Annotated in this window: 46 protein-coding genes, 2 pseudogenes and 1 riboswitch; of the genes and pseudogenes, 29 read left to right on the forward strand and 19 right to left on the reverse strand. The window is 71.4% G+C overall.

All coding sequences use genetic code 11. From position 1 onward, the window contains the following. A pseudogene (locus tag ACWFR1_RS27270) lies at positions 1-375 on the forward strand (ABC transporter); the annotation flags it as partial. After that, positions 372-1,160 carry an ABC transporter permease gene (locus tag ACWFR1_RS27275; protein ID WP_453555495.1) on the forward strand — a complete coding sequence of 263 codons (789 nt, stop codon included), beginning with the start codon at positions 372-374 and terminating at the stop codon, positions 1,158-1,160. The pseudogene ACWFR1_RS27270 and the gene ACWFR1_RS27275, both read left to right, overlap by 4 nt. Positions 1,161-1,336: 176 nt before the next feature. On the opposite strand, the gene ACWFR1_RS27280 is transcribed toward ACWFR1_RS27275, so the two are convergent. After that, positions 1,337-3,751 (reverse strand): hypothetical protein, encoded by a 2,415-nt coding sequence (locus ACWFR1_RS27280; RefSeq protein ID WP_453555497.1) that lies wholly within the window; start codon positions 3,749-3,751, stop codon positions 1,337-1,339. A gap of 202 nt (positions 3,752-3,953) precedes the next feature. Between ACWFR1_RS27280 and ACWFR1_RS27285 the strand changes: the two genes are divergently transcribed. From ACWFR1_RS27285 to ACWFR1_RS27310, 6 genes are all read left to right on the forward strand, one after another. Next, on the forward strand, positions 3,954-4,478 hold the full coding sequence (locus ACWFR1_RS27285; protein WP_453555499.1) for a hypothetical protein: 525 nt from the start codon (positions 3,954-3,956) through the stop codon (positions 4,476-4,478). Between the two features lie 69 nt (positions 4,479-4,547). Beyond that, entirely contained in the window at positions 4,548-5,540 is a 993-nt protein-coding gene (gene dhaK / locus ACWFR1_RS27290) for a dihydroxyacetone kinase subunit DhaK (RefSeq protein WP_453555500.1), read from the forward strand. Between the two features lie 71 nt (positions 5,541-5,611). Next, on the forward strand, positions 5,612-6,232 hold the full coding sequence (dhaL, locus tag ACWFR1_RS27295; RefSeq protein ID WP_453555502.1) for a dihydroxyacetone kinase subunit DhaL: 621 nt from the start codon (positions 5,612-5,614) through the stop codon (positions 6,230-6,232). 5 nt (positions 6,233-6,237) lie between these two features. Then, on the forward strand, positions 6,238-6,648 hold the full coding sequence (locus ACWFR1_RS27300) for a PTS-dependent dihydroxyacetone kinase phosphotransferase subunit DhaM (RefSeq protein ID WP_453555590.1): 411 nt from the start codon (positions 6,238-6,240) through the stop codon (positions 6,646-6,648). Positions 6,649-6,721: 73 nt separating this feature from the next. Continuing rightward, positions 6,722-7,024 (forward strand): ArsR/SmtB family transcription factor, encoded by a 303-nt coding sequence (locus tag ACWFR1_RS27305; RefSeq protein WP_453555504.1) that lies wholly within the window; start codon positions 6,722-6,724, stop codon positions 7,022-7,024. After that, the gene (locus tag ACWFR1_RS27310) at positions 7,021-7,416 is read left to right on the forward strand and encodes a VOC family protein (protein ID WP_453555506.1); all 396 of its coding nucleotides are present in this window, start codon (positions 7,021-7,023) and stop codon (positions 7,414-7,416) included. Before ACWFR1_RS27305 ends, ACWFR1_RS27310 begins: the two co-directional genes overlap by 4 nt. Before the next feature lie 16 nt (positions 7,417-7,432). Here the strand turns inward: ACWFR1_RS27310 and ACWFR1_RS27315 are convergent, their stop codons facing one another. Continuing rightward, on the reverse strand, positions 7,433-7,918 hold the full coding sequence (locus tag ACWFR1_RS27315; RefSeq protein WP_453555508.1) for a RidA family protein: 486 nt from the start codon (positions 7,916-7,918) through the stop codon (positions 7,433-7,435). Positions 7,919-7,960: 42 nt separating this feature from the next. Beyond that, positions 7,961-8,167: riboswitch (cobalamin riboswitch) on the forward strand. A 29-nt stretch (positions 8,168-8,196) separates the two neighbouring features. Between ACWFR1_RS27315 and ACWFR1_RS27320 the strand changes: the two genes are divergently transcribed. From ACWFR1_RS27320 to ACWFR1_RS27350, 7 genes are all read left to right on the forward strand, one after another. Continuing rightward, positions 8,197-8,895, forward strand: a complete 699-nt coding sequence (locus tag ACWFR1_RS27320; RefSeq protein ID WP_453555510.1) for an energy-coupling factor ABC transporter permease — start codon at positions 8,197-8,199, stop codon at positions 8,893-8,895. Then, on the forward strand, positions 8,892-9,377 hold the full coding sequence (locus tag ACWFR1_RS27325; protein WP_453555512.1) for an energy-coupling factor ABC transporter substrate-binding protein: 486 nt from the start codon (positions 8,892-8,894) through the stop codon (positions 9,375-9,377). Before ACWFR1_RS27320 ends, ACWFR1_RS27325 begins: the two co-directional genes overlap by 4 nt. A gap of 6 nt (positions 9,378-9,383) precedes the next feature. Continuing rightward, positions 9,384-10,133 (forward strand): cobalt ECF transporter T component CbiQ, encoded by a 750-nt coding sequence (cbiQ, locus tag ACWFR1_RS27330; protein WP_453555514.1) that lies wholly within the window; start codon positions 9,384-9,386, stop codon positions 10,131-10,133. Beyond that, positions 10,130-11,020 carry an ATP-binding cassette domain-containing protein gene (locus tag ACWFR1_RS27335; RefSeq protein WP_453555516.1) on the forward strand — a complete coding sequence of 297 codons (891 nt, stop codon included), beginning with the start codon at positions 10,130-10,132 and terminating at the stop codon, positions 11,018-11,020. The genes cbiQ and ACWFR1_RS27335 overlap by 4 nt, the downstream gene beginning before the upstream one ends. A 97-nt stretch (positions 11,021-11,117) precedes the next feature. Continuing rightward, on the forward strand, positions 11,118-13,151 hold the full coding sequence (locus ACWFR1_RS27340; protein WP_453555518.1) for an oxidoreductase: 2,034 nt from the start codon (positions 11,118-11,120) through the stop codon (positions 13,149-13,151). 88 nt (positions 13,152-13,239) lie between these two features. After that, positions 13,240-13,779 (forward strand): PadR family transcriptional regulator, encoded by a 540-nt coding sequence (locus tag ACWFR1_RS27345; protein ID WP_453555520.1) that lies wholly within the window; start codon positions 13,240-13,242, stop codon positions 13,777-13,779. Positions 13,780-13,983: 204 nt separating this feature from the next. Then, a complete protein-coding gene (locus ACWFR1_RS27350; RefSeq protein WP_453555522.1) occupies positions 13,984-15,375 on the forward strand; it encodes an FAD-dependent oxidoreductase in 1,392 nt (463 codons plus the stop codon). A gap of 60 nt (positions 15,376-15,435) precedes the next feature. Here the strand turns inward: ACWFR1_RS27350 and ACWFR1_RS27355 are convergent, their stop codons facing one another. After that, positions 15,436-16,776, reverse strand: coding sequence for a DUF2252 domain-containing protein (locus ACWFR1_RS27355; protein ID WP_453555524.1), 1,341 nt, complete (start codon positions 16,774-16,776; stop codon positions 15,436-15,438). A gap of 182 nt (positions 16,777-16,958) precedes the next feature. Between ACWFR1_RS27355 and ACWFR1_RS27360 the strand changes: the two genes are divergently transcribed. Then, a complete protein-coding gene (locus tag ACWFR1_RS27360) occupies positions 16,959-17,708 on the forward strand; it encodes a GntR family transcriptional regulator (RefSeq protein WP_453555526.1) in 750 nt (249 codons plus the stop codon). A gap of 8 nt (positions 17,709-17,716) precedes the next feature. Here the strand turns inward: ACWFR1_RS27360 and ACWFR1_RS27365 are convergent, their stop codons facing one another. From ACWFR1_RS27365 to ACWFR1_RS27380, 4 genes are all read right to left on the reverse strand, one after another. Further along, positions 17,717-19,519, reverse strand: a complete 1,803-nt coding sequence (locus ACWFR1_RS27365) for a rhamnogalacturonan lyase (RefSeq protein ID WP_453555592.1) — start codon at positions 19,517-19,519, stop codon at positions 17,717-17,719. 205 nt (positions 19,520-19,724) lie between these two features. Continuing rightward, positions 19,725-21,050 (reverse strand): phytase, encoded by a 1,326-nt coding sequence (locus ACWFR1_RS27370; protein ID WP_453555528.1) that lies wholly within the window; start codon positions 21,048-21,050, stop codon positions 19,725-19,727. Between the two features lie 176 nt (positions 21,051-21,226). Then, the gene (locus tag ACWFR1_RS27375; RefSeq protein WP_453555530.1) at positions 21,227-22,759 is read right to left on the reverse strand and encodes an amino acid permease; all 1,533 of its coding nucleotides are present in this window, start codon (positions 22,757-22,759) and stop codon (positions 21,227-21,229) included. Positions 22,760-22,927: 168 nt separating this feature from the next. Next, positions 22,928-23,902: a hypothetical protein gene (locus ACWFR1_RS27380; RefSeq protein WP_453555532.1), complete on the reverse strand. Its 975-nt coding sequence runs from the start codon at positions 23,900-23,902 to the stop codon at positions 22,928-22,930. A 303-nt stretch (positions 23,903-24,205) separates the two neighbouring features. Here ACWFR1_RS27380 and ACWFR1_RS27385 point away from each other — a divergent pair, with 303 nt between their 5' ends. Genes ACWFR1_RS27385 through ACWFR1_RS27400 form a run of 4 tightly spaced genes read left to right on the forward strand, consistent with a single transcriptional unit; the run spans position 24,206 to position 28,975 of the window. Further along, complete coding sequence (locus ACWFR1_RS27385; RefSeq protein WP_453555534.1) at positions 24,206-25,822, forward strand: FGGY family carbohydrate kinase; 1,617 nt, start codon at positions 24,206-24,208, stop codon at positions 25,820-25,822. Continuing rightward, positions 25,819-27,237: an FAD-dependent oxidoreductase gene (locus tag ACWFR1_RS27390; RefSeq protein WP_453555536.1), complete on the forward strand. Its 1,419-nt coding sequence runs from the start codon at positions 25,819-25,821 to the stop codon at positions 27,235-27,237. The genes ACWFR1_RS27385 and ACWFR1_RS27390 overlap by 4 nt, the downstream gene beginning before the upstream one ends. Further along, positions 27,234-28,460, forward strand: coding sequence for an FAD-dependent oxidoreductase (locus ACWFR1_RS27395; RefSeq protein ID WP_453555538.1), 1,227 nt, complete (start codon positions 27,234-27,236; stop codon positions 28,458-28,460). Before ACWFR1_RS27390 ends, ACWFR1_RS27395 begins: the two co-directional genes overlap by 4 nt. A gap of 23 nt (positions 28,461-28,483) precedes the next feature. Continuing rightward, on the forward strand, positions 28,484-28,975 hold the full coding sequence (locus tag ACWFR1_RS27400) for an NUDIX domain-containing protein (RefSeq protein ID WP_453555540.1): 492 nt from the start codon (positions 28,484-28,486) through the stop codon (positions 28,973-28,975). A 154-nt stretch (positions 28,976-29,129) separates the two neighbouring features. Here the strand turns inward: ACWFR1_RS27400 and ACWFR1_RS27405 are convergent, their stop codons facing one another. Continuing rightward, positions 29,130-29,549, reverse strand: a complete 420-nt coding sequence (locus ACWFR1_RS27405; RefSeq protein ID WP_453555542.1) for a hypothetical protein — start codon at positions 29,547-29,549, stop codon at positions 29,130-29,132. 224 nt (positions 29,550-29,773) lie between these two features. Between ACWFR1_RS27405 and ACWFR1_RS27410 the strand changes: the two genes are divergently transcribed. Beyond that, positions 29,774-30,019, forward strand: coding sequence for a hypothetical protein (locus tag ACWFR1_RS27410; protein WP_453555543.1), 246 nt, complete (start codon positions 29,774-29,776; stop codon positions 30,017-30,019). A 22-nt stretch (positions 30,020-30,041) separates the two neighbouring features. Here the strand turns inward: ACWFR1_RS27410 and ACWFR1_RS27415 are convergent. Then, positions 30,042-30,227 (reverse strand): annotated as a pseudogene (locus ACWFR1_RS27415) (cytochrome P450); the annotation flags it as partial. 383 nt (positions 30,228-30,610) lie between these two features. Between ACWFR1_RS27415 and ACWFR1_RS27420 the strand changes: the two are divergent. Together ACWFR1_RS27420 and ACWFR1_RS27425 are read left to right on the forward strand one after the other, a co-directional pair. Next, on the forward strand, positions 30,611-36,811 hold the full coding sequence (locus ACWFR1_RS27420) for a DNRLRE domain-containing protein (RefSeq protein WP_453555545.1): 6,201 nt from the start codon (positions 30,611-30,613) through the stop codon (positions 36,809-36,811). A gap of 9 nt (positions 36,812-36,820) precedes the next feature. Further along, on the forward strand, positions 36,821-37,333 hold the full coding sequence (locus ACWFR1_RS27425; protein ID WP_453555547.1) for a hypothetical protein: 513 nt from the start codon (positions 36,821-36,823) through the stop codon (positions 37,331-37,333). A 103-nt stretch (positions 37,334-37,436) separates the two neighbouring features. On the opposite strand, the gene ACWFR1_RS27430 is transcribed toward ACWFR1_RS27425, so the two are convergent. The 5 genes from ACWFR1_RS27430 to ACWFR1_RS27450 form a co-directional block, all read right to left on the reverse strand. After that, entirely contained in the window at positions 37,437-38,015 is a 579-nt protein-coding gene (locus ACWFR1_RS27430; protein WP_453555549.1) for a DUF6262 family protein, read from the reverse strand. Continuing rightward, the gene (locus tag ACWFR1_RS27435) at positions 38,012-40,540 is read right to left on the reverse strand and encodes a tyrosine-type recombinase/integrase (protein ID WP_453555550.1); all 2,529 of its coding nucleotides are present in this window, start codon (positions 40,538-40,540) and stop codon (positions 38,012-38,014) included. The genes ACWFR1_RS27430 and ACWFR1_RS27435 overlap by 4 nt, the downstream gene beginning before the upstream one ends. After that, entirely contained in the window at positions 40,537-41,694 is a 1,158-nt protein-coding gene (locus ACWFR1_RS27440; protein ID WP_453555552.1) for a tyrosine-type recombinase/integrase, read from the reverse strand. The genes ACWFR1_RS27435 and ACWFR1_RS27440 overlap by 4 nt, the downstream gene beginning before the upstream one ends. An 88-nt stretch (positions 41,695-41,782) precedes the next feature. Then, complete coding sequence (locus tag ACWFR1_RS27445; RefSeq protein ID WP_453555554.1) at positions 41,783-42,871, reverse strand: cytochrome P450 family protein; 1,089 nt, start codon at positions 42,869-42,871, stop codon at positions 41,783-41,785. 196 nt (positions 42,872-43,067) lie between these two features. Continuing rightward, positions 43,068-45,059 (reverse strand): NAD-binding protein, encoded by a 1,992-nt coding sequence (locus ACWFR1_RS27450; protein WP_453555556.1) that lies wholly within the window; start codon positions 45,057-45,059, stop codon positions 43,068-43,070. A gap of 556 nt (positions 45,060-45,615) precedes the next feature. Between ACWFR1_RS27450 and ACWFR1_RS27455 the strand changes: the two genes are divergently transcribed. Beyond that, complete coding sequence (locus tag ACWFR1_RS27455) at positions 45,616-46,992, forward strand: D-alanyl-D-alanine carboxypeptidase family protein (RefSeq protein WP_453555558.1); 1,377 nt, start codon at positions 45,616-45,618, stop codon at positions 46,990-46,992. 161 nt (positions 46,993-47,153) lie between these two features. Here ACWFR1_RS27455 and ACWFR1_RS27460 read toward each other — a convergent pair whose 3' ends face one another. Together ACWFR1_RS27460 and ACWFR1_RS27465 are read right to left on the reverse strand one after the other, a co-directional pair. Beyond that, positions 47,154-49,541, reverse strand: coding sequence for an ATP-binding cassette domain-containing protein (locus ACWFR1_RS27460; protein WP_453555560.1), 2,388 nt, complete (start codon positions 49,539-49,541; stop codon positions 47,154-47,156). A 296-nt stretch (positions 49,542-49,837) separates the two neighbouring features. Then, complete coding sequence (locus tag ACWFR1_RS27465; RefSeq protein WP_453555562.1) at positions 49,838-50,074, reverse strand: DUF5133 domain-containing protein; 237 nt, start codon at positions 50,072-50,074, stop codon at positions 49,838-49,840. 138 nt (positions 50,075-50,212) lie between these two features. On the opposite strand from ACWFR1_RS27465, the gene ACWFR1_RS27470 reads away from it, so the two are divergent. After that, positions 50,213-51,250, forward strand: coding sequence for an NAD-dependent epimerase/dehydratase family protein (locus ACWFR1_RS27470; RefSeq protein ID WP_453555564.1), 1,038 nt, complete (start codon positions 50,213-50,215; stop codon positions 51,248-51,250). Between the two features lie 106 nt (positions 51,251-51,356). Here the strand turns inward: ACWFR1_RS27470 and ACWFR1_RS27475 are convergent, their stop codons facing one another. Continuing rightward, positions 51,357-52,019, reverse strand: a complete 663-nt coding sequence (locus ACWFR1_RS27475) for a glutathione S-transferase C-terminal domain-containing protein (RefSeq protein WP_453555566.1) — start codon at positions 52,017-52,019, stop codon at positions 51,357-51,359. A 122-nt stretch (positions 52,020-52,141) separates the two neighbouring features. Between ACWFR1_RS27475 and ACWFR1_RS27480 the strand changes: the two genes are divergently transcribed. The 4 genes from ACWFR1_RS27480 (at position 52,142) to ACWFR1_RS27495 (ending at position 55,198) form a co-directional block, all read left to right on the forward strand. Next, the gene (locus ACWFR1_RS27480) at positions 52,142-52,597 is read left to right on the forward strand and encodes an RrF2 family transcriptional regulator (protein ID WP_453555568.1); all 456 of its coding nucleotides are present in this window, start codon (positions 52,142-52,144) and stop codon (positions 52,595-52,597) included. A gap of 295 nt (positions 52,598-52,892) precedes the next feature. Continuing rightward, positions 52,893-53,075, forward strand: coding sequence for a hypothetical protein (locus ACWFR1_RS27485; RefSeq protein WP_453555570.1), 183 nt, complete (start codon positions 52,893-52,895; stop codon positions 53,073-53,075). A gap of 136 nt (positions 53,076-53,211) precedes the next feature. Further along, on the forward strand, positions 53,212-54,084 hold the full coding sequence (locus ACWFR1_RS27490; RefSeq protein WP_453555572.1) for a universal stress protein: 873 nt from the start codon (positions 53,212-53,214) through the stop codon (positions 54,082-54,084). 472 nt (positions 54,085-54,556) lie between these two features. Continuing rightward, positions 54,557-55,198 (forward strand): CAP domain-containing protein, encoded by a 642-nt coding sequence (locus tag ACWFR1_RS27495; protein WP_453555574.1) that lies wholly within the window; start codon positions 54,557-54,559, stop codon positions 55,196-55,198. 28 nt (positions 55,199-55,226) lie between these two features. Here ACWFR1_RS27495 and ACWFR1_RS27500 read toward each other — a convergent pair whose 3' ends face one another. Both ACWFR1_RS27500 and ACWFR1_RS27505 read right to left on the reverse strand, forming a co-directional pair. After that, entirely contained in the window at positions 55,227-56,687 is a 1,461-nt protein-coding gene (locus ACWFR1_RS27500; RefSeq protein ID WP_453555576.1) for a sigma-70 family RNA polymerase sigma factor, read from the reverse strand. Positions 56,688-56,795: 108 nt separating this feature from the next. After that, the gene (locus ACWFR1_RS27505) at positions 56,796-57,086 is read right to left on the reverse strand and encodes a hypothetical protein (protein ID WP_453555578.1); all 291 of its coding nucleotides are present in this window, start codon (positions 57,084-57,086) and stop codon (positions 56,796-56,798) included. Positions 57,087-57,167 lie beyond the last annotated feature (81 nt).

Consider the following 57,167-nt stretch of genomic DNA (forward strand, 5'->3'; position numbering starts at 1 on the left):
GTGTTGAACGACGGCAGGATCGCCGCCGAAGGCACCGCCGAGGAGCTCAAGCGCCTCGTCCCCGGCGGACACGTACGCCTCCGCTTCACCGACCCCGCCGCCTACCGGTCCGCCGCCGATGCCCTGCGCGAGGTCACCCTCCCCCAGGTTCTCGGCTCCGCTCGAGCAGGGGGTACCCCCATCGACGAGGCGCTGACGCTGCGGATCCCCAGCGACGGCAGCCAGCGCGAACTCCGCTCCCTCCTCGACTGGCTGGACTCGGTCGGCGTCGAGGCGGACGAACTGACCGTGCACACCCCCGACCTCGACGACGTGTTCTTCGCCCTGACCAGCGGCAGCCACGTCCCCGACCAGCCCAGGAAGGACGCCCGATGAGCTCCCTCTCCCTCGCCGTCCGCGACTCGAACACCATGCTGCGCCGCAACCTGCTCCACGCGTGGCGCTACCCGTCCGCCACCCTGAACCTGCTGCTCACACCGATCATGATGCTGCTGCTCTTCGTCTACATCTTCGGCGACGTCATGAGCGCGGGCATCGCCGGCGGCGGCGACCGTTCCGACTACATCGCCTACATCGTCCCGGGCATCCTGCTGATGACCGTCGGCAGCACGGTGATCGGGGCGGCGGTGTACGTCTCCATGGACATGACCGAGGGCCTCATCGCCCGCTTCCGCACGATGGCGGTCTACCGCAGTTCGGTGATCGTCGGGCACGTCGTCGGCAGCGTGCTGCAGTCGGTCGCCAGCGTGGTCCTCGTCGGCGCCGTCGGCGTCGCCATCGGATTCCGGTCCACGGACGCCACGGCCCTGGAGTGGCTGGCGGCGTTCGGCCTGATCGCGCTGTTCGCCCTGTCCCTCACCTGGATCGCGGTCGGCATGGGCATGGCCAGCCCGAACCCGGAGGCGGCCAGCAACATGGCCATGCCGCTGATCCTCCTGCCGCTCATCTCCAGCGCCTTCATCCCTGCCGAGACGATGCCCGGATGGTTCCGGCCGATCGCCGAGTACCAGCCCTTCACCCCCGCCATCGAGACCCTCCGCGGCCTCCTCCTCGGCACCGAGATCGGCAACAACGGCTGGCTCGCCCTCGCCTGGTGCGCCGGCCTGACCGCCCTCGGCTACCGCTGGTCGACGGCCCGGTTCAACCGCGACCCGGAATGAGCGCGGGCCGCCTCCCGCAGCTCGTCCGCTCCAGGGCGGGGTGGGTGCGGCACTGTCGTCAGTGGTGCACGACACCCGAGTCCGGCACCGGTCCGACACCGGCAGTACACATGGGAAGGGCCCCACCCCGGGGCGAACTGGGGTGGCGCCCTTCCTGTTTGTGCTGCTTGTTCAGGCTACTCCTGGACGGTGCGGCGACGCCGCATCCACCACACCAGGGCCGCGCCGGTGGCGGCGATCGCCGCGGCGATGCCGGAGATCAGGCCGATCGGGGTGTCCGATCCGGTGTCGGCGAGGCCGCCGTCCGGGTCCGGCCGGTTCGGCGGAGGTGTCGCGCCCCCGCTGCCGCCGGTGTCGCCGTTGCCGGGTTCGGTCGGGTCCGGGTCCGGGTCCGCCGACGTGGGCGGGGTAGTCGGCGTCGGATCGGTCGGCTTCGGCGTCGGCGTCGGCGTCGGCGTCGGCGTCGGGTCGGGCTTCCCGCCATCTGTCGGGGCTGTGCCGTTGCCGCCCAGGAACGCGGTGTCGCTGTCGCGGGCGGAAGTCTCCGTGCGGACGGAGTCCTTCGTCTCGCGGGGCAGTTCACGGTGCTGGGCGGTGAACTCGAGTGCGGTGATGTTCCGCTTGGGGGCCTTTGCGAAGTCGATGCCGCCGACGAAGAACGTGTAGATCCGGCCGTCGCCGAGGGGCCATTCGTAGGTGAAGTCGCCCTCGGTGAAGGACTTCACCATCTCCCGCCACACGGTCCGCTTGTCCCAGTGGGCGTTCTCACCGCGCAGCGGCCACCGCTTCAGGTTGTTGCTGTCGATGATGGGACGGAAGTCGGTGGCCTTCTTCGCGTCCTGCTGGCGGATCCACTCGGCCGCGACGCGGGACTTGTAGACACGGCGCAGGTCGGCGTACTTGGCGTCGGCGTTGATCTGCTTCTCGACATGCGGGACGAGGTACTGGGTGATCAGCCGGTGGCTGCGCTCCTTCTCCTCCTTGCTGAGCTTCTTCGAGCAGTCCTCTCCCTGTACGGGGGTGTCGAAGTCCATCGCCGCGTGGTTGACCTCCAGCGGGGCGTCGAGGATGTAGATCCCGCCGTCCTGCTCGCGGACCTTCGCCCGGCCGGGAACGATCCAGTTGCGTCCCGATCCCCAGCACGGCACCCCGTCGACCTTGGGGGCGGCCTCCATGAACTCCTTGCCCGGGGACTTCTTGGGGTCCATGGCGCGGGAGAAGTCCCGCTTCATCTCCATGTCGGCTACGAGGAGGACACGGCCGGCGTCGGTTTCACCGAACGCCTTGTCCATGATGGTGTCGGGCTGGTCGGGGTTGAGGTTCACCCACTGCCGGTCCGGGGTGAGCGCCAGCCACGTGAACAGGGCATCGGAGGCCAGTTCGAGCTTCGTCTGTCCGCCCCAGCCCGGGTTGTCGTCCTCATCGGGCATGAGGTCGGCCTTCATGGAGTAGTCCAGGGCCTTGCCCTTGACCGGGTTGCCGACGTACTGGAGCTCCAGGGTGGAGAAGTCCACGCCGCCCGGGCCCCGGCCGAGCGCGGACCGGGCGTTGTCCGCCAGGTACTGGTTCTGCAACTGCCGGGCCTGGGCCGGGTTCTGTCCTGACCCGTAGGCCATCGAGGCGCCCGGGCCCTGGGTGCCGCGGTTCGGCAGCGGGTTGAACACGTTGTACGTCTTCGTGTACTTCGTCTCCGGCCACAGGCCCTTCGCGGTCGCCCGGCGCTCCGCGATCCGGATCGGATTGTTCCCCGTCCCCCGCTCCGACCGCAGCTTGTCGTTCTCGGCCTTGTAGTCGCGGAGGGTGGCCCCGTTCGGCTTCTCCGACGTGAACATCGTCAGGCGGTGCCGGGTGAAGTCGTGCTTCGCGTCCTTGTGCCGCAGGATGATCCTGTCGGCCCGGAGCTGGGCCGGCTTGCGCTTCCCGTCGGACTTGAACTCCCCCAGGTCACCGGTGCGCTGGTTGTAGGAGTCGTACCGCCGGGAGGCGATCTTCTTGCCGTCCTTGTCGAAGATCTCGATCGTGACCTCGCACAGCCAGTCAGGGCCGACCATGTTGAAGTCCTGAACCGCCTTGACCTCGAACACGCCCCCCTTCTGCTTGCTGACCTGCGCGCTGATCAGGTTGACCTTCCAGCTGCCGAACGGCTTGGGGCTGTTCGACTCGTTCCGGTGCCGCTGGTAGCGGGAGTAGATCGCTTTGCGCATGTCCTCCGGGTCCTTGGAGGCCTCGTACGCCTTGTCCCACTTGTCGATGTCCGCGCGGCTGCCGGTGACCTGCCCCAGCTCGGCCGCGGTGGGCGCGGGAACGTTCTCGAAACCCTTGAACGCGTTGTTGTAGTAGTACTCCTCGTCCGGTCCGGACTTCGTCCAGTGGTGCTCACCCGTCGGCGCACCCGAGTTGTTCGGCGTACGCGGGACGGTCCTCTTCAGGTGCATCTGATCGCACCGCTTGCCGCCGGTGATCTTCGCGTAGTCCCCGGGCGCGGCCGACGCGACGGACGGCAGGCCGACCAGCAGTACCGCCGCCGAGGAGACGACCGCCAGCGCGGCGGATAGGCGCCTTTTCAGGCGCTGTCGTATAGGTGTGCTCACGTAGTGTCCCTGGTCGTGGGGGCCATGGGACTCAAGACTGCGAGGGCAGGCCGGACAAGGGCCCCCGTATCGTGCCCGCTCCTGCCGACACACCACACTAGAGGCCATCAACACCTCTGGTACAAAGCGTTGTTGACGTGCCGTGTGATAACTCCGCGAAGATTCTGCGCGGGCGACAGCACGGTTCTGTAGGTTTCTGACCATGACCACACCCCGCTCCGCATACGACTCCACCCGCCACCCCGACCTCCTGGTCTGGCTCACCGAACGCCAGGCCGCCTTCGAAGGCTGGGCCCGGGAAGCCGGCGGGGGCGTCGACCGGTTCGACTTCTCCGACGCCTCCCTCGACGCCTTGGAAGACCTCGTCAAGGAGTCATTCGCCGAGCCGGAGGAGATCACCGCACAACGCCGCTCCCCCTTCGTCCAGGGTGCCGTGTGGTACATCGGCGAGACCCTGCGCCGACGGCGCGAGGGCTGGGTGTGGAAGTTCGAACCGGACGTCACCTTCGGCCTGCTCCCGGCGTTCTATCCGGAGGTCCCGGACCCCGCGTACCTGGACACCCCCTGCGTCGGCGCACCCGACGCCAAGCCCGGCGAACACTGGTACCCCCTGAACACACTGCGCCGACTCCTCGTCACCGAAGACGAGTTCGACAACCCGATCGACGAACGACTCGTCGGCATGATCGAAGGCTGGTACGACGAAGACGAGGAGGACGACGAGTAACCGGCTGTCGACGCGATCACCAAAGACCCTGCCCAGCAGCCTGCCTGTTCGTCTCACCAGGAGATATCCATGAGGATGTTGATCAACGTTCCGGAGACCGTCGTCGCCGACGCGCTGCGCGGGATGGCCGCCGCACATCCCGAGCTGGTCGTGGACGTGGAACAGCGGATCGTCGTGCGGCGGGACGCGCCCGTGGCCGGGAAGGTCGCGCTGGTGTCCGGGGGCGGGTCCGGGCACGAGCCGTTGCACGGAGGGTTCGTGGGGCCCGGAATGCTGTCGGCGGCGTGTCCCGGGGAGGTCTTCACGTCGCCCGTGCCCGATCAGATGGTGCGGGCCGCGGCGGCCGTCGACAGCGGCGCCGGGGTGCTGTTCGTCGTCAAGAACTACACCGGCGACGTGCTCAACTTCGAGATGGCGGCGGAGCTCGCCGAGGACGAGGGCATCCAGGTCGCGAAAGTCCTGGTCGACGACGACGTGGCGGTGACGGACAGTCTGTACACGGCGGGGCGGCGCGGGACCGGGGGCACCCTGTTCGTGGAGAAGATCGCCGGAGCCGCCGCCGAGGAGGGCGCTCCCCTGGAGCGGGTGGAGGCGATCGCCCGCCGGGTCGACGAGCGCTCGCGGTCCTTCGGGGTCGCGCTGAGCGCCTGCACCACCCCGGCCAAGGGCAGCCCCACCTTCGATCTGCCAGCGGGTGAGCTGGAGTTGGGTGTCGGCATCCACGGCGAGCCGGGGCGCGAGCGGCGCGCGATGATGACCTCTCGGGAGATCGCGGACTACGCCGTCGACGCCGTCGTCGAGGACCTGCGCCCGTCCGGGCCCGTGCTCGTCCTGGTCAACGGCATGGGCGGGACGCCGCTGCTCGAACTGTACGGCTTCAACGCCGAGGTGCAGCGGGTCCTGGGCGAGCGCGGGATTCCCGTGGCCCGGACGCTCGTCGGGAACTACGTGACGTCGCTCGACATGGCCGGCTGCTCGGTCACCCTGTGCCAGGTGGACGAGGAGTTGCTCCGTCTGTGGGACGCGCCGGTGGAGACGCCCGCGCTGCGGTGGGGCCGGTGAGTCACCTTAGGGGAGACGGAGCGGGATACGGAGAGGCAGAGGGAGTGGGACAGGGAGTGGAGGGAGTCGGCATGAGCTTGACGTTCGGTGCGTCGTTCCTGGTGCGGTGGCTGGAGGCGACCGCCGTGGCCGTGGACCGTGAGGCCGACCGGCTCACCGAGCTGGACTCGGCGATCGGCGACGCCGACCACGGCGCCAATCTGAAGCGCGGGTTCTCGGCCGTGGCGGAGCTGCTCGCGAAGGAGCCGCCCGCGACCCCCGGTGCGGCGCTCGTCGCCGCCGGGCGGCAGCTGATCTCCACGGTGGGCGGGGCCTCGGGGCCGCTGTACGGGACGCTGCTGCGCCGTGCCGGCAAGGCGCTGGGCGACGAGGAGCGCGTCGACCGGGAGCGGCTCGCTGAGGCCTTCGGCGCCGGTGTCGCCGCCGTGTCCCAGCTGGGCGGCGCCCAGGTGGGCGACAAGACGATGCTGGACGCGCTCGTCCCGGCCGTGGAGGGTCTGCGGAGCTCCTTCGGGGCGGCGCGCGCGGCGGCCGAGGAGGGCGCGCTCGCGACCGTACCGCTCCAGGCACGCAAGGGCAGGGCCAGCTATCTCGGCGAGCGGTCGATCGGGCACCAGGATCCCGGAGCGACGTCGTCGGCGCTGCTCTTCGCTGAGCTCGCCGAGACGGCTCGCGCGGAGGGTGCCGAGTGAGCGCGGTGAGCGCCACGGCGCCGGTCGGGATCGTGCTGGTCTCGCACAGCGCCGAGGTAGCGGCCTCGGTGGCGGCGCTGGCCCGGGGGCTCGCGGGCGGCGGCGGGACCGCGCCGATCCTGCCGGCCGGCGGGCTTCCCGGCGGCGGTCTCGGGACGAGCGCCGAGCTGATCTGCGAGGCGGCGAAGGCCGTCGACGGCGGCGCGGGGGTGGCGCTCCTGGTCGACCTGGGCAGCGCGGTCCTGACCGTGAAGGCGCTGCTCGCCGAGGGCGACGAGCTGCCGGAGGGCGCCCGTCTGGTGGACGCGCCGTTCGTCGAGGGCGCGGTCGCGGCGCTGGTGACGGCGAGCGCGGGCGGGGATCTCGACGCGGTGGCCGCCGCGGCCTCGGAGGCGTACAGCTATCGCAAGGAGTGAGGGTTTCACCCGGGCGCGGGACACGTCGCACCCCGACTTGATAGGCAAGTGAGCGGTTGCCTATCCTGGGGTCGTGGCCGACGACCTTTTCAAAGCCCTGGCCGACCCCACCCGCCGCACGATCCTCGACGAGCTCGCGGAGAAGTCCGGACAGACACTGTTCGAGATCTGCTCGCGGCTGAGCATGAGGCATCAGCTCGGCATCTCGCGCCAGGGAGTCTCCCAGCACCTCGCCGTGCTGGAGGCCGCCGGGCTCGTCGAGACCAGGCGGGAGGGCCGCTACAAGTTCCACGACCTGAACACGGCCCCCTTGCGGCACATCACCGAGCGGTGGCCCGTGGCCGACGCACCCGGACCGGAGAAGAGCACCCCATGAAGATCCACCTGACCAGCGTCTTCGTCGACGACCAGGCCAAGGCCGAGCGTTTCTACACCGAAATCCTCGGCTTCGTGAAGAAGCACGACGTCCCGCTGGGCGAGACGGACCGGTGGCTGACCGTCGTCTCGCCCGACGAGCCCGCCGGCACCGAGCTCCTCCTGGAGCCCGCCGGTCACCCCGCGGTCAAGTCCTACCGCGACGCGCTCGTCCAGGACGGCATCCCGCTGGCCCAGTTCGCCGTCGACGACGTGCGGGCCGAGCACGAGCGCCTGACCGGCCTCGGCGTCCGCTTCACCCAGGAGCCCCTGGAGATGGGCCCCGTCACGACCGCCGTCTTCGACGACACCTGCGGCAACCTGATCCAGATCGCGACGAAGCCCCAGGTGTAAGCAGGAGTGGCAGGAGTCATGAGCGGGAGTAGCCGTTCCGCGCGTCAGTCGAGGTCGACGTCGGTGCCGGTGCCGGTACCGGTGCCGGTGCCGTGCCGGTGCCGGTGACGGTGTCGAGCACGGCGTCGACCTCGATCTCGACGAGCCATTCGGGGTCGATGAAACGCGAGACCTCGACGAAGGTCGTGACCGGCCGGACCGCCGCGAACCGTTCCCCATGGGCGCGCGCGGCCTCCTTCCAGCGGGTCACGTCGGTCAGCATGACCCGCGTCCGTACGACGTCCTCCGACGAGGCCCCCGCCGCCTTCAGGGCCGCCTCGGCGATGTCCAGACACCGGACGGTCTGCGCGTACACGTCCCCCGGCGCGACGACGCCCCCGTCGTCGCCGATGGGAGCGGTCCCCGCGACCGCGACGTGCGCCCCCTTGCGTACGGCCCGGGAGAACCCGATCTCCGGTTCGAGCGGCGAACCGGAACTGACCGTCCGTCGGCCGTCATCCATCGCTCCGCACCCCTTCACGTTGTGATGTACCTGATCAACGCACTAGTGTCGCAGGGCCTTGGTGTACGGGAAACCGGTGCGGTACCGGTGCGGCCCTCGCCACTGTGATCGGGAGTTCCGGCTCCACACCCGCGGGAGACACCCTCGGGCAAGCCACTGGACCGTCGTGGGATACCGCCTCGGTGTGGGAAGGCGGAGTCGGGACGTATGACCGTCAGCCAGGAGACCGGCCAGGGTGCGTTGTCCATCCACGAGGTGCTGGAGAGGGTCTCCCGACCATGCATATAGCCGAGGGGTATCTGCCCCCCGCTCACGCCGCCGCCTGGGGCGTCGCGGCCGCTCCGTTCATCGTCCACGGGGTGCGCGCGCTCACCCGCGAGGTACGGTCCAACCCCGAGTCCACCCTGCTGCTCGGCGCTTCCGGCGCCTTCACGTTCGTCCTTTCGGCGCTCAAGCTGCCCTCGGTTACGGGCAGTTGCTCGCATCCGACGGGTACGGGGCTCGGCGCGATCCTCTTCCGGCCGCCGATCATGGCGGTCCTCGGGACGATCACCCTGCTCTTCCAGGCCCTGCTGCTCGCCCACGGCGGGCTCACCACGCTCGGCGCGAACGCCTTCTCGATGGCGATCGTCGGGCCCTGGGCGGGGTACGGGACCTACCTGCTGGTGCGCCGGTTCGGCGCGCCGCTGATGGTCGCCGTCTTCTGCGGCGCGTTCGTCGCCGATCTGTCCACGTACTGCGTCACGACCGTGCAGCTCGCGCTGGCCTTCCCTGACCAGGGCAGCGGCGTCATGGGCGCCCTGGCCAAGTTCGGTTCCATCTTCGCCGTGACGCAGATTCCGCTCGCGGTGAGCGAAGGCCTGCTCACCGTGCTCGTGATGCGGCTGCTCACCCAGTCCAGCAAGGGCGAGTTGACCCGGCTGGGCGTCCTGGGCCGGACCGTGACGAAGCGACGCGAGGGGGCGGCTCCGCGATGAGCGTCACCGTCAGCCGGAACACGAAGATCAACGCCCTCCTGCTGCTCGTCGTCGCCGCGCTCGCGGTGCTGCCGCTCGCGCTGGGGCTCGGCGACCACAAGGAGGAGCCCTTCACCGGGGCGGACGCGGAGGCGGAGACCGCGATCACGGAGCTCCAGCCGGAGTACGAACCGTGGTTCAGCCCCCTGTACGAGCCGCCGTCCGCGGAGATCGAGTCGGCGCTGTTCGCCCTCCAGGCGGCGCTGGGCGCCGGTGTCCTCGCGTACTACTTCGGCGTACGGCGCGGACGACGCCAGGGCGAGGCCCGCGCCGCCTTGGCGACGGCTTCGGTAGCCGCAGAGGCGGCTGAGGCTGCCGAGGCCGTTGAGGCCGCCGGGACCTCGGAGACCGCCGGCACCGCAGACGCCGCGAAGGCCGAAGACGGCGCCGCGCACTCCGCCTCGGCGGGCTCCGGTACCTCCGCCGACGGCAAGGACGCGTAGCCGCCCATGCTGCCGATCGACGCGGCGGCGCACAGCAGTCGCTGGCGCCGCCGCCATCCCGTCGAGAAGGCCCTGCTCGGTTTCGGCCTCACACTGTGCGCGGTGTGTCTGCCGCCGTGGCCCGGTGCCGTGCTCGTCGCGGCGGCCACGCTCGTGGTGCTGCTCGGCCCGGCCGGGGTGGCGGGCCGTCAGCTGTGGCGGGCCTTCCGTGTCCCCCTCGGCTTCTGCGTCACGGGAGCGGTGCCGCTGCTCTTCGAGGTGGGTGGGCCGCGCGGGTTCGTGGCTCTCGCGCCGGGCGGCCCCGTCCACGCGGGCGAGCTGCTGCTCCGGACCGCGGCCGCCTCGCTGGGGGTGCTGCTCTTCGCCTTCACGACGCCGGTCTCCGACGTGCTCCCCCGGCTCGTCCGGGCGGGGGTGCCGGCTCCCGTGGTGGACGTGGCGCTCGTGATGTACCGGATCATCTTCCTGCTGCTCGACTCGCTGTCCAAGATCCGACAGGCCCAGGCGGCCCGCCTCGGGCACGCCACCCGGGCGGCCACCTGGCGTTCGCTCGCCGGGCTCGGAGCGACCTCGTTCGTCCGCGCCTTCGACCGGGCGCAGCGCCTGCAGTCGGGGCTCGCGGGGCGGGGCTACGACGGGAACCTGCGGGTCCTGGTCCCCGCCGCCGCGGTCTCCCGCCGGTTCCTGACGGCGGTGGCCGCCCTGCTCTGCGGGCTCGTCGCCCTCACCCTCGTACTCGAAAGGTTCCTGCCGTGACCGCTCCGACGGCCCCTCCACCGGCTCCCTCGACGCCCCCTCCGACTCCCGTCGTGGAGCTGGTGGGGACGGGCTTCGCGTACGAGGACGGGCCCGCGGTCCTGTCCGGTGTCGACTTCGCGGTGCCGGAAGGACGGTCGATCGCGCTTCTCGGGCGGAACGGCAGCGGCAAGACGACGCTGCTGCGGCTGCTCAGCGGCGGGCTGCGGCGCGGCAGCGGGTCGCTGCTCCTGGACGGGACGGAGGTGACGTACGACCGGAAGGGGCTGACCCGGCTGCGGACGACCGTGCAGCTCGTGGTGCAGGACCCGGACGACCAGCTGTTCGCGGCCTCGGTCGGTCAGGACGTGTCCTTCGGCCCGATGAACCTCGGGCTGCCGGAGGAGGAGGTACGGCTCCGGGTGCGGGAGGCCCTGGAGGCGCTCGACATCGTGGCCTTGGAGGACCGGCCGACGCATCTGCTGTCGTACGGGCAGCGCAAGCGGGCCGCGATCGCTGGCGCGGTGGCCATGCGGCCCCGGGTTCTGATCATGGACGAGCCGACGGCCGGGCTCGACCCGCACGGGCAGGAGCGGCTCCTCGACGCCCTCGGGCGGCTGCGCGCGTCCGGGACGACGGTGGTGATGGCGACGCACGACGTGGATCTCGCGCTGCGCTGGGCGGACGAGGCCGCGGTGCTCTCCCCGGCCGGCCTGCGGACCGGGCCGGTCGCCGAGCTCCTCGCCGACGACGCCCTGCTCGACGCGGCGCGGCTGCGGCGGCCGTGGGGCACGACCGTGGCGCGGCTGCTGCGCGCCCACGGGCTGCTCGCGCCCGGTGCGCCCGAGCCGCGTACGCCGGAGGAGCTGGACGCCTGGTCGGCTGTCGCACCGCTTGCTACTGAGTAGTAGATATCACGTCCCGAACCTTCTGCAACTAGTTGCATAACGGAGTGGGGTCCCCTAGAACTGAGGTCGACGGATCCTGCGCGAGGAGGCGCCCCCCATGACCGCGACCCCCACCCCCACCCCGTACCCGCATCTGCTGAGCCCGCTCGACCTCGGGTTCACGACCCTGCCCAACCGGGTGATCATGGGCTCGATGCACATCGGCCTGGAGGAGGCGGAGCACGGCTTCGAGCGCATGGCCGCCTTCTACGCGGAGCGCGCCCGCGGCGGCGCCGGCCTGATCGTCACCGGCGGCATCGCGCCCAACGACGCCGGCCGCCCCTGGGACGGCGGGGCCAGGCTCACCACCTCCGAGGAGGCCGCCGAGCACCGGGTGATCACCGACGCCGTGCACGGCGAGGGCGGCCGGATCGCGCTGCAGATCCTGCACTTCGGCCGCTACGCGTACCACCCCGCCCTCGTCGCGCCCAGCGCGATCCAGGCCCCGATCAGCCCCTTCGTACCGAACGAGCTGACCGACGCCGAGGTCGAGCAGACCGTCGAGGACTACGCGCGCTGCGCCGAGCTCGCCAAGGAGGCGGGTTACGACGGCGTCGAGGTCATGGGCTCCGAGGGCTACCTCATCAACGAGTTCATCGCCGCGGCCACGAACCGGCGCACCGACCGGTGGGGCGGTTCGTACGAGAACCGCGTCCGCTTCCCGTTGGAGATCGTCCGCCGGATCCGTGAGCGGGTCGGCGAGGACTTCATCCTCGTCTACCGCCTCTCCATGCTGGACCTCGTCCCCGGCGGCTCCACCCTGGAGGAGGTCGTCCAGCTCGCCAAGGAGATCGAGGCGGCCGGCGCGACCATCATCAACACCGGCATCGGCTGGCACGAGGCGCGCATCCCCACCATCGCCACCTCCGTGCCGCGCGGCGCGTACACCTGGGTGACGAAGAAACTGATGGGCGCGGTCTCCGTCCCGCTCGTCACCAGCAACCGCATCAACACCCCCGAGATCGCCGAGGAGATCCTCGCCGACGGCCGGGCGGACCTCGTCTCGCTGGCCCGTCCGTTCCTCGCCGACCCCGCCTTCGTCGCGAAGGCGGCGGAAGGCCGCGCCGACACGATCAACACCTGCATCGGCTGCAACCAGGCCTGCCTCGACCACACGTTCAACCTGAAGACCGCCTCCTGCCTGGTCAATCCGCGCGCCTGCCACGAGACCGAGCTCGTCCTCTCCCCCACCCGCCTCGCCAAGCGGGTCGCGGTGGTCGGCGCGGGCCCGGCCGGGCTCGCCTGCGCGGTGTCGGCGGCCGAGCGCGGCCACGCCGTCACCCTCTTCGACGCCGCCGCCGAGATCGGCGGCCAGCTCAACATCGCCAAGCGCGTACCGGGCAAGGAGGAGTTCGACGAGACCCTGCGCTACTTCCGCGTTCAGCTCGCCGAGCACGGCGTCGAGATCCGCCTCAACACCCCGGTCGCCTCGGGCGACCTGGACACGTACGACGAAGTCGTCGTCGCCACCGGCGTCTCCCCGCGCACCCCCGGCATCCCGGGCGTGGACCACCCGAGCGTCGTCAGCTACCTGGACGTACTGCGGGACGGCGCGCCCGTCGGCGAGCGGGTGGCGATCATCGGCGCCGGCGGCATCGGCTTCGACGTCGCCGAGTTCCTCACGGACGGCGGGGAGGGCGCGAGCCAGGACCCCGAGACGTACTTCCGCCAGTGGGGCGTCGACACCTCCTACGAGAACCGGGGCGGACTGCGCGCGCCCGAGCGCACCGCGCCGCCGCGCCAGGTGCACCTGCTCCAGCGCAAGAGCTCCAAGGTCGGCGCGAGCCTCGGCAAGACGACGGGCTGGATCCACCGCACCGAGCTGAAGCACCGGGGCGTCGCCATGGTGGCGGGCGTGTCGTACGACCTCATCGACGACGAGGGCCTGCACGTCACGATCGACGGCGAGGCCCAGCTGCTGCCGGTCGACACGATCGTGCTGTGCGCCGGCCAGGAGCCCCGGCGGGACCTGTACGAGGAGCTCGTCGCCGCGGGCCGCTCGGCGCACCTGATCGGCGGCGCGGACGTCGCCGCCGAGCTGGACGCCAAGCGGGCGATCGACCAGGGCACGCGGCTCGCCGCCGCGCTCTGATCACCGCGCTCCGATCACGGCGCTCCGATCACGGCGCTCCGATCACCGCACTCCGATCCGCGTGGCCGGCCGAATCTAGGATGCGAGCATGTCCCTCCCGCACGCGATCCTCACCGCGTTGCTCGAGAAGCCGTCCTCCGGCCTCGAACTGACGCGCCGCTTCGACAGGTCGATCGGCTACTTCTGGTCGGCCACGCACCAGCAGATCTACCGCGAGCTGGGCAGGCTGGAGGAGGCGGGGCACATCCGCGCCCTGCCCGCTCCGGTGCCCGTGCGGGGGCAGAAGAAGGAGTACGAGGTGCTGCCCGCGGGCCGGGCGGAGCTGAGCGACTGGGTCGCCAGGTCCGAGGACCCGAAGCCGCTGCGGGCCGCACTGCTGCTGCGGATGCGGGCTGCCGCGATCGTCGGGACCGAGGGGCTCCGGGCCGAACTGGAGCGCCATCTCGCCCTGCATCGCAAGCAGTTGGAGGAGTACCTCGCGATCGAGGAACGGGACTTCCCGGCCGAGCGGCGGCGCACCGAGCCGGATCGGCTGCGCCATCTCGTCCTGCGGGGCGGGGTGGACCTGGAGCGCTTCTGGGTGGAGTGGCTGACGACGGCCCTCGCGGAGCTGGGGCCGGACGCGTAGCCGGCAGGTCTGGGTGTGTACGAGCGGGTAGCCGCCCGGTCAGGGCGACGGGCGCGTAGCCGGCCGGTCAGGGCCTACCAGTGCGGCCTGCCGTGGAGGGTCCGCCGGCCACCCCTTCGGGTGCCCGCGTCCCTGCACCGGCGACGCCGCCCCTACCACCGTGGATACTGGGAAGTTGCACATCCACGACACGAAGGGGCAGGCATGGCCGCAGACTTGGGGCACCGCTCGACACGTCACGCGGTGGTCATCGGGGGAAGTCTCGCGGGCCTCCTGGCCGCACGGGTCCTCGCCGACCACGCGGAGAAGGTGACGGTAGTCGAGCGCGACCGCTTCGCGGAGGACCCGGAGGCCCGGCCGGGCGTACCGCAGGGCCGGCACCTCCACGTCCTCATCGCCGGCGGGCAGCAGGCGTTCGACGACCTGCTCCCCGGGTTCATGGACGAGTTGCGCGAACTCGGCGCGCCCAAGGTGGGCATTCCGGAGGACATGGTCCAGTGGCAGAACGGCAAGTGGTTCCGCCGGACGTCCTCGACCGCGCACTTCTACTCGGGTGCGCGCCCGCAGCTGGAGTGGCTGGTACGGCAGCGGGTGTTCGCCGACCCGCGCATCGAACTGGTCGACGGGCACGAGATGGTGGGCCTGACCGGTGACTCCTCCCGCGTCAGCGGCGTACGGCTGCGGGAGCGCGGCGCGGGCGCCGGGAAGGAGACGCGCGTCCTGGAGGCCGATCTGGTGGTGGACGCCTCGGGGCGGTCGACCAGGGCGGCGGACTGGTTGGCGGGGATCGGGGCCGAGGCCCCGCACGAAGAGACCATCGACACCGGTCTCGCGTACGGCACCCGGGTCTACCGGGCCCCGGCCGGGGTCCTGGACAGCGACGCCATCGGCTACTTCATCGTGCCCAACCCCGCGCAGGAGTACGGGGGTGTGGTGCTGCCCGTCGGGGACGGGACACATCTGGTGACCCTCTCGGGGCTGCGCGGGAACGAACCGCCCACGGAGGAGGGCGCCTTCGAGGAGTACGCGAAGCGCCTGCCGGATCCGGTGATCAGCCGATGGCTGGCCGAGGCGGAGCCCGCGTCGCCGGTGTACGGCTTCCGCAAGACCGCCAACATCCGGCGCCGGTACGACCGTCAGGGCCGCCGCCCGGCCGGCTTCCTCGCCACCGGCGACGCGCTCTGCGCCTTCAACCCGATCTACGGGCAGGGCATGGCGGTCGCCGCGCTCTCCGCCGTCGCGCTGCGCAGGGCGCTCGCCGACCCGAAGCGCACCCCGACCACCCGGCGGGTCCAGCGCGCGCTGTTCGACGCCTCGAGACAGGCCTGGGACATCTCGACCGGCGCCGACAAGAAGATGCCCGGGGCCCTCGGTGACGCCGCCGCCCCCGGGACCCTCGACAAGGCGGTCGACTGGTATCTGACCCGTGTGCAGGAGCGGGCGGCGGGCGACCCGGTCGTCGGCGCGCCCTTCCGCAGGGCGCTCACCCTGACCGCCCCGCTGACGGTGCTGTTCGCGCCCGCCGTGGCGAAGGCCGTGCTCTTCGGGCCGGTGCCGGAGACGCCCGCCGGACCGCCGCTGCGCCGCGACGCGTAGGGGAGGGCGTCCTGCCTGCTCGACAGGACGCTCCTTGAGTGGAGGTCCCGGGCGGGAGGTTCAGGCGTCCGGGGCCGCCGCCACCATGCCGGCGGCTATGGCCGCGCCGAGCGCCGCGTAGTCGTCGGCGTTCTGGCCCGCGTAGGCGAGCGAGAAGTCGGCGACGGAGCGGTCGAAGACGTCCGACGTGCCGAGGTAGCCGGCGATGGCGATGCGGTCGCCGGAGCGCGCGTGGGCACGGGCCAGGGCCCTGCCGCAGAGCCGTGCGTAGTCCCTGAGGGTCGCCGGGGACATGGTCTCCACCTCGGCCGAGCCCTTCATGTCGCGCAACTGGCGCCAGTAGAAGTGGCGTTGCTCGGGTCCGGTCATCCAGCCGAGGAAGATGTCGCTGGCGGCCTGGGTGAGCCGCTGTCCGCAGACGACGCGGCGGCCCTGGTGGGCGTAGGCCGTCGGCGGCAGGTAGGGCTCCAGGACGGAGCGGCCGGCCTCCTTGATCTGGAGGATGAGCGGGTCGCCGTCGTCACGGCCTTCGAGGAGGAGGACGAAGCAGCGGGTGCCGACGCTGCCGACCCCGACGACCTTCCGGGCCGCGTCCACGAAGCGGTAGCGGTCGAGCAGCAGGCGGCGCTCCTCGGAGAGCGAGCTGCGGTAGTCGCTGAAGATCTTGCCGAGGGTGACGCGGTCGATGTCCGTGGTCCGCTCCAGGAGCGGCGGGTCCTCGACGATGCGCCGCGCACCGGACCCGTCCGTCTCGGTCAGTTTGCCGAGGGCCTGGAGGCTCGTGCGGCGACGGGCCCGGGTGAGCCGGTCGGCCAAGCGGGCCCGGTCGTCGCGGCGGACGAGGGGAAGCAGGTCGTCGGCGGCTATCCGCGCGTACCAGACGTCGAGTTCACCGAGCTCCGCGAGGCGGCTCATGGTCGTGCGGTACGACTCCGTGGCCACGAGCGCGGCCCGGTGCGCCTTGGACCCGCTGCTGCCGTTCTGGAGGGCGGCGACGGTGACGCTGGCGGCGAGCCGCTTGACGTCCCACTCGAAGGGCCCCGGCAGGGTCTCGTCGAAGTCGTTCACATCGAAGAGGAGCGTCCGTTCGGGTGAGGCGTACACCCCGAAGTTGAGCAGGTGGGCGTCGCCGCAGAGCTGCACGGTGAGTCCGGTGTGCCGCTGAGCGGCCAGGTCGGCCGCCATGACGGCGGCGGCGCCGCGCAGGAAGGCGAAGGGGGAGACCGCCATCCGGCCGTAGCGGAGGGGCACGAGGTCGGGCAGCCGGTCCTGGGACTGGCGTTCCAGGACGGCCAGGGGATCGGGGCGCTGGGAGGAGGGGATCCAGCGGCCGTGGGAGGAGCGGGGGACGCGCTTGCGGGCCGCCCGGCCCCGCTCCGCGCGCTCCGACGGTGTCGTCATCCGGCCTCAGCCTCCTCTTCCGCCGCCGCGGCCAGATCCCCGCCGCCTGCACCCCATTACATGGTCCGACGCTCGTTTCGGCCACTCTGCCGGGCGACCCTAGCGAAATGGTTTAGACCAATGATAGGAATTGATCACCGATACGGCCCATGCGGTCACGCTGCGCTTAGAGAGGGTTGATCATGGCCGAGCCCGATGTCGAAGCGACGGAGGTTCCGCGCTATCTCCGGGTCGCCGCCGCGCTGCGCGAGGATCTCGCCCACCGGCGCATCTCCCCCGGAAGCCGACTCCCTTCGGAACGGTCCTTGTCCCAGCGCTACCACGTCAACCGGCAGACGGTCCGCAGCGCGCTCCAGCTCCTGCGCGACGAGCGTCTCGTCGTCACCGACCGGCGTGGCACGTTCGCGGCGGCGGCGGGCGCCGAGCCCGCCGCTCCCGCGCTCACGGCCCGCCGGCCGACCTTCCCCGGCGGTCCGCGCGTGAGCGAGGCGCTGGTGCGGGCCTCGCTCTCCTGGGAGTCACCGCCCACCCCGCTCACCTCGCGGCTGCTGCTCGTCCCCGGCGAGCCGACCCTCGTCCACCGCCATCTGGTGCTCGGGCCCCAAGGGGCCGTGCTCCAGCGGGCCGTGTCGTGGTTCTCGCGGCCGGCGCTCGCCGAGATTCCCCAACTCGCCCGCTACCGGCGGATCAAGGACCGTCACCATCAGCCCGACCTGCGGCTCCTGTACCACTGGATGCACCAGGCGGGGCTGCGGGTCACCCACCGCGAGTCGATCGGCGTCCCGCCCGGCCCGGCCCCGGCGACGGCCGGGGCCGCGGCCCGGCTGGTCGTCCACCGGACGGTGAGCGACCAGCACGGACACGCGCTGGAGATCACGGATATCGACTTCTCGGCCCAGTCGACCGCCTGGACCTACGAGTTCAGCGTCTGACCCGCTCCCTACGGAGTCGTGATCAACGGCCTCGGCGGCGTCCGCATGCCGTTGCCGATGTGGAAGCTCGGGTGCGGGGGCTGGTTGTAGGCGGTGTTCTGCCAGGCGAGACCCGTGCGGTACATGGTGTCGTGCAACAGGGTCGTGATGCGCGTCCCCGTCTCGTACGGCGTCGAGTAGATCCGCAGCGCGGTGTTGTCGCTCGTGCGCCACACCACCTCCTCACGCCAGTCACCGAGGATGTCCCCGGAGAGCGCGGGCGTCGCCTTGGTGGTGTTGTTCGACGCCACCGAGGCGCCGGTGAGGAGCCGGGTCTCCCCGGCGGTGCCGTACTTGTCGATACGGGTCCCGTCGAGGAGTTCCCGCGTGGTGTCGCCGTCCCACCAGTTCAGGAAGTTGGTGGACGAGGGCTCGCGGCCGTTGGCGGCCCCTGCCTCGTCGCGTACCGAGGTGTCGGAGGAGGACCAGACCTCCGCGCCGTCGTTCCCCGCCCAGATGTCGCCGGCGACCCCGCGGCCGTTGTCGCAGCAGGCCGCGAGCCGCCAGCGGACGGCGCCGTTCGCCGGGTCGATGTACAGCTGTGCGGGCTGCGAGGAGGACTCCGAGACCTTGAAGTACTCCAGGCCCGCCGTGCCCGGGTCGAGGTCGCCGAGATGCTGGGCGTCACCGTGGCCCGTCCGCGTCGTCCACAGGCCGCTGCCGTTGTCGTCCACGGCCATCGCACCGTAGACGATCTCGTCCTTGCCGTCCCCGTCCACGTCACCCACGGACACGCTGTGCGAGCCCTGGCCGTCGTACCCCTTCCCGGCGTTCGTGGAGCTCGACGAGTCGAAGGTCCACCGACGGGTGAAGGCGCCGTCGCGCCAGTCCCAGGCGGCGATCACGCTCCGCGTGTAGTAGCCGCGCGCCATGATCAGCGAGGGGCGGGCGCCGTCGAGGTACGCGGTGGCCGCGAGGAACCGGTCGACCCGGTTGCCGTAGCTGTCGCCCCAGGAGGAGACGGTGCCGCGCGCGGGCACATAGGCGGTGGTGCCCATGGCGGCGCCCGTGCGCCCGTCGAACATCGTCAGGTACTCGGGCCCCGCCAGGACGTAGCCGCTGCTGTTGCGGTGATCGGCGGTGGCGCTGCCGATCACCGTGCCGCGACCGTCGACGGTCGCGTCGGCGGTCTTCATGGCCACCTCGGCCCTGCCGTCGCCGTCGTAGTCGTAGACCTGGAACTGCGTGTAGTGGGCGCCGGAGCGGATGTTGCGGCCGAGGTCGATCCGCCAGAGCCGGGTGCCGTCGAGCGTGACGCCGTCCACCACGGTGGTGCCGGTGTATCCGGACTGCGAGTTGTCCTTGGCGTTCGTGGGCTGCCACTTGAGGACGAAGTCCAGGTCTCCGTCGCCGTCGAGGTCGCCGACGGAGGCGTCGTTGGCCTCGTACGTGTAGGCCACGCCGTCCGGTGTCGTGCCGCCGGCCGGCGGGCTGATCGGCACGTCCTTGTAGCCGGTGCGGAACTGCACGGCGTGCACCGAGTCCGCCTGCTCGACGCCGCCGACGACCGCGCGGACCGTGTAGTCGGCCGTGCTCGGCGCGCCGGAGTGGAAGAAGCTGGTGGAGGCGGTGACGGGCGTGGCGTTCACCTTCGTACCGGCCCGGTAGACGTTGAAGGCGACGGAGTCCGGGTCGGTGCCGAGCCAGCGCCAGCTGACCAGGTTTCCGGTTTCGGTGTGGACGCTCACCACACCCCGGTCCAGCCGTTCGGCCTGCCGCGCGGTGGCGGCGGACGCGGTGCCGGTGGTCGCGGTGAGCGCGGCGCAGGTCATGACGCCGGCCGCCAGCGCGGCGGCCAGGCGATGGGCGGCGACGGGGAGTTGCGGGTACTGCACGAGTCCTCCTGCGGGAAGAGAGCCGTTGCGTACCTCCCAGTCGTCGCCGCCCCTGGATCGGTTGCCCGTCCGTGGCGACCGGACCGTCGGTCAGTCGGCCAGCCCGACCGGCGGCCCGGCGGTCCGTCCGTCCGACCGTCGGTCAGTCGGTGTCGCGCGGGTCGAAGGACTCGGTGTCGACGAGCAGGGGCCGGGGGAAGGCGCGGGCGACCGACTCCCAGGGCGTGAACTTGAAGTTCGTGCCCTCGCGATCGCCGTCGGCGGGTGCCGCCTCGCCGTCGTGGGTGATGAGGACGCCCTTGGGGAAGTTGCCGCCGAGCGGGACGTTGACGACGGTGCTTCCGTCGGAGTGCTGGACCCCGTCGGTCGCGGCGCCGTCGCCGATCGTGAACGAGCCGAGGTAGGCGTTGCCGCCGTTCCGGTCGTAGGCGGCGAAGGTGTTGTCGCCCTGGCTCGACGCCAGGACGTAGCCCGCGCCGTCCTCGGCGTGGTAGACGGTGACGCCCTCGGCGTCCGCGCTCAGGTGCTCGCCGCCGAAGCCGGGGTCGTGGGCGGTGTCGACGACACACTCCTCCTCGGCAGTGTCGTACGTCCACGGGGTGCCGTACTGCCGGACGCGGTCGAGGAGTTCGGGCTCCTCGAACTCGGCGTCGTCGAGCTCGACGCGCCAGAGGCCGACCGCCTCCTGTGCCGCGTAGAGGACGTGCTCCTCCTGGTCGACGGCCATGCCCTCGACCTGCGGAAGCTCGCCCGGGTCGGCGCAGGGCCGCCACGAGGTGCCGTTGGGGAGGGTGAAGGAGGTCGGCAGGTCGAGGGTGTCCTCGGTGCGGTAGCCGACCCGGCCGCCGCGGTCCTCCAGTTCGAGCAGACGCAGGCTCGTCTCCTCGCGCCGGGAGACCACGACGTAGGCGTCCTCGTCGTCGCTGTACGCGGCCAGGCCGTAGGCGGTGCGCTGCTCGTCCACCTCAGCCTCGTCGGCGGCGAAGACGGGCGCCACGTCGGCGGCGGTAACGTCGCGCAGCGGCGGGCGGCCCGCGGCGACGGCGACGGGGTCGATGGCGTACGCCCGGACGCGGTCGCGGCCCCGGTCGCTGACCAGGGCCAGGTCGGTCTTCCGGCCGGCCAGGGCGAAGCCGTAGACGATGTCGACGTTGTTGAAGCGGCCGGGTGCGGCGTCCTCGCCGGGGGCCTGCGGCGCCGCGATGTGCTGGAGCCGGCGGCCGTCGAGGCCGTAGACGTCGAGCCCGGCTTCCTTCAAGGTGCCGATGACGAGGCTGCGGCCGGAGTCCTTCGGGTCGACCCAGACGGCGGGGTCGTCGGCGTTGGCGTTGCCGCCCGCCTCGTCGTCGTACACGGCGGGCGTCTCCACGCGCGCGGTGACGGTGGCGGGGCCCGACTGGGGGGTCACGGAGACCGCGGTGACCACCGCGAGGGCGGCGGCGAGAGCGGTCAGAGCGGAAGCGCTCACGATACTCCTCGGTAGCGTTTACGGACGGGCGTGACGCTACGGACGGATGGTGGAGCACCGGAGACGCTGGCGTGAACAGCGGGTGCACCGTGAACCCCCGTTCAACGTCCGGGGGTTCACGGTCCTGTCGCGGCTGTCGGCCAGGGCCTGAACGCCGCTGGTCCGCCGGACACGACCTAGACGATGCCCTCCGCGACGTCCGCCTCCTCGCGGGCCGTGCCGTACGTCCTCGGGGTGCCGTACGAGCGGCGGGCGACGTACCACCAGACGCTGGCCAGGACGAGGACGACGGCGAGCGCGATCACCGCGTAGTTCATGGTGTCGACCGTGACGGGCGACTTCTGCGGCAGGCAGAACAGGACGGTCACCACGGCCACCCACACGACGGCGGTCCAGCCGATCGGCTTGCTCCAGCGGCCGAGGCTCCAGGGGCCCGGGGTGAAGCGCTTCCCGGCGCGCAGGCGGAGGTAGATCGGGATCGCGTAGGCGGGGGTGATGCCGATGACGTTGATGGCGGTGACCGCGCCGTAGGCGGTGGCCGAGTACAGGGAGGGCACGGCGAGCAGCGCCGCCACGGCGACGGCGAGCCAGACGGCCGGGACGGGGGTCTGGGTACGGCCGCTGACCTTGCGCCAGATCGAGGAGCCCGGCAGGGCGTTGTCGCGGCTGAAGGCAAAGACCATGCGGCTCGCGGCGGCGACCTCGGCGTTGCCGCAGAAGAGCTGGGCGACGATCACCACGAGGAGGAGGGCGGTGGCGCCGCCGGAGCCGAGCGCGTCCAGGAGGATCTGGGCGGGCGGGACGCCGGTGGCGGAGTTCTGCGTGGCGGCGTAGTCCTGGATGGCGAAGCTCAGGCCGGCGAGAAGGGCGAAGCCGGCGATCCAGGAGACCCAGATGGCCCGCACGATGCCCTTGGCGGCGGTGACGGAGGCGTTCGAGGTCTCCTCGGAGAGGTGGGCCGAGGCGTCGTAGCCGGAGAAGGTGTACTGCGCGAGGAGCAGGCCGATCGCGGCGACGTAGAAGGGGTTCGCCCAGCCGGTGTCGTTGACGAACTCCGTGAAGACGAACTCGGCGGACTGGTGCCGGTCGGGGATGAAGGCGAGCGCGCCGACGATGACCGCGACACCCGCGAGGTGCCACCAGACGCTGATCGAGTTGAGGACGCTGACGAGGCGGACGCCGAAGAGGTTGAGGACGGCGTGCAGCAGCAGGATCGCGAGGAAGATCAGGAAGGTGGACTCCGGGGTGGGGACGAAGCCCCACTGGAGGTTGAGGAAGGCACCGGTGAAGAGGGCGGCGCCGTAGTCGATGCCGGCGATGGCGCCGAGCAGGCCGAGGAGGTTCAGCCACCCGGTGTACCAGCCCCAGCGCCGCCCGCCGAGCCGGTCCGCCATGTAGTAGAGGGCGCCGGAGGTGGGGTAGGCGCTGGTCACCTCGGCGAGGGCCAGGCCCACGCACAGGACGAAGAGGCCGACGCCGGCCCAGCCCCAGAGCATGACGGCGGGGCCGCCCGTGCCCATCCCGAAGCCGTACAGGGTCATGCAGCCGGAGAGGACCGAGATGACGGAGAAGCTGATCGCGAAGTTGCCGAAGCCTCCCATGCGGCGGGCCAGGACCGGCTGGTAGCCGAGCTCTCTGAGACGCGCCTCCTCGTCCGGGGCGGGGGGTGGCTTGCGTATCGCGTCGGGCTGGACGGTGCTGCGGGACATGGGGACCTCCGGGGGACGGGTGGTGAGCGGGAGCGGGGTGGTGCGTACGGGGGGGGCGGGGGGGGCGGGGGTACGGGGGGCGGGGGTGGACGGGGGGTACGGGGGGGACGGGGGGCTTGAGGGCGCCGTTGGGGCAACCCTGGGAGGGGCGACCTTCCGTGGCGGGCCTCAGCCGGTGAGACAGCGGGCGCGGGCGCGCAGGAAGACGTCCTCCGCGAGGGCACGGTCGTCCGGCCGCTCGGTGCGGTAGGCCCACGGCAGGGTCGTGTAGTACGGGCCGAGCGCCTTGAAGACCCGGGCCGCGTCGTCGAAGCGGAGCGCTCCGTAGAGGGCGTGCGCCAGGTGGTTCAGGTCGAGCAGGGAGGCCTCTTCGGTGGCGCAGAAGAGGAACCAGGCGTCCAGGGCGCGCTCGGCGTCGCGTACGGCGTCCTCGGCGACCCAGTGGAGGTCGAGGGCGCGCTCCTGGCCGCGCTCGCGCCGATAGCGCTCGACGCGGACGTAGAGCGGGAGGGCGTGCAGGGCGGAGCCGACGGGTGCGGAAGTGGCTGCCCACTGGGCGTAGTTGACGGCCTCGGAGAGCGGTCCGGGGCTGCGGGCGTAGACGAACTGGAGCATGCGGTGGTGCGCTTCGCGGTTGTACGGGTCGCGTTTCTCCGCCTCGGCGAGCAGCCCCCAGGGGCCGGGGGCCAGCATGGGCGCCGGTGGCGAGAGCCGGTGCTCCGCCATGCGCTGGCGTCCGTCGAGGGCCGCGAGGGCGAGCAGACCGACCCAGGGAACGGGATCGGCGGGGGCCAGTTCGGCGGCCTCGCGGCACGCGGTCCAGGCCTCCTGCCAGAGCTCGCGGGTGCGGGCGTGGCCGGCGCGGTGGGCGCGGACGGCGCGCTCGACGGCGACCCGGCAGTGCATGACGGTGGCGGCGATGCTGCCGGGCTGTTCGGTGCGCCAGATGTGGACGACGTCGGTGCCCGCGGCGACGGCGGCGAGGACCTGGGTGCGCCGGGTCCAGCCGTCCCAGCCGGAGGTCTCGTCGAGCAGCCGGGCCATGGCCACCCAGCGGCCGGTGCGCAGGTCCTGGACGGCGCCCCGCAGGGCGTGGTCGTGTCCCGCGGGGTGGTAGACGGGCCGGAAGCCCTGAGCGGCCATCAGGGGGTGGGGCCTGGTGTGGGCGACATGGTTCCTCGGTGGATGGAGGGGGGTGGTCAGTCCCCCGACGGCCTTCCTGCCGTTGATCGGCGATCACTATAGAGGGCACTGGACTCGACCAGTCCACTCGTTCCGGCGACAGTAACTATTAAGACAGCGACTGAATTTGACCTACTGTCAGGTAGGGCGGACCGACCTGACGGTATCGTTCGCCGACGCTTGACGCGGGCGCCCGGCGGCGGCACCCTGACCCTTTTCGGTGATCGGACGATCACCCTCCGAACCTGCGACGGGAGCAGCGGAATGACGGGCGTTCCGGTACTCGCCGTCGACCAGGGGACGTCGGGCACGAAGGCGCTCGTCCTGTGTCCGGAGCGCGGGGTGATCGGCACCGGCACGGCGCCGGTCCGGCCCCGGTACCTCCCGGGCGGTCTGGTCGAGGTCGACCCACGTGAGCTGTACGACTCCGTCGTCGCGGCCGGGCGGGCGGCGCTGGCCGAGGCCGGCACCCCGGTCTCGGCCGTGGGTCTCGCCAACCAGGGCGAGACCGTGCTCGCCTGGGACCCCACCACCGGTGAGCCCCTCACGGACGCGCTCGTCTGGCAGGATCGCAGGGCCGCGTCCGTCTGCGACGGTCTCGACGACCGGGCCGAGCTGCTGCGCCGGCTGACCGGTCTGCCCGTGGACCCGTACTTCGCCGCGCCCAAAATGGCCTGGATCCGCCGTCACGTCACCGGCGCCGGGGTGGTCACCACCAGCGACTCCTGGCTCGTGCACCGGCTGACGGGCGCGTTCGTCACCGACGCCGCGACCGCCGGACGTACCGGACTGCTCGATCTGGACACGGTCGCCTGGTCGGAGACGGCCCTCGACCTGTACGGCCTGGGCGGCGAGCGGCTGCCCCTGGTGGTGGACTGCGACACCCCGGTCGGCACCACGACGGCCTTCGGCCCGCCGCTGCCGCTGACCGGCCTCATGGTCGACCAGCAGGCCGCCCTGCTCGCGCAGAGCGCGAACGAGCCGGCCGCCGCCAAGTGCACGTACGGTACGGGCGCCTTCCTCCTCGCGCAGACCGGGCGCGAGCCCCGGCGTTCCGCCTCCGGCCTGGTGAGCTGTGTCGCCTGGCGGCTCGGCGGGCGCGTCGACCACTGTCTGGACGGTCAGGTGTACACGGTGGCCTCGGCCGTCCGCTGGCTCACCGACCTGGGTGTCCTCGCCGGGGCGGAGGAGCTCGACACCGTCGGCGGCTCGGCGCGGGACAGCGGCGGGGTCACCTTCGTCCCCGCGCTCGCCGGTCTCGCCGCGCCGTGGTGGCGTGGGGACGTACGGGGCTCGCTCACCGGGCTCGGCCTGGACACCTCCCCCGGCCATCTGGTGCGGGCGCTGTGCGAGGGCATCGCGGCCCAGGTGGTGGAGCTGGCCGGGGCCGTCGCCTCCGACCGGGGCGCGCCATTGACCTCGCTGCGCGCGGACGGGGGTCTGACGCGGTCGGCGCTGCTCATGCAGACCCAGGCCGATCTGCTGCAACTCCCCGTCGAGGTCTCTTCCTTGCCCGACGCCACGGCCCTCGGGGTGGCCGCGGTGGCCCGCCTCGGACACCACCCGGGGCTCGCGCTGCGTGAGGCGGTGCCGGAGTGGAAGCCCTCGGCCGTCTACGAGCCCCGGATCTCGGGCGACGAGGCCGCCGCACGCCTCGCCGCGTTCCGTACGGAGGTGTCGACGCTGCTCGCCCACGGTGGCCCCGGCACGGGTGACGCGGGGGACGCCGCCGGGCGTACCGGTGCGGGGAACGCCGGAAGCGCCGGCCCGGCGGATGCCGGAAGCGCCGGCCTGGCGGATGCCGGGAGGACCGGGCCGGGGGACGCCGGAAGCACCGGGCCAGGGAATGCGGGGAGTGCCGGCCCGGGGGACGGCAGGTGAGTGTCACCCGTTCGGGACCGCTGCCCACGGACCGGGAGGCCGAGTACGACGTCGTGGTCGTCGGCGCGGGGGTGGTCGGCTGCGCCGTCGCCCGCACTCTGGCCCGCCACCCGCTGCGGGTCGCGCTCGTGGAGGCCGCGAACGACGTCGGCGACGGCACCTCGAAGGCCAACACGGCCATTCTGCACACCGGTTTCGACGCCTCACCAGGCACGCTCGAAGCCCGGCTCGTCCGTGAGGGGCACCGGCTGCTCGGGGCGTTCGCCGGAGAGGCGGGCATTCCCGTCGAGCCGCTCGGCGCGCTGCTCGTCGCCTGGGACGAGGAGCAGCGGGCGGCGCTCCCCCGCCTCGCGGAGAAGGCCGAGCGCAACGGCCACCGCACGACCCGGCTGCTTTCGGCCGACGAACTCCACGCCCGTGAGCCCCACTTGGGGCCGGGCGCCCTCGCCGCGCTCGCCGTGCCGGGCGAGTCGGTGATCTGCCCGTGGACGACCACCCTCGCGTACGCGACGCAGGCCGTCCACTCCGGTGTCGACCTCCATCTCAACTGTCGGGTGGAGAAGGTCCGTACGGGTGATCCGTGGCATCGGCTCGTCACCCGGCGCGGGGTTCTGCGGACCCGCCACCTGGTGAACGCCTGCGGGCTCCACGCGGACGCCTTCGACGCGCTCCTGGACCGCCGCGACTTCACCGTCACCCCCCGTCGGGGCCAGCTGCTCGTCTTCGACAAGTTCGCCCGCGACCTGGTCCGGCACATCCTCCTCCCGGTCCCCGGACCGCTGGGCAAGGGCGTGCTCGTCTCACCGACGGTGTACGGGAACGTCATGCTCGGACCCACCGCCGAGGACCTCGACGACAAGACCGCGACCGGCACGACGGCGGAGGGGCTCGCCGGCCTCCGCGAGCAGGGCGGCCGGATCGTTCCCGCGCTGCTCGACGAGGAGGTCACGGCGGTCTACGCGGGGCTGCGGGCCGCCACCGGGCAGGAGGACTACCGGTGCGCGGCGCACCCCGCGCTGCGGTACGTCACGGTGGGCGGGATCCGGTCCACCGGGCTCAGCGCGTCCCTGGCGCTCGCCGAGCACGTCCTCGGGCTCCTCGCGGACTGCGGTCTCGAACCGGGACCCGAGCGCCCGCTCGCCCCGGTCCGCATGCCGAACCTCGGCGAGGCCTTCCCCCGCCCGTACCGCGATGCCGGACTCATCGCGCGGGACCCGGAGTTCGGGATGGTCGTCTGTCATTGCGAGCGGGTGACGCGGGGTGAGATCCGGGCCGCGTTCGCCTCGACGATCCCCCCGGCGGGCCCGGACGGGCTGCGGCGCCGGACGCGCGCCCGGGGCGGTCGGTGCCAGGGGCACTTCTGCGGCGCGGAGGTGCGGGCGTTGAGCGAGGAGTACGGGAAGGGGCACCGGTGAACCGCACGGTCGACGTGCTCGTCGTGGGCGCGGGTCCCGCCGGGCTCGCCGCCGCCGCGCGGCTCGCGGCGGCGGGCGCGGGACGTGTCGAGGTCCTGGACAGGGAGCGCGCGGCCGGCGGCGTACCGCGTCACTGCGGGCACCCCGGGTTCGGCGCGGACCCCCGGGGGCGGCCGCTCGACGGCCCCGCGTACGCGCGCCGCGCGGTCCGGGCGGCGCTCCGCGCGGGGGCCGTCGTCCGCACCGGGGTCTCCGCCACCGGCTGGGCCGGGCCGCTGACCCTGGACGTCACCGCGCCGACCGGGCTCGAGCGCATCCGGGCGGGCGCCGTGGTCCTCGCGACGGGCGCGCGCGAACGACCGCGCAGCGCCCGGCTCGTACCGGGATCACGGCCCGCCGGGGTACTGACCACCGGCGAACTCCTGCGGACAGTAGGACTGTTCGGTCCGTGCGGCGAGGCCGTGCGGGAGCGCGTGGGGCGGCGGGCGGTGGTCGTCGGCGGTGAGCCGGTGGCCCGGCGCGCGGTACGGACGCTGCGCGCGGCGGGCGTGGAAGTGGCCGCGGTGGTCTCCGAACTGCCGCGAACGGCGGTCGGGTTCGGAGCCGTACCCGTCCTCACGGAGACGGTGGTGGCCGAGCTGCTCGGACGGGGCCGGCTGACCGGGGTCACGGTCCGGACGCGGGACGGGCGGACGTCCGTGCTGCGCTGCGACACCGTGGTGTTCACCGGGGACTGGATCCCCGACCACGAGCTGGCCAGGGCGCGCGGGCTCGCACCGGCACCGGGCACCCGCGGGCCCGTCACGGACGGCGCGTACCGCACGGCCGAGCCGGGCGTCTTCGCCGTCGGCAACCTGCTGCACGGGGTGGAGCCGGCGCCGGTGGCCGCCGCCGAGGGCCGCGCGGTCGCCGTCGCCGTCCTCGACCTGCTCGCCGGTCGGCCCCGGCCGGCCGCGGGGGTGCCGGTGGCCACGGAGGGACCCTTGCGATGGGTGACACCCGGCCTCCTCGGCCCCTCCTCGGTCCACCTGCTCGTACGGCCGGACCGTCGGCTCGTACGACCCCTCCTGACCGTCACGCAGGACGGCACCACGCTCCGGCGGGAACGGCTGCGCGGGGAGCTCGTGCCGTGGCGTTCGGTGCGGCTCGGCGCGGAGTGGACGAGCGGCGTCGACCCGGCGGGCGGACCGGTGGTGCTCGGCGCGAAGGAGTGCGCGCCTTAGCGACGATCAGCCAGACTGGGGCCATGCCGGACAAACGCAGCGCGGGTCTCCTGGTCTTCCGTCGTACGGCAGGCGGGGGTGTCGAGGTCCTCATCGGCCACATGGGCGGGCCCTTCTGGGCCTCCCGGGAGCAGGAGGCCTGGTCGATCCCCAAGGGGGAGTACGAGCCGGACGAGGCGCCCGAGGCGGCGGCGCGGCGGGAGTTCCAGGAGGAGCTGGGCCTCCCGGCCCCGGAGGGCGCGTGGATCGACCTCGGGGAGGCCCGGCAGCGCAGCGGGAAGACGGTCACCGTCTGGGCGGTCGAGGGGGATCTCGACCCGGCGGCGGCGGTGCCGGGCACCTTCACCCTGGAGTGGCCACCCCGATCCGGCAACCACCAGGAGTTCCCGGAGATCGACCGTGTCGCCTGGTTCACCCCGGAGACAGCGACTCCCCTGCTCGTCGTGGGACAGCGCGTCTTCCTGGAACGCCTGACGGCCCACCTCGGCGCCCCGTACTCCAGTTCTGCCTCGTGACTTCCGCCAGAGCCTCCGGCGGGCGGCAGATCTTGCCACCCGCCGAAGAAGTCCGGTGGCGTCCGACGGAAGACCAGCGCTGAACCGCCCCGCGCCTGGGACACCTGACCGGCCGGACAGTACGCGGCTACGCCTCCCGCAACAGCCGTGCCTCCTACAGCTCGTAGTCCTGGGCCAGCTCCTCCCAGCGAATGCCGCGAAGCGCAAGGTCGGCGTCCTCACCCGCCGGCACCTCCGGTGCCGGCTGGAACCAGGCGACGACGAGCTTGGAACCGTCCATCGCCGGGACGAGCGCCGTGGAGTCGAAGACGCCGACGCAGGCCACGGAAGGCAGCACCTCAACGGGGCCGAAGGCCCCGGCCGTCTCGTCGGGGTACTCGCGGGAGGGCGGAACGAGGTGGACCGGCGTGGAGGGAAACGCGCGTTCGGCCTGCCGCTGGAGCCAACTGACCTTCAGGTCGTTGATGCGCTTGCACGGGTAGCCCTCGAGCATTCCCCCGTAGGTCGAAGACATCCGTAGGTCGGTGAGCCGGATCCGACGACCGGACAAGAGGACTATGTGACCCAGTGACATGCTGACACCCTACGCACACGGTCCACTTCCGATACTCGGCAGGCGTCAGCGTCCGGGACGCACGGCCCGAGCGCCAGGTCGCCTGACGGTCGACGATTCCTCGCAAAAGCCCTCCAAGCGGCCATAAGATCCATCGCCAGGTCCCCGACCGACGGCGTGGACAGCCTCATTGTCAGACCCGTGCGAGAGGGTGGTGATCGCAGACTGTCGAGAGGGAGCCCGACATGATCACGATGACCGCCAGCGAGCGCGCGGCGGCGCAGGCGTACCTGCGGCTGCTCGAGTCCACGCAGGCCGTGCTGACCGACCCGCAGCTCGCCCCGTACGCCGGGGTGATGCTCACCCATCCGATGGCGGAGGCCGACGAGGCGCTCCGCGCGGCGGGTCTCTCGGGGAACGAGGACCGGCTGCTGCGCCTCGTCTCCTCCCTGCGGGCCTCCCCCGCGGGCGCGTGGGGGAGGACCGGGTAGTGCCGTCGGCGGTGGCGGCCCGTCAGGGGGTGGGGCGGACCGGGAGCGCGCGGACGCTGTTGCCGACGAAGCCGGAGTGGCGCGTCAGCTCGGTCTCCGCGACGGCCAGGTCCAGCTCGGGGAAGCGGGTGAAGAGCGCCTCCAGCGCGATCGCGGCCTCCATCCGGGCGAGCGGGGCGCCCAGGCAGTAGTGGGGGCCGTGACCGAGGATTATCTAGGGCTGTCAAGCAAACATGCTGATGGGCTACACGGGACGCCGTGAGGCAAGTAAGTCACGTTGGAGGCAGCGCCACGGGCTGTGCTCGACTCCTTGCCGCCGGATCGAGCGCGGGTACAGCCACTCTTGCTTGATTGGTTGAGCCGTTTGGTCATGAACAGCGCGCCCTTTCAGGCCCCACGCGAACATCAACTCGTTGCTGCTAAAGCAAGCAGACACGCCCCTCCTCACAGGAACTTCACTTAGAGGAATAAGATCCTCCGCTAGTCGCACAGGCGACTGTTTCAAGGGGAGGGATTTCACGTATGACTGACCACATATCACCACCAGACTGGACGGGTGGTAGATGGCTGACCAGACGGGCTTTGCAGAGAGTGGCGCTCGCGACGGCTGCCCTGCTGGCCGTCGAGGCCGCGATCGTGCTGGAGACCACGGGGCAAGCCGTGGCTCTACCGTCGCAGCTTTCAGCCGTCGACAACACCCCATATCCGACTGAAGCGGCTGATTTGCCGTCGGCTACGGTCGCGGCCCGTCTGTCGGGCAAGCGGGTAGAGGCGTTGTCGGAGCGGACTGAATCGGCGACGACGTGGGCGAATCCGGACGGCACGGTGACGACGGATGCGGCGTCGGGCCCGGTCCGTTTCCGCGACAAGGTCACGGGCGTCTGGCGCACCGTCGACGTCAACCTGACAAAGTCTGCCGATGGTTCGGTCGTCGCCAAGGATCATCCGCTCGGTCTGAAGCTCGGGGCCAAGACTCCGGCGGTTCAGGCCGCGCGGGTGATGGCGTCGGGTGACGGCGGTGAGGCGCAGACCACCCCGCTTCCGCTGGTGTCCTTGGACGCCGGGGAAGGCCGGTCGCTGGACCTGTCGTGGCGTGGCGTCCTGCCGGAGCCGACGCTGTCGGGGACGACGGCCAGGTACACGGACGCGCTGACGGCGACGGACCTGGTCATCGAGTCGACCCGTACAGGCTTCGAGCAGTTCCTGGAACTGAAGGACCGCTCCGCGATCGACGCGACCGGTTCGGTCACGCTGACGCTGAACGCCAAGGGCATCACCGTTAGGCAGAACGCCGACCGGTCGGTGACCTTCCTGGATACCGAGTCCGGCAAGCAGGTCGGCGTGCTGCCGGCGCCGGAGATGTGGGACGCCACGCTCGATCCGCAGTCCGGTGAGCACACCCGGCGGGCCGACGTCGGCCTGAAGGTGACGCAGGACGGTGACACGGTCGACCTGACCCTCACCCCCGATGCGGCGTTCCTGGCCGACCCGGCCACCACGTTCCCCGTCACCGTCGACCCGGCGGTGAACATCGGGGCGAGCTTCGACACGTTCGTGCAGCAGGGTTACGCCGTCGACACCTCCGCGCAGACGGAGCTGAAGCTCGGCAACAACGGCTCCGGCCAGATCGCACGCTCGTACCTGTCGTTCCCCATGGCGAAGATCGCGGGCAAGCAGGTCCTCAGCGCGAAGCTGAACCTGTGGAACCACCACTCCTGGTCCTGCTCCGCCCGGAGCTGGGAGGTCTGGGACACCGAACTGGCGACGGCGAACACGCGGTGGACGTCGCAGCCGCGGTGGAACAACAAGTGGGCGACGTCCACGTCCACGAAGGGCGCCACGTCTTCGTGCGCGGACGGCTGGGTGAGCCAGGACCTCACGACCCTGGCATCGGCCTGGTCCGGCAACGGCAACGCCACGAACACACTGGGCATCAAGGCCACGGACGAATCCGACTCATACGGATGGAAGCGGTTCCACTCCGGCAACTCGGCTTCGTACACGCCATACATGTCGGTCACGTACAACACAGTCCCGGTCGCCGGAAGCCCTACCAGCGCCACCCCGGGCCGTACGACCGCGGGCAAGAACTGGGTCACCACGACCACGCCCGCTCTCAAGTACACCGCGAGCGACGCCGAGACCACGACCCTGCGCGCGAAGTGGGAGCTGTGGGACGGCACCACCAACGTGGAGGTGTACGACCCCGGCACCCTCACCCCGGTCGTGAACAAGACGGTCTTGCACACCGTGCCGACGGGCAAGCTTGTCAACGGCCGCACCTACCACTTCTCCGGCCGCGTGTACGACGGCAACGCCTGGTCGAACTGGCTGCCGAACTACTACTTCACCGTCGACACCACCAAGCCCGCCACCAGCGCCATCTCGTCCGGTGACTTCCCGGTCAACACCTGGTCCGGCATCCCCGACAAGAACGGCCAGTTCTCCGGGTCCTTCACCTTCACCCCGCCCACCAGCGATGTGGCCTCGGTGGAGTACAAGCTCGACGCGGCGACGACGTGGCAGTCCGCAGGCACCACCGGTACCGCCGTCAGCAAGACACTCACCTTCCCCGCCGGTAGGCACACCGTCACCGCGCGCACCTTGGACCCGGCTGGCAACATGTCCGCCCAGGTCACGTATGTCTTCTACGCCGGCTCCGGAGCAGCACTCCTGACCCCCGGCCAGGGCGAGCGCCCGGCCCGCCGCGTGGGCCTGTCCGCCGAAGGCCTGACCTCGTACACCGGCGTGACCTACCAGTACCGCCGTGGCGAGACCGACACCTGGAAGAACGTTCCCCTCGCCGACGTCCGCAAGGGCACCGAGACGGTGTCCGCGTGGCCGGTCGCGGTGACGAACGGCAAGCCAGCCGGGCTCACGTGGAACATCACCGACAGCCTCGCCGAGGACGGCCCGATCGAGGTCCGCGCCGAGTTCACCGATGGCATCTCCCCCACGCCCGTGTACTCGCCCGCAAACGAGATTACGGTGGACCGCAACGCGGGCACCGCGCCGTCGGAGCAGGCTGGCCCGGGCTCGGTGAACCTGCTGACTGGCGACTACACCCTCTCTGCGACCGATGCGGCATTCTTCGACCTGTCAGTGTCGCGTACGGCCACTTCCCGTCGCCCCGATGCCGGAGCTAAGCAGGACAGCCAGGCCGCGATCTTCGGCCCGCAGTGGACCTCCGGAACAGTCGCCGAGCTCACCGAATCGGACTGGGCGTATCTGAAGAAGACCTCCGCGACCTCGGTCGCGATCGTCGACGCCGAAGGCGGCGAGCTCGGCTTCACCGCCACCACAGGTGGCGGGTGGAAGGTCGAGCCTGGCGCCGAGGGCATGACACTCACCGGCTCGCTCACCGGCTCGTTCACTCTTAAGGACACCGAGGGCACTCTCACTATCTTCACCAAGCCGGACGCGTCCGCTCTGCTTTGGCAGGTCACCAGCACCTCTCTGGATGGTGTGACCCAGTCGACCACCACGGTGATCTCCGAGTCGGTGACTGTCGACAGCAAGAAGCTTGCCCGTCCGAAGCTGGTGATCGCCCCGACCTCGGCGGCCCCGACCACGACGTGCACGGCGACGCCGTCGACGAAGGGCTGTCGCGCACTGGAATTCGTCTACGCGACCGCCACCACAGGCACCGACACTGCCTTCGGTGACTTCGCAGGCCAGGTCAAGGAGATCCGGGCCTGGTCGACCGAGCCCGGTGCCGCCACGGCCACCGCAAAGACACTGCAGAAGTACCTCTACGACGGCTCCGGCCGCCTGCGTGAGACGTTCAACCCGCTCATCACACCGTCATTGAAGACGCAGTACGCGTATGACATGGCAGGCCGGATCGTCTTGCTCACCCCCGTCGGGCAGCTGCCCTGGACCTTCGCCTACGGCAAGGCTGGCAATACGGCTACTGCTGGCGACGGCATGCTGCTGAAGACCAGCCGTTCCGGTCTGCAGCAGGGCACTAAGGACGTCGAGTCGGGCACTGCGTCGACGAGCATCGTCTACGACGTACCGCTGACCGGCGACAAGGCTCCGTACAAGCTGGGCACCGCGGATGTGCAGGCGTGGGGCCAGACCGACGCTCCGACCGACGCGACCGCCGTCTTCCCAGCTGATGCCGTTCCGGCGGCGAACTCCGGTGATCAGCTCACCGTCGGCGACTACCGGCGAGCCTCGATCACCTACGCCAACGCCTCGGGGCGTGAGGTGAACTCCGCCGGCCCGGGCGGCAACATCACGACCACCGAGTACGACCGCCACGGCAATACCATCCGCGAGCTCACGGCTGGCAACCGGGCCCTCGCCCTCGGCGGAACCGCGGTCGATCAGGCAACCCTGACCGACCTTGGCATCATCGGCCTGTCCGCTCAGGACCGAGCCGACCTGCTCTCCACGCGATCGGTGTTCGACAACAGCGGCGCCCGTGAGGAACAGGAACTCGGCCCTCTGCGCCGCGTCACGCTGACCAGCACGGGCGAGTCGGCGGTGGCACGTTCCTGGACGGTGAACGAGTACGACGCCGGTCGCCCGACCGACGGCACGGCCAAGGTCGAGGACCAGGTCACCAAGGTCACCACTGGTGCCCAGGTTCTTGGCGCCAGCCTGATGGCCGAGTCGCGCGTGAACCAGACGGTCTACGACTGGGTCAAGGGCCTTCCCGTCAAGACGATCAAGGACCCGACCGGTCTCGCCATCACCGAGACCACTGAATACGACGCCCAGGGCCGTGTCACCAAGCAGCTCCTGCCGGGCGCGACTGGTACCGACGTCGGAACCCGCGTGACCGCCTACTGGACCGCGACCGGCACCGGTACCTGCCAGGGGCGGCCTGAGTGGGCCGACTTGATCTGCTCCACCGGGCCCGCCGGCGTCATCACCGGCGGTGGCACGAACCCGTCGCAGCTGCCAGTCATCAACACCGAGTACGACTGGTGGGGCAACCCGGCCAAGATCTCCGCGACCTCGGGCGCTGTCACCCGCACCACCACCAATAGCTACGACAGCGCAGGCCGACTGTCCGCTAGTGCCATCACAGGCGGACTTGGTCAGGCAGTGCCTGATACCGCGACTGAATACGACGCCACAACTGGCCAGGCCGTCCGAACCGTTTCCCCGACAGGGGGAACAATCACGCGGGTCTACGACGTGCTGGGCCGCCAGATCTCGTACACAGACGCCGATGGCGGCACGACCACGACTGAGTACGACCTGCTCGACCGGCCAGTTAAGACCAGCGACTCGGTCCCGTCCACGGTGACCTACACCTACGACACCACCGCAGAGCCCCGCGGCCTGGTTACCAAGACGACCGACTCGATCGCTGGCGTGTTTGACGCCACCTACGACGCTGACGGCTCCGTCGCCACCGAGAAACTCCCCGGTGGCTACACCCTCACCGTCACTGAGGACACCACCGGAGCCCCGTTGTCGCGGGTGTACACCCGCGACACCGACGGCCAGGTCGTCTACTCAGACACCGTTGACGAATCCGTCCATGGCCAGGTCATTCAGCACACTGGGTGGTCCAGCCAGGACTACACCTACGACGCCATCGGACGCCTCACTGCTGTCAGCGACACGGTCGGCGACGTCTGCACCAAGCGGACCTACGGCTTCGACCAGCGCACCAACCGCACCGACATGACCACCGCGATTGGTGCCGGCGCAGCGGCCTGCCCGACGACCGGGGGCGCCACCGCCACCCACACTTACGACAGTGCCGACCGCCTCATCGACAGCGGCTATGTATACGACGGCTTCGGCCGTACCACCGCACTGCCTGGCAGCCAGCTCGGCTACTACGTCAACGATCTGGTCCACCAGCAGACTGCGAACGGACAGCGCCAGACCTGGCAGCTCGACGCCAACCATCGCCTCCGCTCCTGGACTGTCGAAGACAACACGAACGACACCTGGACGCAGACCGCGGCCAAGGTCAACCACTACGACAGCGACGGCGACAACCCCCGCTGGATCGTCGAGGACGCCACCGACGGCACTCTCAGCCGCAACGTCGACTCGGCCTCCGGTGACCTCGCTGCCATCACCAGCGCCATCGGAAACACGGTCCTCCAGCTGACCTCCATCCACGGCGACGTCGCCCTCCAGCTCCCGCTGGACCAGACCGAAGCCCCCCTGGTGCTGGACAACGACGAGTATGGCAACCCCCGCACGGGGCAGCCGGCCACCCGCTACAACTGGCTCGGCGGCAAACAGCGATCCAGTGACACCCTCACCGGCCTCACCCTCATGGGTGTCCGCCTCTACAATCCGCAGAGCGGCCGCTTCCTCTCGATCGATCCACTTTACGGCGGGAACGCCAACTTCTACGACTACTGCACCGCCGACCCAGTCAACTGCTACGACCTTGACGGTCGCTGGAGTTGGCGCAAGGCCTTCAAAAAGGCTGGTAGGTGGGCGTGGAAGAACAAGTGGGCGATCGCTTCAACGGCGATGATGTTCGTACCGGGTGCTCAACCCCTCATGGCGGCGCGATTCGCCTATACTGCATGGCGTGCGTATCGGCTCGCTAAGTCTGCGAGATTTGCAAGTCGAGCTCTCCAATCGGGCCGATACGGTGGAATGAGCTACCGATACGGAAACTCCAGCGTGGGGAACTATGGTCGCGCTAAGGGGGACTTCGTTCGTGGGCAGCAATCAGGGCGATGGAACCATGCAGAACGACGCCTGAAGGTGGGCTGGAGTTACAACAAGTTCGCGGGAAGGCCGACATTCCGTTTCGGATGGAGGTGGCGTGGTAGAAACCGTCACTTCCACCTGTTCTGAGAGGTGGCTATGACATACCTGCGCACCGATGTGCACCTGAACGCGAGAGAAGCCCCGACCCGTCTCGAAGCAGAGTTCATCGACAGAATTGATGAGTTCCTACTCCAACGTGATCCGGTGGCAATCAACAAGCAAGAGTCAATGTGGTATCTGGGAACGGCACTCCCTGGAGAGTCGAACCTTGAGGTGGTTCTGCCACTGGCTTGGGATCCCGAATTCTCGCTGCGACTGCGACTCCGCCAGCAAGAGGGATTCTCTATCGGCTGGGGGGGGGACTTGGGTGAACCCCCCTTCTGTCAGTCTTTTGCTGCTGGCAATGCAGAGGTTGACGACATGGTCTCCGGGTTTGCTTGCGAGCTGTATCGCGACATTCGCCTGTCACATCGCCGGCTGCTGTTTGGTGGAGTCTCGGAGTTTCATATTCGAACTCCGCAAGGGTGGGTCGACCTCTCAAGAGGCGGAATCCCCTCCACGGATAGCAGGATGCGTAAGGCGAAGCGGGCGGTGACACTGCTCGGCTGACTTGCGGCCAGCCTGCAATAATGAGGCACACGCATCTCTGTACTTCTCTTCCTCTTGGGCAGAAGTACAGAGATGCCTGCCCAACCGTGTATCGGCCTCAGCCTCAGGCCGGGTCCGGGCCGACGTTCTCGGCTCGGACCATCCGCCGCAGACTGGAGCGGGTTGCTGCAAGGTCTTCCTCGGCCTCCCGCAGGCTGTCTTCCAGCTCGGTCTTCTCCTGCCGCAGCCGGGTCGTCTCGATCATCAGTTCATCATTCTGGCGGGTCAGCTCATCCACCCGTGCCACGAGGTCTGCGGTGCCGACCTGGTCGAGTTGCTGTCCCAGCTGCCGCTGCAGAGCGGCCTTGAGCTGGTCCCGCTCGGCCCGCAGGGCGGTGACTTGCTGCCGTGACAGCTCCAGGTCCGTCTGTAGGCTCGCCGCACTCGCCGTATGTCCCGCCCGTGCCGTCCTGCGGGGCTGGCCCTCCTGCTTCTTGCGGGCGGCTTCGATGTGCTCGCGCACCCCCTCCGCGTAGACCAGCCAGTTCGACACCCTGGCGGTCTTGGCAACGCCCGCGAAGGTGACCGTCTCGCCGCGGGCAGCCATTTCGTTTACGACCGCGAGGACCTTGGCCCGCTTCTCGCGGCTGTCCTTGCGGCGAGAAGCAGCCAGGACCTCGCTGGGGGTGCGCTTGCCGGTCACGCGCTCGACTCCTGGTTGTTGATCACGGTCAGGGGCAACATGGTGCGGCCCATGGCCGCCCTGGTTTTCCTCAAGACCTTCACCGACTCCATCAGTTCCTCGCGCTCCTGCTCCGGCAGCTTCTCGATCTGCTTGCGCATGTTCTCAGCGACCTGCTTGAACGAGTCGATCTGGTCCTGCAGATTGCGGATGACGTACTCGGCTGTGCCCATCGCCAGCGCGGTCTCCTTGTCCGCTTTCAGGTCGCGGATCTGGTCCTCGATCGACGCCAGGTAGGACGGATCGGGACGGTAGAAGCCGCAGCCGGCGCACTGGAAACGGATAGGGCATGCCTGTCCGCCGGCCTTGACGTTGGACGGCTCGGTGCATCCGCCGAACGGCACCGCTACCGACCGCAGCTCGTAAGCCTTGTTCGACGCCATCGGGGCCGGGTTGCCCTCGCGGTCCACGACGTGCAGCCGCATCTTCTTGACGGCCTCCTGCTTCCGCTTGAGGGAAACCTTGTAGTACCGTGCTGTGGTGTTGGCACTCTTGTGATCCATGAGCTCTTTGAGCACGTCGATCGGAACCCCGGCGTCTGCGTGCCGCTGAGCGTAGGAGTGCCGGAACGCGTAGGGAAAGATCTTCTCCCGGTCGAAGGGGACCGGGAGGCCGTTCTGGCCCGTGCCCTCCGAATGGATCGACTCCAGCGACTGGACCCACTGCCGCAGTGCCCGGGAGAAGACGCCCGACTCCATGTGCGGGTACCGGCTCGTTTCGGAGATGGCCGGGAAGAGGTAGGCGCCGCTTCGTGCCGGCGCGGCGACCAGGCTCTCTCGGCGCTTGGCCCACGCCTGGAGATCAGCGGCGGTCTCCCGGGTGATCGGCAGACGTCGGCGGTGCCGCTTGCTCTTGTAGTTGTTCCAGACCAGGAAGCAGTCCTTGTCCGCGAACTCCAGACAGTCCCGCTTCAGGCTTGCTACCTCACGCGGGCGTCGGCCGGTGTCCCGCATGACCCGGTAGACGGTCTGGAGCATTGCCTCGATGTCGGCCGCCGAGTAACCGCGGTAGGGGAAGTCGCGGCCCAGCCCCTCAAGGTGGGAGTCCAGCTGGCGGATCACCGACTCCGGGATGGCCTTGCCGATCTCGTCCTCGTTCGACTCCTCGCGCACGATCCGGTGCGCGCTGTGCCGGGAGAACGTCCCGTGCAGGTCATCCAGGAGACCCGCACTGCGACCGAAGTCCAACACTGTGAACAGCGCGGTCAGCTGAGCACCGCGATTGCTGCTGGTCTGGAGTTCGCCGTCCTCCTTGCGCAAGTCACGGAAAGCATCCACGACCAAATTCATCTCGGCGAACCGGAGTTCAGTCGGATCCATCCCGCCACCCGGCAGTCGGCTCAGGACCTTTGAGGTGACCGTGCAGGCAAGCACATGCCTGCGGAACCGGTCGCTGGCCGGACGGGTCGAGCGTGCCCATTCCATGACGGCCTCACGCAGCCAGGGCTGCCTGATCACTGAGAAGTCCACGCTGCCGCTGCGGTTCCGCGGGCCTTCGTTGCGGAACGTCGTCGGATTGCCCACCGCCTTCATGTCCCAGACCAGCTTGTCTGTGGGCTCGATACCCCGGAGCTGGTCGTATCCCTGATTGATCGTCCAGCCGATGTCCCGGATCAATGCCTCGACGTTCCTGCCCGTCGGTCGGGAAGGTTCGAAGACCTCAGGCCCTCCTGCCAGCAGACTGGGCACTCCTGTGAGCCGCTGGATGGCGCTGCGCAGAGAGCCCGGGTCCACGTACTGGTTGCGCAGGTCGCGCTGCTGAATGGCGTAGAGCACCTCCAGCCGCCCCAGCTTGCTCAGCGGGGCCAGGGAGAACTGGTGAGCGGACAGGTACGGCGTCTCGTGCGCGATCCAGCCGCTCAGGTCCGGGTCGTGATCGACAGACTCGCAGTGTTCCCGCCAGCGCCGGGTATGAACGCGGCACAGGCCGGAGTGGATCGCCATCTGCTCCAGCGTGCAGGCCAGTACCTGGCACTTGTCCAAGCGGGCCTTGAAGGGGATGGCGACATCGCGCATCCACTCCTCCAGTGTCCCGTCGAATGGTCTCCGCCGAGCGGCAGCCCGGCTCGCCTTGATCCACTGGACGCTGTGGTTCCGGCAAAGCCCGACGCTGTGGTACTCACGCGGACAGCGGACACCGTTCCGTTCCACCGAGCACGTATCCACATCGGTGTAGCTGCGGTTGGGTGCCGGCCGGAAGACGGTCTTGAATTCCTCCTCGCTCAGCCCACTCGCCCGGAACGCGTTCGCGCAAGCCGTGCACCTTCCGGCGCGGGCCTTCTGCACGACCGTGCAACCCTCGGTGATGCAGAGCCACCCGGCCGTCCGCGGATTATCGACATCGCCCGTGAACAGCATCGACTCCGCGTTCCACTCACCCTGCCGCCAGTCCTCGATCAACTGAGACCGCAGCCAGTCCTCCCACGTCTTCAAGTCGGGGCCGGACTCGGAGGATATATCGATGACCTTCGCGAGGTTCCCGCTCACGCCTGCACCTGGCCCTTCCGAATAGCTGCGACCCGCTCCACGGCCTCCCGCTTGTCCTCATCCGTGGCGTGGACGTACGGCTCCATCGAGGACGGCGAGACGTGCCCCATCAGGTTCTGCACCACGTCCCGCGGCGTCTTGTTGCGGATCCATGTGGTCGCTGCGGTGTGCCGCAGCATGTGCGGCCGAGCCGGGAATCCAGCCCTCCCCGCCAACCGGTCGAACAAGTCCTTCGCGTTGTGGTAAGTCATCGCCCGTCCCAGGGGGGACCGGAACAGATTGACGAACACCATGTCGACATCGGCAGCCTCAGCCACCTCGTCCCGCTCGAACACGTAGTCCGCGTAGAGGGTCACCAACTCGTCCGTCACCGGGATCCACCTGGGCATCCGGGCCTTGGCCAGAGCCCCGTTAGAGTTCACCCGCCGCCGAACGTGGACGTGTGGGCCGGCGACCTGGCAGCCCAGCCCCGCCGAGTTCGACAACAGGTGCATGTCCTCACGTCGCAGCCCCAGGGCCTCGCCGATCCGCATCCCCGTGCCGCCCAGCAGGGCCACCAGGAACCGGTCCCTGGCCCGGGTCGTGAGGCCGACAAGAGTCGCGAACTGCTCGGCATTCAGCCATTCGTAGCCCTCGACGGCCACCGAGAACTTGATCGCCTTCGCCCGCACCGTACGGAACTGGCCGTCCTCGCCCGCGTCATAGCCTGGCGGCAGGTAGGACAGGTACTTCTGCTCGGACAGCTGAGAGACCGTCTCGGGGGTCACCCACCCCTGCTGGCTGCAGAACTGCAAGAACCCGCAGACCGTCGTCATGATCGAGTTGGCGGTCTGCTGCTGCCGGTAGCGCGGTTCCGCCTGCGCCTTGGCCCCCTTGGGTGGCAACGGCTCGTCCGCCATCCAGTGAAGGAACCGGGCCAGCCACGGCAGGCCCGGCCTCCTCCAGTCCAGACCGTGGTCCGCGCAGTACGACAGGTACAGAGCAACGCGGCCGGCGTACGTGCGCTCGGTGTTGATCGACCGGGATGCCATCCGAAGGCTCGCAAGGAAGGCGCACGCCTCCATGTGCAGCTCGTACTCGGAAGAGATCACCACCCACGACACGGACTCATCGCGGGGCGAGATGGCGCGTTCAGCCGTGTACCGAGAGGGCATGGCAGTGAACGTACCAGAGGTGCCAGACACCTAGTAGATACCTTTCAGGGAGGTGATGACTGGCACTCAGAACTCATGTGCCAGAGAGTCAACAGTTCCTGAAGATAACGAGGGAGAGGTGCTTCGCCGCCGTGGTGCGGGTGATGTCGAAGCGGTCGGCGTCCGGGCCGTGAGCCTTCGCGTCGCGGCCCGCCGCCGAGTAGCCGGCGAGGACCGGGGTGCCCCGGGGGATGAGGGTGCCGTCGATCGTGAGGTCGCGGGTGGGGTAACGGAACGGGAAGTAGCTCACCGGACTGTCCCAGCGCAGGGTCTCCTCGACCACGTCCGCCCACGTGGCCCGGCCTTCGAGGACGAGCGCGAGCTGCTCGCGGTGGCCGCAGAGCGCCCGTACGGCGTTGGTGACGAGGTTCAGCGTGGTCTCGTGGCCCGCGATGATCATCAGGAGCAGGGTGCCGATCAGCTCGGGCTGACTCAACCGGTCGCCGCCCTCTTCCCGGGCGGCGATGAGCGCGCTGGTGAGGTCGTCGCCGGGTTCGCGGGCCTTGTCCGCGGCGATGGAGCCGAGGAGCTCGACGAGTTCGCGGTTGGCGGCGACGGCTTGCGCGGGCTCGGTGTCGGTGGCCACGACGAGGCTGGAGAGGCGATGCAGCCGGTCCTGGTGGGCGGGGTCGACGCCGAGGAGTTCGCAGATGACCCCGAGAGGCAGCGGCAGCGCGTAGTGGCGGCGCAGGTCGGCGACGCCTCCGCCCGTTCGGGCCGCCTCGGCGAGTCCGTCGAGGAGCCCCGCCGTGACGGCCTCGACGCGCGGGCGGAGCTCTTCGACCCGGCGCGCGGTGAAGGCACTGCTGACCAGGGCGCGCAGCCGGCGGTGGTCGGCGCCGTCCGCCGTGGTCATGCCAGGCACGGTGGCGAAGGTGCGCAGCGGCCAGCCGTCGGGTATCCGGCCCTCGGTGAGGGCGGTGAAGTGCTGGGCGCCCTTGGCGACGTCGGGGTGCGAGAGGAAGTCACGGAGGGCGTCGTGGCCGAGGACCGCCATGCCCTCGATCTCGCCGGGCAGGACCACGGGGGTCACGGCGCCCTCGGCGAGGAGCCGGGCGTTGGCCGCGTGCGGGCAACCGCCGGCCGGGTCCATGAGGTGCGGCGGCCGGCCGGGGGCAGCGCTGTGCGGGGTGTTCACGGAGGGCACTCCTGACGACGAGGGTGGGCGTGTGCGGCGCTCGGGTGGTCGGATCCTACGCAACGGGCGTACCGGGGACTCTGTTCGGCAACAAGCAGTGCTACGAGGCTTCTTGACCTCGGCCTGTCCCCGGCGGATCGGGCGGATCGAGCGGATCGGGCGTCAGTCGCCTACTCCCCCCTGCCGACCCGGCGGCTCAACGCGCCTCGGATCGAGTGACGCTGTCCGAGGCGTGGGCTTCGGCGGTGCGCCGGCCCGTCGCGCCCCGGCGGCCGAGGAGTTCTGCAAGACCTCGGCGCGTCGCGGCCACGATCACCCGGTCCCCCGGGGTGAGGACACGCTCCGGGGCGAGGCGCCAGTCCTGGCCCCGGGCAGCGGCCCCGGTGGCGTAGGGGGCGCCGTACGCGGGTGCGCTCCCGTCGAGCGCGATGACCCGCCAGGCTCCGGGCACGAAGGCCTGGGCGACCGTACGGTCCTCCAGGAGCGGGTGGTCCGCGACGTCGACGGCGGCGAACAGCAGGACCCGTCGCTCGACGGGTACGGCGCCCAGGATCTGGCGGCCCATCATGGCCCCTGCGAAGGCGGGTGCGGCCAGATGGGAGACGCTGCGGCTGCGGGTGAGCGCCCCGGGGTGGGCGGTGCGCAGAGTGCGGTAGACGGCGGTGGAGAAGTCGTCGTCGTACAGACGGAGCACGACCCGCAGGTCGGGGGCGACGGAGCGGGCGGAGAGCGCGGCCTCCAGATTGGTGATGTCGACGCTGGTCAGGGCGAGGAGGGCGTGGGCCCGGTGGATGCGGGCGGCCTCCAGGACGCCCTCCTCCGTGACGTCACCGATGACGGTGGGCACGCGCAGCCGCCGGGCGACGGCGACGCCGCGCGCCTCCGGATCGGACTCGACGCACACGACGGGGATGTCCATCCGGCGGAGCCGGGCGAGGACCCGGGTGCCGACCTTGCCCAGGCCGAGGAGGACCACGTGGCCGTGGAGGCCTCGGGGCGGGCGGCGCAGGGTGGTCGCCGTACGGAAGGTACCGAGGCCTTCGAGGAGCGCGGCGACGATCACCGGCAGCAGGAGCAGGCCGACGAACCCGGCGAGGATCTGCAGGACCTGACGGCTGGTCGCCTCGCCGATGGCGGGGTCGCCGATGGCGAAGATGTCGAGGAGCGTCAGATAGGCGGCGTGCAGGGGGTGGTCGCCGGTGGTGAAGGTCGAGGCCAGGGCCAGGGCGAGGACGGCGGCGGCCGCGCCGCCGAGGGACCAGCGCAGACGCCGGGAGAAGAGCGAGGCCACGGGCAGTCCGGTGCCGCCGAACCGGCCGGACGAGAGGGCCGGGGCCGCCGCGGTGACCGCTTCGAGGCTGACGGCGACCCTGCCCGTGGCGGCCGCCACCGTACGGTCGTCCGGCAGGAGGCGCGGACCCTCGTCACCGCTGCGCTCGGAGCCCTCGCAGCCCGCCGGGTCGCGGGCGGTGGCGGAGAGCAGCGCGAGGGTGCACCGGCCGGGGTCGGGGGCCTCCCCCTCGGGCGGCGTACGCTCGACGGCGTGCAGCAGGAGCCCGCCCGCCTGGACGACCTTGCTGGTGCCCGTGACCGCCGCCGCGGCAAGGCCGGGGGCCGCCGTGTCGACGTCCGAGAGGACGGTGGTGGCGGCATCGAGCTTCGCGGGGTCGAGTCCGGGCTCGGCTACGGCCGCGGCCTGGTCGAGGAGGGTTTCGAGGTGCTGGCCGAGCTTGCGGTTGTAGAGCCGGATGACCAGGCGCAGCCGGGGGTTGAGGCGGCGGGCGGTGAGCGCGGCCCGGATGTTGGTCTCGTCGTCCTCGTGGACGAGGGCGAGCGCTGCGGCGCGCTCGACTCCGGCGTCCGTCAGGGCCCGGTCGTCGGCCTCCGCGGACTCGACGACCCGCAGGCTGCCGGTCGGCTCGCCGCCGTCCGGATCGTCCCCGGTCGCTCCGGTGGCCGGGCCCGGTCCCGTGGTCCCGCCCGTCGCCGTCGCCCCGGCCGCCGCCGTGGTGCGGGCGACGGCGGCGGTGACGCGGCCGAAGAGGGCGATCGCCCGGCCGGTGCGGGCCTCCGGGGTGCGCGGGACGTCGGGCCGTACCGGTACGAGGAGGGTGACCCGCTCGCCGTAGATCTTGTGCAGCTCGCCGGCGAGGCGGTGGGCGAGGGCGTCGTCCCCGCAGACGATCATGTGCCCGGCGGGGGCGGTACGCGGCTGCCGCTCGGACCGGAACGCGGGCGCGCCGAAGGGACCGCCAACCGGGCCGCCCGGCGCTCGCGAAGGACCGGGCACGGAGCGGGACGCCGTGTCGCCGGCGGGAAGCACTCGCGGCGGGGACGCAACCGCGGGAGGCGCACCGACCGGAGGCGCACCGACGGAAGACGCACCAGCCGGAGGCGTACCGGCCGGCCTCGCACCAGCCGGAGGCATGCCGGCCGCGCGCACGCCCGCCGGGGGCGCACCGGCCGGGGACACGCCGTTGGCAGGCGCACCGGTCGGGGGCGCTCCGGCTGGGGACGCTCCGGTCGGGCGCGCTCCGGCGCCTTCGGTCGGAACGGCGTTGTTCTGGTTCGGGTGTGAGGGCACGTCACCAGCATGCCCTGTGTCACCGACAACAGGTGCGGGTGCCCGAGCGGTCCCTCCCTCCCCCGGGCGGGCGCACGACGCGCCGCCGTACGCCGGACCTGCTACGCCGGTCGGCGCACTCCGATCTGCGCGGTCCGCGCCTCCTCCCTACGGTGGCTGAATGATCGTCACGTCAGCTGTCCGTCATGCTGCCGCCGGTACCGCGGCGCTGCTGTTCGTGCTGCCCGCTCCGGCGGCGACGGCGTCCCCCGCTCCTCCCTTCTCCCCCGGCTCCCCCGCCTCCGGCTCCTCCCTGGAGGAGCCGACTCCGCCCGTGCGGCGGTTCGTCGACCCGGCGCGGCTCGACCGGCACGGCACGCAGGTGCAGCGGCTGCCGGGCGCGCCCGCCGTGCCCTCGGTCTCCGCGCTGTCGTGGGTGGTGGCGGACGCGTCATCGGGCGAGGTCCTCGCCGCGCGGAACGCCCACCGGAAACTGCCGCCGGCCAGCACCCTCAAGGCGCTCTTCGCGCTCACCGCGCTCCCCCACAACGACCCGTCCGAGCAGCACACCGTGGCCGATTCCGAGCTGACCGGGATCGGGGCGGGCAGCAGCCTGGTCGGGGTGAAGGAGGGGTACACGTACAAGGTCTCGGACCTGTGGAACGGGGTCTTCCTCAGCTCAGGGAACGACGCCGTGCACGTCCTCGCCGCGATGAACGGCGGCTGGAAGTCGATGTCCGAGCAGATGCAGGAGAAGGCCGAGTCCCTCGGGGCCCGGGACACCCATGTGGTGTCCCCGGACGGGTACGACGCGCCCGGGCAGGTGTCGTCGGCGTTCGACCTCGCGGTCTTCGGGCGGGCCGGGCTCCAGGATCCCGCCTTCACCCGCTACTGCTCGACGCCGTACGCGGACTTCCCCGCGGGTTCCTGGTCGTACGGCATCGCCAACACCAACCGTCTCCTCACGGGAGCGGACGGCGTGGCCCGCTACCCGGGGCTCCTCGGGATCAAGAACGGCTACACGACGAACGCGGGCAACACGCTGATCTCCGCCGCGCGCCGGGGCGGCCGGACCCTCGTCGTCTCGGTGATGAATCCGCAGGCGGGCGGCGGTCTCTCCGTCTACGAGGAGACGCGCGAGCTGCTCGACTGGGGCTTCGAGGCCGCGGGGCGGGTGCAGCCGGTGGGCTCGCTGCTGCCGGGCCGGACGAAGGCGGCGGCCGACGCGGGCACCCGGGCGGTGTCGTCCGCGCGTGACGGCAGCGGCAGCGGCAGCGGTGTCGGCGGCGGTGGCAGTGGCAGTGGCAGTGGCAGGGACGGTGCCGGTCGCGGCGACGAGGGCGGTGGCGGTGACGGCGCGGAGGAGTCCGTCTCCGTCGCGGCCGGTGCAGCGCCGCGCGCCGGGGCGGAGGCGATGGCCGCGGCCCACGACGACTCCGCGAGCGAGGACGGTTCCACTGGCCCGTCGGCCGGACTTCCCCTGACCCTGGTGGGATCCGCCTGCGCGGCGGCGCTCGCGCTGTGGGGCCGGCGACGCCGGGCGGCCCGCAGGGCCTGACCGTGTCACACCGCCACCGGGGGATCAGGACCGCCGGTCGTGCGGCGCCACTGGAGACATCGGACCGTCGTGTCGGCGACGGTCCGATGGGCGCCGCACGGTCCGGCTGCCGTGGGGGGTGCCCTTTGATCCACCGGGCACCCCCTGGGACGTACGTACCGTCAGGCTCCCACGTAGGCCGCGAGGTGTTCGCCGGTGAGGGTGGAGCGGTCGGCGACGAGCTTCGCGGGGGTGCCCTCGAAGACGATCGTGCCGCCGTCGTGGCCGGCGCCGGGGCCGAGGTCGATGATCCAGTCGGCGTGGGCCATGACCGCCTGGTGGTGCTCGACGACGATGACCGACTTCCCGGAGTCGACGAGCCGGTCGAGCAGGCCGAGGAGCTGTTCGACGTCGGCGAGGTGAAGGCCGGTGGTCGGCTCGTCGAGGACGTAGATGCCGCCCTTGTCGGCCATGTGCGTGGCGAGCTTGAGGCGTTGCCGCTCGCCGCCGGAGAGGGTGGTGAGCGGCTGGCCGAGGCTGAGGTAGCCGAGGCCGACGTCCGCGAGTCGCTCCAGGATCTTGTGCGCGGCCGGGGTGCGTGCCTCACCGGCGCCGAAGAACTCCTCCGCCTCGGTCACCGACATCGCGAGCACCTCGCTGATGTCCTTGCCGCCGAGGTGGTACTCCAGGACCGAGGCCTGGAAGCGCCGGCCCTCGCACTCCTCGCAGGTACTCGCGACCCCGGCCATCATCCCCAGGTCGGTGAAGACGACGCCCGCGCCGTTGCAGGTCGGGCAGGCGCCCTCGGAGTTGGCGCTGAACAGCGCCGGCTTCACGTCGTTGGCCTTGGCGAACGCCTTGCGGATCGGTTCGAGCAGCCCGGTGTACGTCGCCGGGTTGCTCCGCCGCGAGCCGCGGATGGCGCCCTGGTCGACGGAGATGACGTCCTCGCCGGGCGGGATGGAGCCGTGCACGAGCGAGCTCTTGCCGGAGCCGGCGACTCCGGTGATGACGGCGAGCACGCCGAGCGGGATGTCGACGTCGACGTCGCGGAGGTTGTGGGCCGACGCGCCGCGGATCTCGAGCGTGCCGGTGGGCGTCCGTACCGTCTCCTTGACGGAGGACCGGTCGTCGAAGTGCCGGCCGGTGATGGTGTCGCCCGCCCTCAACTCCTCGACGGTGCCCTCGAAGCAGACCGTGCCGCCTCCCGTACCGGCGCCGGGGCCGAGGTCGACGACGTGGTCGGCGATCGCGATCGTCTCCGGCTTGTGCTCCACGACGAGCACCGTGTTGCCCTTGTCGCGGAGGCGGAGCAGCAGGTCGTTCATGCGCTGGATGTCGTGGGGGTGCAGGCCGATGGTCGGTTCGTCGAAGACGTACGTGACGTCCGTCAGGGACGAGCCGAGGTGCCGGATCATCTTGACGCGCTGCGCCTCGCCGCCCGACAGCGTGCCCGCGGGCCGGTCGAGGGAGAGGTAGCCGAGGCCGATCTCGACGAAGGAGTCGAGGGTGTCCCGCAGCGCGGTGAGCAGCGGAGCCACCGAGGGCTCGTCGAGTCCGCGGACCCACTCGGCCAGGTCGCTGATCTGCATGGCGCAGGCGTCGGCGATGCTGACCTTCCTGATCTTCGACGCCCGGGCCCCTTCGCTGAGCCGGGTCCCGTCGCACTCCGGGCACGTGGTGAAGGTGACCGCCCGGTCGACGAACGCCCGGATGTGCGGCTGCATGCCCTCCTTGTCCTTGGCCAGGAAGGACTTCTGGATCCGCGGGATCAGCCCCTCGTAGGTCATGTTGATGCCCGCGATCTTCATGCGGGTCGGCTCGTGGTGGAGGAAGGCCTGCAGTTCCTTCTTCGTGTACTTGCGGAGCGGCTTCGCCGGGTCGACCAGGCCCGACTCGCTGTAGAGGCGGTAGTTCCAGCCGCCCGGGGTGTAGCCGGGGATGGTGAGCGCGCCCTCGTCGAGCGACTTGGAGTCGTCGTAGAGCTGGGTGAGGTCGATGTCGGACACGGTGCCGCGGCCCTCGCAGCGCGTGCACATGCCGCCGGTGCGCTCGAAGCTCGCCCGCACGGCCTTCTTGTTCCCGCGCTCCACGGTGATAGCGCCGCTCGCCCGGACGGAGGGGACGTTGAAGGCGTAGGCGCTGGGCGGGCCGATGTGGGGCTTCCCGAGGCGGCTGAAGAGGATGCGCAGCATCGCGTTGGCGTCGGTGGCGGTGCCGACGGTGGAGCGCGGGTCGGCGCCCATCCGCTGCTGGTCGACGATGATCGCGGTCGTCAGTCCTTCGAGGACGTCGACCTCCGGCCGCGCGAGGGTCGGCATGAAGCCCTGCACGAAGGCGCTGTAGGTCTCGTTGATCAGCCGCTGGGACTCCGCGGCGATCGTGTCGAACACCAGGGAGCTCTTGCCGGAGCCGGAGACGCCCGTGAAGACCGTGAGCCGGCGCTTCGGGATCTCGATGCTGATGTCCTTGAGGTTGTTCTCGCGCGCGCCGAGCACACGGATGGTGTCGTGCTGGTCGGCGGCGTGCGGCACGGCCGGCTTCTTGCCCGTCCTGGGGGCCTGACTCATCGTTTCTCCTCTGTCGGACGGGGTCGCGTCGTGATCGCGTGGTTCTCGTGATCATCCCATCGCGTCGCCCGCGACACCCGGGAATCCGCGATGCCCACGACCGTCACGCTAGCCGGGGACCGATGGCCGCGCTTCTCGATTCCTGACCGGAATCGGACGGGCCGACCGGTCCCGGACGGGCTGCGCTCGGACGGACCGGACTCCGACGGGCTGGGCTCCCGCGGACCGGGCGTCGGCGGACCGGCCTACGACCAGCTGGGCTCCGACGCACGGCCCCCGCGGGCCGGACCTCGGCGTCAGGAGCCCGTCAGCCCTTTAAGGGCCTCCGCGGGCCGCCCCTGGGACACGTACCGCTCGGCCGCGCGGACCGCCTCGTGGACCGTCCGCTCTCCCATCAGCACACAGAGGGTGTACGCGGTGTCCTCGAAGCTCCGGCGAGCCGACAGGTCGCACGGCCTGGCGAGCACGGACCGCTCCTGGGTGCGGTAGTGCCGGAGCAGCCGGTCGACCGTGTTCGTGTCGGGCAACAGCATCGCGTCCTCCTTGTCTTTGGCTCCCGAGTCGCTCCATCCTGCCGGTCGTCGACCACCCTCGCGACCCGCGCGGACACGCTGCGTGACGGGGCCGGTCCCGGAGTGCGCTTCGCCCGCCCATGGCGGAGTGTCGGAGACATGAACGCGAGCACACAGCTGAGGGTGGTCGTCACCGGCGCCACCGGCAATGTCGGTACGAGCCTGGTGCGGGCGCTGGCCCGCGAGCCGCGGGTCGGCTCCGTCCTCGGGCTCGCCCGGCGGAGACCGGACCTCGAGCTGCCCGGCGTCGAGTGGGCGGAGGTCGATCTCTCCCGGGACGGGGACGAGCCACTGCTCGCCCAGCACGTGGCGGTCGCGGACGCGGTCGTCCACCTGGCCTGGCGGTTCGGCCCGACACACGATCCGGTGAAGACCTGGCGGACCAACGTCCTGGGCTCGGTGCGCGTCTTCGACGCGGTCGCGGCGGCCCGGGTGCCGGTGCTCGTGCACGCCTCCTCGGTGGGGGCGTACTCCCCCGGCCCGAAGGGCGGTGCCCCGGTGTCCGAGGCCTGGCCGACGCACGGCTGGCCCGACGCCGCGTATACCCGGGAGAAGGCGTATCTGGAACGGGTCCTCGACACCTTCGAGCGCGACCATCCACTGATCCGGGTGGTCCGGATGCGCCCGGCCTTCCTCCTCAAGGAGGAGTCGGCGAGCGAGCAGCGGCGGATCTTCGCGGGGCGCTTCTTCCCAGGCCAGCTGATGCGGCCGGAACTGCTGCCGCTGCTGCCGGAGTTCGAGGGGCTCCGCTTCCAGGTCATGCACACCGAGGACGCCGCGGACGCCTACCGAAGGGCGCTTCTCCGGGACGTCCGGGGCGCGTTCAACCTCGCCGCGGAACCGGTGCTCGACGCGGACGTCCTCGGCCGACTGCTGCACGCCCGGCCGGTGAAGGTCCCGGCAGGGGCGGTACGCGGCGCGCTGTCGGCGGCCTGGCGGCTGCGGCTCGTCCCGGCCTCCCCCGGGCTCTTCGACGCGGTGCGGCAGATTCCGCTGCTCACGACCGAGCGGGCCCGGCGGGAACTGGACTGGGAGCCGGCGGCCAGCTCGCTGGAGGCCGTGGAGGCGTTCCTCCGCGGGGTCCGTGCCGGCGCGGGCGACGACGCGGCCCCGCTGGTGGGGCATCGCGTCGGCTGACGGGCGGGGCGTCTCCGCCGCCGACGCGTGGCGGTGCCCGCGCCGGTCGTCGGTCCGTGGCACCGGCACCCGCACCCGCGCGGGCCGTCCGCCCCGCTCCTCACCGTCAGTCCGTGCCGCCCGCCCAGTCGACGAGCCGTATCCCGGCGACCGCGGCCTCGTGGCCGCGGCAGTGGGCGCGGTGGCGGCGCAGTACGGCGTCGATGTCGAGGTGACGGGCGAACTCGGGGCGGGTGGCGAGGCGCTGGGCGTAGTCCCAGAGCGCGGGGTGTGCGGCGACGCGGTCCATAGCGGCCGCGTCCAGATGCCAGCGGTGGACGGTTTCGAGCTGGACGAGGGTGACCCAGACCTGCACGTCGGCGGCGGTCGGGCCGTCGCCGAGAACGTACGTACGGCCGGACAGGCGCCGCTCCAGGGGGCCGAGGGCCGCGAAGAGGACGCCGAGCGGGTCGTGGTGGGCGGCGTCGCGGTCGAGGCCGAGTTCACCGGCTCGCTGGGCGGCCCGGTTGACGCTCCGCTCGCACAGGTCGGCGATCGCCTCGATCTCACCCCGGTGCTCCTCGGGCAGCAGGTCGGGGCCGTCGCCGCGGAAGCGCAGGGCGAGGTCCCGCAGGGTGTCGGGCACATGGGTGCTGGCGATCCGCCCGGTCCACCCGTCGCTCAGGACGGGTGCGACGGCCGGCCCCTCGTACAGGTGGGCGCGCGCGTCGTACAGCGGGCGGAGTGCGGCGTACCCGCCGTCGGGCGTGTCCGGAGTCGCGGGGAGCACGGTCAGCGGGAGCGTGTCGTCGAGGCCGAGCAGGCCGTGGATGAGGGCGATGCTCAGACAGCCGGGACCGCGTCAAGGGTGCGGGACGCGCCACCTCCACGCCGGTGCGGAATAATGCGCGCATGCGCATTTCAGCCAGGGCCGACTACGCGGTGCGGGCCGCCCTCCAGCTCGCCGCCGCCCAGGACACGGGGCCGCTGAAGGCCGAGGCGATCGCCGAAGTCGAGGGGATCTCGCACAAGTTCCTGGAGGGCATCCTCGGCGACATGCGCAAGGGCGGCCTCGTCCAGAGCCGGCGCGGCGGCAACGGCGGCTACTGGCTGGCCGCGCCGGCCGAGTCGATCTCGGTCGCGGACGTCATCCGGTGCGTGGAGGGCCCCCTGGTCTCCGTACGCGGGGAGCGGCCCCCGGACCTGGCGTACACGGGGCCCGCCGAGTCGCTGCTCCCGCTGTGGATCGCGCTGCGCGCCAGCGTGCGCGAGGTGCTCGGGGTCTCCCTCGCGGAGGTGGCGGCGGCGGAGCTGCCGGCCGGGATCACCGCGCTCGCGGCGGAACCGGAGGCCTGGACCAACCCCTGACGGGGTGTCCGGAAAGCTGCCACCCGGCCAGTTCTCGACCAAGCCAACTCCGCACGATCGGCGTCGATGTGACGTCGCCTCACTGATCAAGACGCCCATGTCCATCTTTCGGACACCCCTTGGGTCCGGGCGACCGCCTCTGCCACTATCCCTAGTATTTCAGTGGGGATATGGGGAATCGGGTGAGGTGACGTGAGTGCGCCGAGGAAGTCGGTACGGAGAACCGCGATACGCGCCGTCCCGGCACCGGCCGCCGAGGCGGTCACGGGCCGGGCCGCCGTCCGCATCACGCCCCGTGTCCTCGAGCTCGTCGACGGGGCCGAGGGCGCCGACGCCCAGTCCGGGGGGGCCGGGGTTCGACCGCTTCTGGCGCAACGCCCGTGCGCTCACCGCCCATACACAGCCCTCCCACCGGCTCCGCGACATCGGCGACCACTACCTCAACGGCACCCACGCGCGACTCACCCTGCCGGCCTGACGGCTCGCCGGAAGGGACGGACGGTCCGGCATGTCGGGACGTCCGTGCCTCTCCCCGGGCTGCCGATGGGCCCAAGCTGGACGGAGAAGGGCCGGCCGCCCGGCGGGCCCGGCACGCTACCGACGGAGGCAGCCCGATGAGTCGTGAGATCGTCGCAGGAGTGGACGGTTCCCCGGAGAGTCTCGCCGCGGCCGACTGGGCCGCGCGCGAGGCGCTCCACCGCGGGCTCCCGCTACGGCTCGCCCACGCGTGGCGCTGGGAGCCCCTCGACATCCCGCTGGCCCAGGACCGCGCGGCCCAGGAGCGGGCCGCCGACGAGGTGCTGCGCGCGGCCGAGGCGACGGTCGCGCGCCGCCACCCGGACGTCACCCTCTCCGCCGAGGTGCTCCACGACACCCCGGTCGCGGCGCTGCTCGGCACCGAGCCGCGGGCCGAGATGCTCGTCATCGGCTCGCGCGGCCACGGCGCCGTGACAGGCTTCCTGCTCGGCTCGTACGGGCAGCAGATCATCGCCGCCGCCGGCCGCCCCGTGGTCGCCGTCAGGTCCCGCGACGGCGAGCCCGCCGAACCGCCGGTCGGCGACGTCCTCGTCGGCCAGCTCGGCGGCCCCGAGGACAGCGCCGCGACGCTCGGCTTCGCCTTCGAGACGGCCGCCGCGCGCGGGGCCTCGGTGCGGGCCGTCCGCGCCTGGAGTCTGCCGCCCCTCTACGCGTACAGCCCGGCGTCGATGCGGCTCGCCGACGAGGCCGGCGGTCTCGTCCCGTACGAGGAGAAGGCGCTGCGCGAGGCGTTGGCGCCCTGGCGGGAGCGGTTCCCCGAGGTTCCGGTCACGGAGCACGTCGAACTGGGCAGCGCGGGGCAGGTGCTGCTCTCCGCCTCGGGGGCCGCCCAGCTCCTGGTGGTCGGGCGGCGGGCCAAACGCGGCGCCCTGGGGCAGCGCATCGGGTCCGTGGCGCACGCGGCGCTCCATCTCGCGCCGTGCCCGGTGGCGGTGATCCCGCAAGGCTGAAAGGCTCTGACGTGCGTTGACGCGTCGGGTTGACGAGGAGTGTCGGGATGGCCGGGGCCGGAAAGGGTTATCGCCGTCGTCCCGGTCGCTCTCTCCAGCGCCGGACCGTCCGGCGACCTCGGCGAGAGAGCGGAGCTCCATGCGGCACCACGGCCATCCCGGTCACCCCGACAACCCTGAACACACCGAACACACCGAACACACCGAACACACCGAACATACCGGAGTCCCCGAACACACCGGAGTCCCCGGACGCCCCGGATGCCCCGGATGCCCCGGATGCCCCGGATGCCCCGAGGACGCTCAACACCCCGAACCCGCCGAGCACCTCGCACACGACGAGCACGTCGTGGGCCTAGATCACCCCGTGCGGGACGGCGGGCGGCACCGGAAGGGACGCGGGTCGCGGCGGCGCGGCGCTCCTCGGCGTCCGGGCTTCCGGGCCGCCGTCACGGCCGCCGGGGCCGCGTCCTTGGTCCTGACGGTGGCGGCCGGGGTGTACGTGGCCTCCCCCGCCCCGGCAGCCGGTCCTCCGGTCGCCGCCGCACCCCCCTCCCTCCCGGGCGCGGAGGCGGCCGCGCCCACGCCGGAGCGGCGGACCGACCGCGCCGCCGACCGGGCGCGGCAGCCGGGCGTAGCCACCGGCGCCGGAGCCGAGGCCGGTACGGGAGCCGAAACCGGTGCCGGGACCGGCAGCGGGACGGATGGCGAGGCCGCCGGCGGGCAGGTCTCGGAGTACGTCCGGCAGGTCGTCGCCCTCGCCAATGCCGAGCGGGAGAGAGCCGGCTGCGGTCTGCTCCGCACGGAAACCCGCCTGCGGACGGCCGCCCAGGGTCACGCCGACGACATGGCCGCGCGCGACTACTACGAGCACGACAGCCCGGAGGGCCGCGACGCCGGCGACCGGATGACCGGCGCCGGATACGCGTGGTCGACGTGGGGGGAGAACATCCATCGCGGCCCGAAGACCCCGGCCCAGGCGATGGACGACTGGATGGACAGCCCTGGACACCGCGAGAACATCCTCAACTGCTCCTTCAAGGACATCGGCGTCGGAGTGACCCTCACCGCCGACGGCCCTTGGTGGGTGCAGAACTTCGGCGCCAAGGGCTGACCGGGCAAGCCCCGCCTCCGCCGGGAGTTCAGGAGGCGGGTGCCGCCAGTTTCTGCACCCAGATCGTGCCGCCGGGACCGGGCGCCGACGCCACACCGGTGTCCCGGTACCGGCAGTCCAGCATGTTCTCCTCGTGCATCGCCCCGTCCATCCAGCCGTCGACGACGGCCGCCGGGTCCGCCGTCCCCCGGGCCAGGTTCTCGGCCCAGGCGCTCCAGTCGTACCCGGCTGCGGTGATCCGCGCGTCCGCGAAGTCGCCCTCCGGACCGCTGTGCCCGTAGTAGCCGCGCGCGGCCATGTCGCGCGCGTACTCCCGGGCCGCCGCGACCAGTCGCGGATCGGTCCGCAGCGGGGCGCAACCCGCCGCCGCCCGCAGCTTGTTGACCCTCCCTGTCACCCTCTCCTCCGCCGTGGGCGCGGGCGCGGCGGGGGTGGTGCGGCGAGGTGCCGGGGTGCGGGTCGTGGGGGCCGGGGCGGCGACGGTCGCCGCCTTGGTGGCTGACGGCGCCGGGGTGGTCGGGGGCGCGGGAACCGGGGAGGCGGCGTGGGGCCGGTCGGGTGTCACCCGTACCTCCGCCTGCCTCGGTACGAGCACGGCGAGCGCGCCGAGGACGGCGACGGTCGCGGCTCCCGCGAGGCAGGCGCGCCGTATCGGCGTCCACCGGCCCACGGGCTCGGCCGACAAGGGTTCCGCGCCGTGCCGGGCGGCGGCGGCCGTCGCCAGCGGCGGTACGAGGCCGATGCCGACGAGCAGGCCTTCGACGGGGGCGAGGGCGCGGCTTCCGGTCACCCGGCCCGTACAGGCGGCGCAGGTGCGCAGGTGGCGGGCGATCCGTTTGCGCCAGAGGGACGAGGGGTGGCCGTCCCAGGCGGTGAGGGAGTCCGTGAGCCCGGGGCACGACGGGTCGGCGTCGAGGGCGCGGACCACGACGCGGCCGGTCTCCAGGCGTTCCTTCATCCGCTGGACCCGGACGGCGGCGTGCTGCGGGGAGACGCCGAGGCCTTCGGCGAGTTCGGCGCGGGTCAGTTCTCCGGCGGCCTCCAGCCACCACAGGGAGAGGAGTTCGCGGTCCTCGTCGTCGAGCCAGCGGGTGGCGCGGGCCACCTCGCGGCGCTGCCCGGAGAGCCGGAGGCGCAGGATGGTGAGCTCGGTGAAGTCGCCGGCCGGGTCGGCGAGGTCGGCGGCCCGGTCGAGGCCGGGCACGGGGGCCTGCCGGCTATCGCGCCAGCGGCGCCGTATGCCGTTCATGGCGATGGCTATCAGCCAGGAGCGGAAGCGGGCCGGATCGCGGAGGCCGGCGAGCCCGGCGAGGGCGCGGACCATCGTCTCCTGGACGATGTCGTCGGTGTCGGCGTGGCCGTCGAGGGCGCGGCCGACGACGTTGTGGACGAGGGGCAGGTACGCGCGTACCAGTTCGTCCCTGGCGTGCGCGTCACCGGCCCGGGCCGCCTCCACCAGGGCGGTGGTGCGGCGCTCGTCGCTGTGCATGGGTCTGCTCCCTCATCCGTGATCCGAGTCCCCCGTCGTTCGGAGACCCGTGGGAGCGGGAGGGATAACACTTCTCTTCGCGCCCGGTCGTGATCCGCCGGGCAGGGTCTACAGCGATGCCCCGGGCAGTGACGGGACCGTGGCCCCGTTTCCCTCCCGGACGGCCTCCACGACCGCTTCGTGGAGATCCCGGCTCTCCTCCTCCGTCGCGCACGGAACGGGACTACCCGACATGGTGAACCAGTCGGATGCGCCGCTGTACTGCACGGCCACGCGTGCCTCGCGCTCGGCCCAGGTCGTGTGCACGGTCAGATCGCCCGTGACGACACCGGCCTCGTCGGTCAGCACCCCACCTCGCCCGGTGTAGACACCGGCGGTCGTCCAAGATGCCCAGCTCATCCATCCAGGTTCACACCCGGACGGCGGATGCGCCACCGATGGGACCGCCCCGGCCGGAATCGTTCCGGCCGGGGCGGTACG

The sequence above is a fragment of the Streptomyces sp. NPDC055103 genome, from assembly GCF_053607625.1.

What these genes read in the sequence shown, in the direction of transcription:
- ACWFR1_RS27345 (WP_453555520.1), top strand. Translation starts at nt 13,240, where the DNA reads ATGTCCCTCCCGCACGCGATCCTCACCGCGTTGCTCGAGAAGCCGTCC.
- ACWFR1_RS27500 (WP_453555576.1), bottom strand. Translation starts at nt 56,687, where the DNA reads ATGCACAGCGACGAGCGCCGCACCACCGCCCTGGTGGAGGCGGCCCGG.
- ACWFR1_RS27375 (WP_453555530.1), bottom strand. Translation starts at nt 22,759, where the DNA reads ATGTCCCGCAGCACCGTCCAGCCCGACGCGATACGCAAGCCACCCCCC.
- ACWFR1_RS27285 (WP_453555499.1), top strand. Translation starts at nt 3,954, where the DNA reads ATGACCACACCCCGCTCCGCATACGACTCCACCCGCCACCCCGACCTC.
- dhaL (WP_453555502.1), top strand. Translation starts at nt 5,612, where the DNA reads ATGAGCTTGACGTTCGGTGCGTCGTTCCTGGTGCGGTGGCTGGAGGCG.
- ACWFR1_RS27425 (WP_453555547.1), top strand. Translation starts at nt 36,821, where the DNA reads ATGACATACCTGCGCACCGATGTGCACCTGAACGCGAGAGAAGCCCCG.
- ACWFR1_RS27480 (WP_453555568.1), top strand. Translation starts at nt 52,142, where the DNA reads ATGCGCATTTCAGCCAGGGCCGACTACGCGGTGCGGGCCGCCCTCCAG.
- ACWFR1_RS27320 (WP_453555510.1), top strand. Translation starts at nt 8,197, where the DNA reads ATGCATATAGCCGAGGGGTATCTGCCCCCCGCTCACGCCGCCGCCTGG.
- ACWFR1_RS27275 (WP_453555495.1), top strand. Translation starts at nt 372, where the DNA reads ATGAGCTCCCTCTCCCTCGCCGTCCGCGACTCGAACACCATGCTGCGC.
- ACWFR1_RS27460 (WP_453555560.1), bottom strand. Translation starts at nt 49,541, where the DNA reads ATGAGTCAGGCCCCCAGGACGGGCAAGAAGCCGGCCGTGCCGCACGCC.
- dhaK (WP_453555500.1), top strand. Translation starts at nt 4,548, where the DNA reads ATGAGGATGTTGATCAACGTTCCGGAGACCGTCGTCGCCGACGCGCTG.
- ACWFR1_RS27490 (WP_453555572.1), top strand. Translation starts at nt 53,212, where the DNA reads ATGAGTCGTGAGATCGTCGCAGGAGTGGACGGTTCCCCGGAGAGTCTC.
- ACWFR1_RS27450 (WP_453555556.1), bottom strand. Translation starts at nt 45,059, where the DNA reads ATGATCGTCTGCGGGGACGACGCCCTCGCCCACCGCCTCGCCGGCGAG.
- ACWFR1_RS27410 (WP_453555543.1), top strand. Translation starts at nt 29,774, where the DNA reads ATGATCACGATGACCGCCAGCGAGCGCGCGGCGGCGCAGGCGTACCTG.
- ACWFR1_RS27455 (WP_453555558.1), top strand. Translation starts at nt 45,616, where the DNA reads ATGATCGTCACGTCAGCTGTCCGTCATGCTGCCGCCGGTACCGCGGCG.
- ACWFR1_RS27400 (WP_453555540.1), top strand. Translation starts at nt 28,484, where the DNA reads ATGCCGGACAAACGCAGCGCGGGTCTCCTGGTCTTCCGTCGTACGGCA.
- ACWFR1_RS27355 (WP_453555524.1), bottom strand. Translation starts at nt 16,776, where the DNA reads ATGACGACACCGTCGGAGCGCGCGGAGCGGGGCCGGGCGGCCCGCAAG.
- ACWFR1_RS27340 (WP_453555518.1), top strand. Translation starts at nt 11,118, where the DNA reads ATGACCGCGACCCCCACCCCCACCCCGTACCCGCATCTGCTGAGCCCG.
- ACWFR1_RS27315 (WP_453555508.1), bottom strand. Translation starts at nt 7,918, where the DNA reads ATGGATGACGGCCGACGGACGGTCAGTTCCGGTTCGCCGCTCGAACCG.
- ACWFR1_RS27465 (WP_453555562.1), bottom strand. Translation starts at nt 50,074, where the DNA reads ATGCTGTTGCCCGACACGAACACGGTCGACCGGCTGCTCCGGCACTAC.
- ACWFR1_RS27325 (WP_453555512.1), top strand. Translation starts at nt 8,892, where the DNA reads ATGAGCGTCACCGTCAGCCGGAACACGAAGATCAACGCCCTCCTGCTG.
- ACWFR1_RS27360 (WP_453555526.1), top strand. Translation starts at nt 16,959, where the DNA reads ATGGCCGAGCCCGATGTCGAAGCGACGGAGGTTCCGCGCTATCTCCGG.
- ACWFR1_RS27365 (WP_453555592.1), bottom strand. Translation starts at nt 19,519, where the DNA reads ATGACCTGCGCCGCGCTCACCGCGACCACCGGCACCGCGTCCGCCGCC.
- ACWFR1_RS27470 (WP_453555564.1), top strand. Translation starts at nt 50,213, where the DNA reads ATGAACGCGAGCACACAGCTGAGGGTGGTCGTCACCGGCGCCACCGGC.
- ACWFR1_RS27505 (WP_453555578.1), bottom strand. Translation starts at nt 57,086, where the DNA reads ATGAGCTGGGCATCTTGGACGACCGCCGGTGTCTACACCGGGCGAGGT.
- ACWFR1_RS27385 (WP_453555534.1), top strand. Translation starts at nt 24,206, where the DNA reads ATGACGGGCGTTCCGGTACTCGCCGTCGACCAGGGGACGTCGGGCACG.
- ACWFR1_RS27380 (WP_453555532.1), bottom strand. Translation starts at nt 23,902, where the DNA reads ATGGCCGCTCAGGGCTTCCGGCCCGTCTACCACCCCGCGGGACACGAC.
- ACWFR1_RS27440 (WP_453555552.1), bottom strand. Translation starts at nt 41,694, where the DNA reads ATGCCCTCTCGGTACACGGCTGAACGCGCCATCTCGCCCCGCGATGAG.
- ACWFR1_RS27350 (WP_453555522.1), top strand. Translation starts at nt 13,984, where the DNA reads ATGGCCGCAGACTTGGGGCACCGCTCGACACGTCACGCGGTGGTCATC.
- ACWFR1_RS27405 (WP_453555542.1), bottom strand. Translation starts at nt 29,549, where the DNA reads ATGTCACTGGGTCACATAGTCCTCTTGTCCGGTCGTCGGATCCGGCTC.
- cbiQ (WP_453555514.1), top strand. Translation starts at nt 9,384, where the DNA reads ATGCTGCCGATCGACGCGGCGGCGCACAGCAGTCGCTGGCGCCGCCGC.
- ACWFR1_RS27310 (WP_453555506.1), top strand. Translation starts at nt 7,021, where the DNA reads ATGAAGATCCACCTGACCAGCGTCTTCGTCGACGACCAGGCCAAGGCC.